We start from the raw sequence: 55,271 nt of genomic DNA, 5'->3' as shown, positions 1-55,271 counted from the left end.
TCCATTGCAGCGATCATCGCCTCGCGCGCCTCGGTACGCATCGGCGCGGTCGCGTTATAATCGAGATAGACGCGCGTCATTCTTCCCCCGTCCGACGGCCACGACCGACGGGCCTGTCGGCACCCTCCGCGACCGTGGCTCAGATATGGATCACTCGTCCGTAGGCGTCCAGCACCGATTCGTGCATCATTTCCGAAAGCGTGGGATGCGGGAAGACGGTGTTCATCAGGTCTTCCTCGGTGGTCTCAAGCGTGCGGCCAACGATATAGCCCTGGATGAGTTCCGTCACCTCCGCACCCACCATGTGCGCGCCCAATAGCTCGCCGGTGCTCTCGTCGAACACGGTCTTTACCATGCCTTCGGCCTCGCCCAGCGCAATGGCCTTGCCGTTGCCGATGAAGGGAAAGCGGCCCACCTTGATCTTGTAGCCCTTCTCCTTGGCCTGCGCCTCGGTGAGGCCCACGCTGGCGATCTGCGGGTGACAATACGTACAGCCGGCGATGCAGTCGGGATCGACCGCGTGCGGCTTGCCGCCCGCGATCAGCTCGGCCACCATCACGCCCTCGTGGCTGGCCTTGTGTGCGAGCCACGGCGCGCCCGCGATATCGCCGATTGCATAGACCCCGTCGACGCCGGTGCGGCAATGCGGGTCGGTCACCACGTGGGTTTTCTCGACCTTCACGCCCAGGTCTTCGAGTCCCAGCCCTTCTGTATTGCCGACGATTCCCACGGCAGAGATCACCGTATCGAACTCGTGCTTTTCCACCTTGCCGCCGGTCTCGATATGGGCGGTGACCTTGCCCTTTTCACGGTCGAGCTGCTTGACCGCTGCCTTTTCCATGATCTTCATCTTCTGCTTGGTGAACGCCTTCTTGGCGAAGGCGGAAATCTCGGCATCCTCAACGGGCAGGATGCGCTCCATCACCTCAACCACCGTGGTCTCGGCCCCAAGCGTGTTGTAAAAACTCGCGAATTCTATCCCGATCGCGCCCGATCCAATGACCAGCAGCTTTTTCGGCATGCGCGGCGGCACCAGTGCGTGCTTGTAGGTCCACACCAGATCGCCATCGGCCTCCAGCCCCGGTAGCTCGCGCGCCCGCGCACCCGTCGCCAGCACGATGTTCTTCGCCTTCAGCTCCTCGGTGCCCTTGTCGGTCTTGACGCTGACACGGCCCTTGGCGGGCAGGCTCGCCTCGCCCATGTAGGCGGTCACCTTGTTCTTCTTGAGCAGGTGGCCAACCCCGGAATTCAGCTGCTTGGCGACCGCGCGAGAGCGCTTCACCACCGCGTCGAGATCATAGCCGATACCCTCGGCGCTCAGCCCGAATTCCTTGGCGCGGTGCATGAGGTGAAACACCTCCGACGAGCGAAGCATCGCCTTGGTGGGGATGCAGCCCCAGTTGAGGCAGATGCCACCCATGTGCTCGCGCTCGACAATGGCCACCTTCAAGCCAAGCTGCGCGCCCCGGATGGCGGCCACGTAGCCCCCAGGCCCCGCGCCGATCACGATCATGTCAAAGCTGTCAGACGCCATGTGGCCCTCCCTCGCCGGAAACTAGTTTGGTGTTAAACTATTTCCCACGAGACCTCAACGCAGGGAAAGGCACACCCCGCGAAAAGCAGGTCTGCCCACCGCGCAGGGCCGAAATCACGCCGCCTCTGTCACCTCTCGGACCAGCACACCATATCCGCCCTCGGCCTCGAAGGTGCGTTCCGGTGCGGTCGATGCCCGGCCTAGCGCCGCGTTACGATAGGGGAATCGGCCAAAGCGGCGGATCACCTCGCGATGCGCGCGGGCATGAAGCAGGTTGTCGGGGCCATACACCGGCATGCGCTCGCAAATCAGGCGCACGCAGCGCTCCTGGTCGCAGAGATTCTCGGAATGCATCAACGGAAGATAGAAAAACTGCCGCGCCGGCTCGTCAATCCGGACATCCCAGCCACGGTTGATCGCCACCTTGGCCGCCGTCAGCCCCGCACGGTCGGTAGCAAAGGCCCGCCTCTCGCCGCGGAACATGTTGCGCGGGAACTGGTCGGTGAGGATCACGTAGGCAAGCGTGCCGCTTGGATAGGTAAGCCACAGGCCGTACGCCCCCGCACGGGCATTCTCCCACGCGCTTGAAAAACGCTCGCGCACCTGCGCGTCCAGCGCCTCCGAATTCTGATACCAGCCTTTCTGACCCACCTCGTCCAGCCAGAACCGCAACACCTCGTCGGGCGACACCATTGGGACTCTCCTCGATTTCCCGTCATGTAACTGTCACGTTAACCTCTGATTTCGGCAATATTACAGTAACATATTGCTTCAAAAAGGACATATTCAATCCGGTTTCCCGGGCTCCTCGCCCTCCTGCGCGGTTTCGATGGCCACTTCCTGCGCAAATTCCACCGCCATCGGCGAGGCCGATGGTGCAACCGCCATATAGCTGTCGGTCTGCGCGGGTGCGGGGGCGGCGCGCTGCGTCATCCGGTATGCCGCGTAGGCGGCAATCGACAGTGCCAGCACCGCGATCACCACAAAGAATCCGCGCGGCCCGATCACCCCCATCAGCCAGCCGGTGACCAGCGGGCCGGTCACCGCGCCCAGCCCATTGATGAACACCATCCCACCGGCGGCCGCGGCCATGTCGTCATGCTCGAGAAAATCGTTGGTATAGGCGATGAGCAGCGAATAGAGCGGGTTCGACATGCCACCGATGACGAAAGCCGTCACCAGAAGCGGCACAAAGACCGCGCCTAGCACGATACCGATCACCGCCCCGACCCCCATCAGCACGGCCGCCCCGCAGATTAGCACGCGGCGGTCCATTCGGTCCGACAGCCAGCCGATAGGATATTGCAGCACCAAGGAGCCCACGAAAAAGGTCGAGACGAAGATCGATATCTGCACCACGCTCAGTCCCGCCTCGGCGCCGTAGACCGGTGCCATGCCGAACTGCGCCGAGAACACGCCGCCGAGCAGGAACATACCGACACAGCCGAGCGGCGAAATCGCCATGATCCGGCGCAGCGACAGCGGCTTTGTGGTATCAAATGCGGGGGTGGGACTAACCGACAAAAGGATCGGCGCAAAGGCCAGCGACACCAGCACCGACGGGATGACGAAGAGCACATAGCCCGACGGATCGCCCAGCACCAGAAGGCCCTGCGCCGCGACGATGCCTACCATCTGCACGATCATGTAAAGCGACAGCGCCTTGCCTCGGGTCTGATTGGTGGCCGAATTGTTGAGCCAGCTTTCCGCGGTCACGTAGACGCCGGAGAAGCAAAAGCCGATCACGACGCGCCCGACCGACCACGCCCAGGGGTCGGCGAAGGTGGGGTAGAGGATCAGCACCGCGGAAATCATCGACCCGAGCGCGGCGAAGACCCGCACATGCCCCACCCGGCGGATCATCTCGGGGGCCATGCGCGAGCCGAACAGGAAGCCCGCGAAATAGGCCGACATGACCACCGACATCTGCGTGGTGGAAAACCCCTCGAGCGCACCGCGCACGCCGAGCAGCGTGCCCTGCATGCCATTGCCCACCTGCAAGAGCATCATACCCAGAAGCAGCGCCCATGCGCTCGAAAACACTTGCAGCATGTCATTTCTCCATGATCCGGGGCGACCGTCGCAGGACGGGTCGGCACGCGTCTAGGTCGTTTGCGACTCAGCGGGTCGCTGCCTTCTGTCCGTTGTCAGGCCCGGGCGGTGGGATCAACAGGGATGCATCGCCGTAGGAAAAGAATCGGTATCGCGCGGCGACGGCATGGGCATAGATTGCGGCAATTCGCTCGCGGCCCATCAGCGCGCTGACCAGCATCATCAGCGTCGATTTCGGCAGGTGGAAATTGGTCATCAGCGCATCGGTCGCGCGGAACGCGAAGCCGGGATAGATGAAGATGTCGGTCTCTCCCTGCCACGGTGCCACCTCGCCGGTGTCGCGCGCCGCCGTCTCGATCAGGCGAAGCGCGGTGGTGCCCACCGGGATGATCCGTCCTCCCGTCGCACGGGTGGCGGCAATCTCGGCGGCGACCTGCTCGCTCACCTCGCCCCATTCGGCGTGCATGCGATGGGTGGTGATGTCTTCGACCTTTACCGGCAGGAAGGTGCCCGCCCCCACATGCAGCGTCACATGGGAAAACGTCACTCCCCGCGCGGCCAAGTCGGCCAGTACCACCTCGTCGAAATGCAGGCTCGCTGTCGGGGCTGCCACGGCACCGGGGCGGCGTGCCCAGACGGTCTGGTAATCTTCGCGGTCGCGGTCGTCGGCGGGCCGCCGCGCGGCGATGTAGGGCGGCAGCGGCATAGCACCTGCGGCATCAAGCGCAGCGTCGAAATCCTCGCCCGCGAGGTTGAAGCGCAGCCGCGCCTGCCCCTCGCCGCGCCCCTCGAGCACCGCCGAGAGCCCGGAGGCAAAGGTGATCTCCTCGCCCTCGCGCAACTTTCTCAGCGGCTTGACCAGCGCGCTCCACGTGCCGTCGGCTTGCGGCTCCAGCAACGTGACCTCGATCCGCGCCCCCGCACCGCCCGCGCGATGACGCCGCCCCGCGAGCCGAGCGGGAATTACCCGCGTATCATTGAGCACCAGCCGGTCGCCCGCGCGCAGCCACGTTCCGAGATCGGTGACCCGGGAATCGTGGATCGCGTCACCCTCGGCCACCAGAAGCCGCGCCGCGCGTCGCGGGCGCGCTGGCCGCGTGGCGATAAGATCCTCGGGCAGGGCAAAATCGAATTCATCGAGCTTCATGGGTCCTGTCTCTGGTAGGCCGGCGGCTCCTCGTCGGATGGGTCCCCGCCCGATGGCGTCGGCGGTTCTCCCTCCATCCGCGGGGTCGGCCTGCGGAACATCTCACGCAAAAATCCTGGCGTCAGCGCCGAGAGCGGGTTGACAGAAACCGCCGGGTCTTCGGAGGCACCGCGAAGCGTGAAGTTGAACCCGATAAGCCCTTCTCCAGGCCGGGTAAAGGCCCCACCGATGGCGTTGAGCAGATAGACCGGCGACAGCACGCCCTGCATGTCCATTCGCTTGGTGGCGAGGTTGAAATAGCCGTCCATTGATATCCCCACCGACGCACCGACCGCGCTGCCCTGCGTAACGATCAGCCGCTCTGGCGTCAGGCGAAACCGCGCGTTTACCGACGTGAAGTGCAGCCCCTGTCCGTAGAACTGCTCGATCAGCCCGACAATGCTGATGGTGTTAAGCAGCGCCGCCAGCGCCGGGGCCCGCTTGACGCGCAACTGCTCGATGGCGAGCACGCCGTCATAGCTGCCGGGGCCGCCTGCCGGTGTTAGCCTGAGGTCGAGCACGCCGTTGCGCGCATCCTCGAGAATGCCCGCCGCCGCGAGCAGCCCTCCCGCGTCGCCCGAGCGAATGCGAAAGGCGCTGCGCCCAGCGCTTGTCGGGATCACGTCGCCCTCGACCGGCGTGCGACCATTCACCCGCGCGGTAAAGCTGCCGCGCGCACCGCCCTGCGTCTCCAGCGTGGCCGAAAACCCGGTGAGTGCAATACCGTCGGAGATACGTAATTCGTCCAGTTGCAGATTGACTGGCCCGCCGTCACCGCCATCACCCGCGCCGAGCGCGCCATGTCGCAGATCGACCGTGCCTCCTGTCACCTCCACCCGCGGTGCCTGTCCCACCCCGCGCCCGACGAGCGTGGCCGCCACGTCGAGCCAATCGTCTACTTCCACGCGAGTGAACCGCGCCTGCGCGAGGCTGCCATCCGGAGACAGCCGCACCTCGCCGCGCGCCCGGAGCCCGCCCGCCTCGAGCGCCAGCGTGTCGATCTGCGACGGCGTGCCCAGCGTGCCCGCAACATCGAGCCGCCCGGTGGCCTGGCGGCTCAGTGCCCAGTCGAGCGGCGCGATCCGCAGGCCGACCCCCATCAGATCGGAGGTGAGTGCAAACTCCGCCGGCGCGTCGCGCGCCAGAGCGATATCGACAGTTGCTCGCCCCTCGCCCGTCAGGCTGCCCTCGGGCAGCGTGATCCCAAACTCGTCGAGGAACCGCTGCGATAGTTCGATCTCGCCGCTCACGCGGCTCGCCCCGCCGGCGTCGGGCCCCAGAGGCAAGGTCCAGGTCCCCGCGACCGGCACGCGCCCGATTCGCGCCTCCCCCGCGATAGCGAGCGCCTCATTATCGGCCTCGACCGAGAGACCGCTCGCCGCCAGAACGCGCCCCTTGACCAATGTCTCGCTACGCATGTCGGTAATCTCGCCGGTCACCGCAAAGGCCACCTCCTCCGGGGTGAGTTTCTGCTTGAGGATGAAATCGAGCCGCCCCGTGAGGTCCACGCGGCCATCGGCCAGCGTTACCGGGCGTCCGGCTTTTTGAAGGAATCGGAAGGGCGGCGAATCAAGCAGCGACAGCGCCGCCGTGATCGTGCCGCGCGCCCGCAGATGCGCCTCAGCGGGACCCTTTTTGATGCGAACATCGGGGATGATGAAACTGGTGCCGGAAATATCCACCCGTCCGCCCTGCGCCGCTGTCACGTGGCCCGACTCGGCATGGATGGTGAAACGATTGTCCCGAATCGAGGCGTGGCCTGAGGTCGCCTCGATCGGTGGCACCTCACGGACATAGACGGTCGAGAGGTCGGAGAACCCGAACCCGAGAAACATATCCGGCGCGCGTCCCGGCTCCGCGCGCAGACCGAACTGAATGTCGTGCAACGCAATGCCGAGCACATTCTCGTCGATCCATGTGCGCGTCTTGGGCTTGATCGTGACGGGCCACAACTCCAGCAGGCGTTCGGGGGCGATGGTCTCCATCCGTCCCGAGACATCGACCGACCAGCCATCCGCCTTCCCTCGCGCCACCCCCGACAGGTGCAGCACCTCGCCCCGGTCCCGCAGCCGGAAATCGCCGACGGTGAGCGCGAACGGGTCAAGCTCGAGCCGCAGATCCGCGCCTGCCCCCTCGAATACTACGGGACCGGGATAGAGCCCCGCAGGGTTGGCCGCGATCTCTCCGATGCGCACCTGCGCCTCAAGCGCGGCAGGCCAACCGCTCTCCATGCCGAGAAGCCGCGCGCGCCCCTCGGCGCGGGCGGTGCCCCAATCGCTCTCGACCGATATCTCGGAAAAATCGATCTGCCCGCGCTTCGGATCGTAGGTGAAATAGCTGCGCGCAGACCGGAACGGAATCGGCACCGTGGCCGCGTTGGGGCGCAACGCGCCCGCCCCGATCTGAAGCGTGGCGCTGAGCGGGCCCAGCCGTCCCTCCTGGTCAATCGTTGCGCGCAGTGCCCCCGAGATCGGAGCCTGCACCGCCCCGAGCCATGCAAGCGCAGGCGACTGCCCGGCCAGTTCCCCGGCCGGGACATCCTCGAACCGGATGCCGAATTCCGCGACCGCGGACTCCAGGTTGCCGGTATAGTTCACCTCCAGACCGCTTGCGTATTCACGCGCACCAAGCACGGTGATGTTGCCACGCAAGGTGATCCGGTCACCCTGGCGTTTCAGCGTTGCCTGCCCACCATCGGCCGACCAGGCCCGACCGCTGCGCGCATCTTCGTAGCGCAGGCTGATGTTGTCGGCCTCTATTTGCCTCAGCCGCGCCAATGCGGGCTGCGACAGCATCTTGCCGATCTGGTCGGAAAAGCGGCCCTCGCGCCCAGGGTGGCGACCGCGTCCGTCACTGGCCTCGAACGCCACCGACAGGGCACCATCCGCCCGCCGCCGCAGAATAAGTCGCCCCCCGTCGAGCCGAACGCGCGACAGCGACACGTCGCCCGACAAGAGCGCCGTCCGCGATAGCGACACGTCGAGAGCCCCGAGATCGACGAGCCGCACGCCTTCGGCATCGAAGAGCGTGACCCCCTTCAGCACCACCTGCGGAACCATCCCGCCGTCAAGCCCCAGCGTGAGCGTCTCGAAACTCAACCGGTGCTCCGGCAGCGCCGCGCCAATCCGCTGCTCGACCCGCTCGCGCATCCAGCCCGGCGCGGTGACACCCGCCGCCAGCACCGCGACCACCCCAACGCTGACGATCAGCACGACCGCCACGCAGCCAAGGCACAATTGCCCGAAATGGTGCAGCAGGCCGCGCCGCGGCAGCACGCGCGCGCGCGCGCCATCTGGCACCTCCCCGGATACCCGCTGGTCGCTCTGTTGCGTCTCTGGCTCGCTCATGCGTGTCATGCCGCGCCACCTTTGGCGCCCGGCTCTGCCTCGTGGCTTTATTCTTGCCCGTCCCGACCTAATATGCGTTCGACAAGGAGTCATCACAAGCCGCATCACGAAGGAGCGCCCATGCCCGACATCTCCGATATCGCCCCCGATTTTACCCTGCCGCGCGACGGCGGCGAAAGCGTCACGCTCTCGGCGCTGCGCCCCGTCGCGGTTGTGCTGTTCTTTTATCCGCGCGACGACACCTCCGGCTGCACCAAGGAGGCGGTGGCGTTTTCCGGCCTGCTCTCCGAGTTCGAGGCTGCGGGCGCGACGGTGCTGGGCATTTCCAAGGACAGCGTTGCCAGTCACGAGAAATTCCGCGGCAAGCACGCGCTCACGGTGCCGCTCCTGTCGGATGCCGAGGCGGAGGTGTGCGAAGCCTACGGCGTGTGGAAGGAAAAGAACATGTACGGCAAGAAGTTCATGGGGATCGAGCGGTCTACCTTTCTGATCGACGGGGCGGGCCACATCGCGCGCGCATGGCGCAAGGTCAAGGTGCCCGGTCATGCCGAGGAGGTGCTCGAGGCGGTGCGCGCGCTGTGACCGACCGACCACTCGTAGAGATGGCCGTCGAGGTGCTGACTACCGCTGACGGTCGAGCCAAGGCGGCGCTGTCGCGGCGGCACGCGGCGACGTGGCAGGCGGCCCGAACCGAGGGACGCATGCCTCCCGTGGGGCGCGCCACGCCGCCCGCACGCCCCGCACGCCCCGCCCGGCCCGAGTTGCTCGATCCCCGCGACGTCCCTCGCCGCCGTCCCGGCAACCAGCAAGGCCGGATCGCCATGTTGCACGCGGTGGCGCATATCGAACTGAACGCTGTCGACCTGCACTGGGATATCGTTGCACGCTTTGCCGATACCCCGATGCCACCCGGTTTCTACGATGACTGGGTAAAATCGGCTGACGAGGAATCCAAGCATTTCAATTTGATATGTGACTGCCTCGAGGAAATGGGCAGCCATTATGGTGCCCTGCCCGCCCATGCCGGGATGTGGCGCGCGGCCGAGGACACCGCCGATGATCTGATGGGGCGGCTCGCCGTGGTGCCGATGATGCTCGAGGCGCGCGGGCTCGACGTGACGCCGGGCATGATCGACATTTTTGCCCGCGCGGGCGAGACACGCGCCGTCGAGGCGATGGAGGTGATCTACGCCGAGGAGGTGCACCACGTCTCCTACGGCTCGAAATGGTTCCATTTCCTGTGCGGGCGTCACGATCTTGACCCGAAGGACGTGTTTCATGACCTTGTGCGCCGCTATTTCCACGGTGCCCTCAAGCCGCCCTTCAACGAGGAGAAGCGCGCCGAGGCCGGGCTGCCACCGGATTTCTACTGGCCACTCGCCGAGCGACCGACAACTCAGGATTGAGAGAACCGGCGCGCAATCGGCAAGTTTCCGCCCAATGAGCGGGAAACCTCCGCGGAATCCGGGGCTTGTGGTCAAATTTCTTGCCCACCTCGCCACCTCTGTCTAAGCACACGTACAGACAGGGACAGAAGAAAGACCGCAACATTGAAACCGACGCTGGCGATCCGACTGCACGAGTTTCTCGAACGTCATTTTCCCGAACGCCGGGTGTTTCTGCGATCCGACACCGACACGCGCTTCATCCGGCTACGCCCCGGCACGCAGATCATCGCCGCTGTCGGCACCTGTGCGATCGTGGCCTGGACGATCATCGCGACCGCTGTTCTGGTGATGGATTCCATTGGCGCGGGCAATTTCCGCGAGCAGGCGAAGCGCGAATTGCAGACCTACGAGGCGCGGCTCAACGCGCTGGCCGAAGAGCGCGACCGCCGGGCACAGGAGGCGTTGGCAGCGCAGGAGCGGTTCAGCTCGGCGCTGGCGCAGATATCGGCCATGCAGTCGGAACTTCTCGCCTCCGAGACGCGCCGACGCGAGCTCGAAACCGGGCTCGAGATGGTCCAGGGCACCCTGCGCCGCGCAATGTCCGCGCGCGAGGATGCGCAGCACAAGGTCGCGCGCCTCACCTCGCAAATCCAGGCCGGGAAGGCCGAGAACCCCGGCGCCGCAACCAGCCCAGCGGACGATCCCACGGTTGAGGTGCTGACCACCGCGCTCGCCGATGCGGCGCGTGAGCGCGACAAGACCCTCGCTGAGGCCGAGGACGCTCAGCGCGACGCCGAGGAGATGGCCTTCGAGTTGCGCCTCGTGAACGAGCGCAATTCCGAGATATTCAGCCGCCTCGAGGACGCGATGACCATCTCGGTCGAGCCGCTGGAAACGATGTTTCGCAAGGCCGGTCTCGATCCGGATACGTTGATCGACACGGTAAGACGGGGCTATTCCGGGCAGGGTGGCCCGCTCACCCCGATCTCGCTCTCTACGCGCGGCACCGCCCCCTCACCGGAGGCCACGCGCGCCAACCGCATCCTGACACGGCTCGATGAGCTGAACCTCTATCGCCTCGCCGCCGGCAAGGTTCCGCTGGCGATTCCGGTCAAGGGCGCGTTCCGCTACACTTCAGGATTCGGCATGCGGTGGGGGCGGTTGCACGCGGGCACCGATTTCGCCGGAGCGCACGGCGCCCCCATCCATGCCACTGCCGACGGCGTTGTGACCCATGCAGGATGGCTGTCGGGCTACGGGCAACTCGTCAAGATCAAGCACGCTTTCGGCATCGAAACACGTTATGCGCACATGTCTAGAATCCGGGTACGCGAGGGCCAAAGGGTCTCGCGCGGGGATCGGATCGGTGATATGGGCAACACTGGACGTTCCACCGGCACCCACCTACACTACGAGGTTCGGGTGGATGGCAAGGCGATCAACCCCATGACCTATATCAAGGCTGCGAGAGATGTTTTCTAAGAGCAAGATCAACGAACCCGCACAAAAGCCCGCCGAGACCAAGCCGGCCACGACGGACACGCGGACCGAAAGTCCCCGCGTCGATACCGGCGGCGACCAGCGCAGCACCTCGCCCAAGGCCAAGCCGCCGGCGTCGGTGCTGTCGTCGGACCTGCACGTGGTCGGCAACCTGCGCACAACCGGCGACATCCAGGTCGAGGGCACCATCGAGGGCGATATCCGCGCGCACCTGCTGACCGTCGGCGAAGGTGCCACCGTCAAGGGCGAGGTGATCGCCGATGACGTGGTGGTAAACGGGCGTATCGTGGGCCGCGTGCGCGGCCTCAAGGTGCGGCTCACCTCATCCGCGCGGGTCGAGGGCGACATCATTCACAAGACCATCGCCATCGAATCGGGCGCGCATTTCGAGGGGTCGGTGCAGCGACAGGACGATCCGCTCTCGGGCAACAAGCCCGGCGCCAAGGGCGGCGCACAGGCGGCCCCAGCCCAGCACCAGCAGGGTGGGACGCAACAGGCGGCTGCACAGCAAGGCGGCGCGCAACCTGCTGCCAAGCCCGCGGACGCCAAGCAGAGCTGATCCGGCAACCGACGCAACACAGAAAAGGCGCCCTGCCCCGGCAGCGGCGCCTTTGTTGTGTGCGATGGTCGTGCCTCACGCCTCCAGCTCGGCATCCCAGTACAGGAAGTCGATCCAGCTTTCGTGGAGGTGGTTGGGCGGGAACTTGCGGCCCATGTTGCGCAACTCCTCCGCCCCGGGGGGACGCGGCGGGCGGCGCAGGCTCATCCCAACCTGCCGCAGGCTGCGCGCGCCCTTGCGCAGGTTGCACGGAGAACAGGCGGCCACGACATTCTCCCAGCTTGTGCGCCCGCCGCGGGCGCGCGGCACCACGTGGTCGAAGGTCAGGTTGTCCTTTGCGCCACAATACTGACAGCGGAATTCGTCCCTCAGGAAAAGATTGAAGCGCGTGAATGCCACGCGCTTCTTAGGTTTCACATAGTCTCGCAACACGATTACCGAAGGTATCCGTATCTCGGTACTCGGACTGCGCACCCAGTGATCGTATTGCGCGACAATATCCACCCGGTCGGACCAGACCGCCTTGATCGCCTCCTGCCAGGTCCAGAGCGACAGAGGATAGTAGGAGAGTGGTCGGTAATCGGCATTGAGCACCAGCGCCGGAAACTGCCGCAGTCCAGCCGGCTCTCTCACGAACTCGCTTCTGAAATCACCGTCCATCGCGTTCACAGCCCCTGTGGCGCCCTCTCTTGCGGCGGGCGGGACATGCACCCACCCTCAAGACTACTATATATCGCGGCGACCACCTGACAAGCCTTAGATATTGCGCCACATCTAGCGATTCCATAGCCGCGGAAGGTAACCGCCATGTGACACGCTCAGGCCGCAACACCCGGGTCCTGCTCTGACTGCCGCCGCCACAGCGCTGCATAGCGACCACCGCGCGCCAGCAGGTCGGCATGGCTGCCCTGCTCGGCCACGCGACCGTCCTCCAGCACCACGATCCGATCGGCACCCGCCACCGTCGAGAGACGGTGCGCGATCATGATGACAGTGCGCCCCTCCGCAGCGCGGGCAAGCGCGTCCTGGATGTCGCGCTCTGTCCCGGTGTCGAGCGCGCTGGTCGCCTCGTCAAGCAGCAGAATCGGTGGGTTCTTCAAGAGCGTGCGCGCGATTCCCACGCGCTGTTTCTCGCCACCCGAAAGCTTCAGCCCCCGCTCGCCGACCTGCGTGGCATAGCCCTCGGGAAGCCCGGCGATAAACTCGTGGATCTGGGCCGCCCGCGCCACTTCCTCGATCTCGGCCTGGGTCACGTCGTCGCTACCATATCCGATGTTGTAGCCGATCGTGTCGTTGAACAGCACCGTGTCCTGCGGCACCACACCGATGGCCGTGTGCAGGCTTTCGAGGGTGACATCGCGGATGTCCTGCCCGTCGATCGTGATGCGCCCGTCCTGAACATCGTAGAATCGGAACAACAGCCGCCCGATAGTCGACTTGCCCGATCCCGACGGTCCCACCACCGCGACCATCTGGCCAGCGGGCACATCCAGCGTCACGCCCTTGAGGATGGGGTTGCCCGGATCGTAGCCAAAGCGCACATCCTCTAGCCGCACATTCGCGCCCGCTACGGCGAGCGGTCGCGCGCCGGCCCGCTCGCGCACGTCAGGCGGTTGATCAAGCAGGTCAAACATCTCGCCCATGTCCACCAGCGCCTGCCGGATCTCTCGATAGACCGTGCCGAGGAAATTGAGCGGCATGGTAATCTGGATCATGTAGGCGTTGACCATCACGAAATCGCCCACGGTCATCGTGCCCGCCTGAACGCCCGTGGCCGCCATCACCATCACTGCCACAAGCCCGCCGGTGATGAGGAATGATTGCCCGAAATTGAGGAACGAGAGCGAATAGGCAGTCATGAGCGCCGCACGCTCGTAGCCCGCCATCGCCCGGTCGTAACGCGCCGCCTCCAGCCCCTCGGCCCCGAAATACTTGACCGTTTCGTAATTGAGCAGGCTGTCGATGGCCTTCTGGTTGGCATCGGTGTCTTGGTCGTTCATCTCGCGGCGCAGCTTCACGCGCCACTCGGTCACCTTGAAGGTAAAGGCGACATAGGCCGCGATCACCCCGGCCACCACCACCAGGTACCAGATGTCGAAGGCCAGCCACAGGATCACCCCCACCATCAGCAATTCGAGGATCAGCGGCGCGATGGAGAACAGCAGGAAGCGCAGCAGGAAATCGACGCCCTTCACCCCTCGCTCTATGATCCGGCTCAGCCCGCCGGTGCGCCGCGTCAGGTGATAGCTGAGCGAAAGCGCGTGAATGTGCTGGAACGTCTCAAGCGCGAGCGTGCGCAGCGCCCGCTGACCCACCTTGGCAAAGGCCGCGTCGCGCGCCTGCTGGAACCCCACGTTCATCAGCCGCGCCATGCCATAGGCCACGGTCAGCCCGATGGCCCCCGCCCCCAGCGCCCATGCCGGGCCTGGCCCCTCGCCCGCCAGCGCATCTACTGCAACCTTGTAGAAAACCGGCGTTGTCACCGCCACCAGCTTGGCCGCAAGCATTAGCGCCAGCGCCAGCACCACCCTGCGTCGCACCCACGGCTCTTCCGCGCTCCACAGGTAGGGAGCGACCCGGCGGATGATCCGCCATCCACCGCTCTCGGACGTGTGGCGTTCGGGGGAGGAGTCGCTCATCGGTGGCTCGTGTCCTTGCTGCCGGACCCCACAGATAGCGGCGACACCCCCCGATGACCAGAGCGCGGCGCTACTGCGGCAACTCGAATACCTGCCCGGGATAGATCAGGTCGGGATCGCGGATGCGGTCGCGGTTGGCCTCGAACACGCGCACGTAGAGGATTCCCTCGCCATAGGCCTCGCGCGAGATCGCCCAGAGGGTCGAGCCGGGCTGCACCGTCACCACCGACATGCGCGGCGGTTCTGGCGTGCCGTCCCCGTCCTTGTCGTCGTCCTGCGCCGCAAGCGTGGCCACGTCCTCGCGCTTGAACGGCGTCTCGACCCGCGAGGTCACCTCGCCCCCGGCACCGACCTCGTCAACGCGCAACGTATAGATACCGGCATCCACCTCTGGCAGAGAGCTGCGCCATGCACCGCTCTCTTCCACCGGCGCAGTGGTGACGGCACGATTGTCAACGTAGATGCGCACACGCGCGTCGGGCGTGCTGGCCCGTCCGGAAAGTTTCACCTCGCCCGAATCGGAATAGCTGATCGAATCGAGGGCCACTGACGCCATCACGTCCGGCCCCTGCTCGGCGGGGGCCTGCAACACACGCACACCCTCGGTATCCGACAGCACCACCGTGGGTGGCGCGGGCGTCTCGGCGGGCGGCTTGGCCTGCGCGACCGAACCCTCGTCCGCGCCCGGCTGCAAAGCGTCTGCGGTGGGCGGAGCCACGGGCGCGGCGGGCTGTTCCTTGCGCGCCTCCGGGGCCGGATCGTGCATTTCGGACGCTGTTTGAGTTACCTCGGCGGTGGGCGCGCTCGTCTTCGCCGTTTCCGCATTCGCAATCTCTTCCGTCTCCGGTTGCGCCCCCGCCGTCTCGGTTACCTGATCTTCGCCAATGTCGGGCGCGCCCCCGGTCGTTACCCCCTCCTGCGCTGCGGGTGAGGGAGGCGTCGCGGTGTCGGCCTGTGCCACCGCCTGCGGGCGCGGAGCCGGGGGCGGCGACGGCGCGATCAGGATCTCGTCAGGCGCGCGGATCACGCGCCCGTCCTCGAGCAGCAGTTCCAACCCCAGCACTCGTACCGCATCGCTCAGCGGCAGGTCGAGAAATGCCACGAACTTGCCCGACCGGTCTGACAGGGTCGTGCCGAGGCGGACATCATCCACTGTGATCGCCACCTTGCCGCCCGGAATCGCGCGCCCAGCGACGAGCATCTGCCCATCCGGGTCAAGGCGGAAGGTGTCGAGCGCGGGCGGTTGCGGGCGCTGCGTCTCCGGCTCGGCCTCAGGATTCGCGCCTACGTTCGCCATGGCGGCTGGCGCCACGGGATCCTGTTGCGCTGTCTCGCTGGCTTCGACCGACTCGCCCGCGTCCTGCGCGTCTGGCGTGGGTTTTGCGACGGGTTCGGGCGACAGCTCAGTGGCAGGTTGTGCCGCCTGCTCCGGCTCGGGCGTGGATAGCGACAGGCCACCATCCGCAAAGAAATAGGTGCCGATGGACACCACCGCAACAACCGCAGCCACCCCGAGCCCGATCACGGGACCCGCACCCAATCCGGCGATTTTGCTCATCTTTCCCGACATCCCCAACCAGGGCACCATGCCCGGTTGTCGGAGCATATCAACAAGGCTATCAGGGGTCAAAGCAACCCTTTGAGCGACAGGAGAAATTCATGACACACGCGGCTGTCTGTGTCTTTTGCGGCGCACGTGAGGGTCATGACCCGTCCTACCTGGCGGCCGCGGAGGAGACCGGCCGGATGCTGGCCGAGAACGGTTGGGAGCTGGTCTACGGCGCGGGCGACGTGGGGCTGATGGGAGCAGTGGCGCGCGCGGCACAGGCGGCAGGCGGGCGCACGCTCGGCGTGATCCCCGCGCATCTGGTGGGACGCGAAGGTGGCAAGCGCGATCTCACCCGTTACGTCGTCACCGAGACCATGCATGAACGCAAGAAAGTGATGTTCATGAACTCCCACGCGATCGTGGTACTTCCGGGGGGCGCAGGCTCGCTCGACGAGCTGTTCGAGGTGCTGACATGGCGCCAGTTAGGCCTACATGAAAAACCGATTTTTCTTCTGAATACTGAAAGTTACTGGATACCTTTTATCCAGCTGGTCGAGCATGTCATCGCCTGCGGCTTCGCCGATGCGAGTCTGCGGCACATGATCCGCGAGGTGGATGACCCTCAGGCTCTCGGCACCGCCCTGCGCGCCGCTCTGTCCTGACGCAGGCTCGCGGTGGTGTAGATCGCGAGCGCGGTCCATATCATGGCAAAGGCCACGGCGTGCCAAAAGCTGAACGGCTCGAGAAAAATCAGTGTTGCCACTAGAAATTGCAGGGTGGGGTTCAGATACTGCACCAGCCCCACGGTGGCCAGCGTGACGCGCTTGGTGGCATAGCTGAACATGATCAGAGGCGTGCCGGTGAGGATGCCGGAAAACGCCAGCAGCAGGCTGTCACGCCAGTTCGCGGTAAAGGCACCGTTGCCGCTGGAATGAAAATACCACAGCACCGTCAGCGCGATCGGCGACAAGAGCAGAACCTCGGCGGTGACAGACACCACCGGCCCGACGGAAAGCCCTTTCTTGACAAGACCGTAGAGGCCAAAACTCGATGCCAGCACCAGCGCGATCCACGGCGGCACGCCGAGGCCCAGTGTGAGCGTCACCACCGCGCAGAGCGCCAGCCCCACAGCGAAAAGCTGTGCCCGGCCCAGCCGTTCGCGAAACGCAAGCGCCCCGAGCAGCACCGCCACCAACGGGAAGATGTAATAGCCCAGCGACGCCTCCATCGCGCGGCCCACTTGGATCGAGGTGATGAATACGAACCAGTTGGTCGAGATCATCAATGCGGCGAGCGCTATGGACAGCACCGAGCGCCGCCCGGCCAGCGCCCGGCCAAGCATAGAAATCCGCCCCTGCGCCAGCAACACGAGGGCGAAGAAGGCGCACGACCAAAGCGTGCGATGCGCCAGGATCTCGATGGGCGGGACATGGGCGAGCAGCTTGTAATAGATGCCCGACAGCCCCCAGACCGTGCAGGTGGCGACCATCGCCACAATCCCCTTGGTCGCCTCGCGCATCTGCGGCCCGCTCCTTCTGCCTCGCCGCTCTTGCTGCCCTGCCCGAGCGGCAATGGCAAGAGCGACCAGGCAACGAGGTCCGCCACGGGCCGGCGGGGCTCAGTGCGCCGCCAATTCCGCCAGGAGCACTTTTTCCAGCCTATCGCCGGGATGGTTGGTCAGGTCCTTGCCGATCTCGGCCACGACGCACTGCGCGACCTCCTTGTGCAAGTGATCACGCAGGCCGCCGAGCGTTTTCGGCGGGGCCACGAGGATCAGCCGCTTGAAGGTGCCGCGATGCGCCATCCGGTAGAGGACATCCGCCATGTCCGAGGCGAACCTCGCCTCGTCCAGCTCGTGCCAATCCGCGCCGGACAGGCCCGAGCGCTGCCCCGGCCCGGGATCGGTCATGCGTCCGGGTCGGTCGCTCTGTTGCTCGCGATTCGGGGGCAGGTCCTGTTCCTCGACGCGGCGGATCACGAGATTGGGGGCCTGTGCGTCGGTCACGTTTTCGAGAAACAGCGCCTTTTTCCCGTCTGCTACCAGAACCCAAGTGCCGTGCGAAAGTTCGCTCATCTGCATCGCTCCATTTTCTGCGTCTTTGCCGTTTGCCACTATCGCCCGTTCCGGGTACGGGCGGCGTTGATACGGATCAACCGGATGCGAGAAACCCCGCACCATTGGCGCGAGGTTCCGTGTCAAGGTGCATAGCCGACCGCAATCACATCCGCGAGGCGACGTTTTCCCAGTTCACCAGGTTGTCGAGGAAGTTCTGGAGGTAAGCCGGGCGCTTGTTGCGGAAGTCGATGTAGTAGGAATGCTCCCACACATCACAGCCCAGAAGCGCGGTCTGCCCGAAGCAGAGCGGGTTCACACCGTTCTCTGTCTTGGTGACCTTGAGGCTGCCATCGGTATCCTTGACCAGCCAAGCCCAACCTGAGCCGAACTGACCGGCGCCCGCAGCGGAGAATTGCGATTTGAACTCGTCGAGGCTGCCAAAGCTCTCGTTGATCGCCTTTTCCAGCTCGCCGGGCATGCCGGTGCCGCCGGGGGCCATCATCTCCCAGAACTGGTTGTGGTTCCAGTATTGCGAGGCATTGTTGAAGATGCCCGATTGCGCCACCGCTTTCGGGTCATAGGTGCCTCGGATGATCTCCTCCACCGATTTGCCTTCCCACTCGGTACCGGCGATCGCCTTGTTGCCATTGTCGACATAGGCCTTGTGGTGGATGTCGTGGTGATATTCCAGCGTCTCGCGGCTCATCCCGTGATCGGCGAGCGCGTCGTGGGAATAGGGCAGGTCGGGAAGTTCGAAGGCCATGTGGTCCCCCTGTTCGTTGGCGTTGAAATCCTGTGCCCGTTACATGGTGACGGGCGCGCTAAAAGGTCAACCCCGCGCGCCGGAGTTTTTCCCTCGGGAATGGCGCCCGCTCAGCCGTAAACGCCCACCTCGCCACCAGGAAGAGCCGCTGTTTTCAACAGGTTGAAAGCATACTCACCCACCGAGCGGAAACACACCAGGTGAAAGGTGCCGCCCTCGTCCAGCCAGAAGGCGGCCGGCACCTGCGCCATGCGGGTGCGGCGGAACATGCCGGGGGCAAAGGTGTCAGGCGAGAGGTCCACCGGGCAAAGCTTGGCCAGAACCTCGCGCGCGCCCGCCCCCGAGATCCGCAGGAAGGTGCGCGCGTCCGAGACGTTGACAGCCAGGAAATGCTGCCCCTCGAGCGCCGCCTCCAGCGTGGCGATGGTCTCGGCCACCTTGTCATAAGGACACATCAAGAGCAGTTCGTCCGGCGACATCCACAGCGCCGCGGTTCCCTTCCCGCCCAGCGCCGCGCGCTGTCCGGGAACGTCCAGACCCACGGCTTTCTTGACCGCGGCTTTGACCTCCTTGGAGGCCAGATCGCCCCGCAGGGTAATCATGCCGGTGGGGCCGGCATCCTCGATGGTGGCGATCCCCTCGTACCGGGCGCCATTCAGGGCAGTTACGGGCTCAGCCATTCTGTTTCTCCCCGTCCTTGTCGTAAAACACCTGATCGACGATCTTGGCCTTGATGATGCCGCCGTCAACCTTTGGGAATTCCAGCACTTCGCCCATGCGGTCCGGCCCATGCAGGACCAGGCCCATGGCGATGCCACGGCCCAGCGTAGGCGAGTGATAGGTAGAGGTCACGCGCCCCTGCACATTGCGCTGCCCGTTGGCGTTGTGGCCATCCGCCGTGGCATAGGCCCCATCAGGCAGAACCGAGCCGTCGAGCGTTTCCAGCCCCACCAGCTTCCAGCGGTTTGGGTCGGCCATGTGGCTGCGTTCCTGCGCGCGCTTGCCGATATAGTCCTCTTTCTTCTTGGAAATTGCCCACTGCATGTTGAGGTCCTGCGGGATGACCGTGCCATCCGTCTCGTCCCCGATCATGATAAAGCCCTTCTCGGCACGCATGACGTGCATCGCCTCGGTGCCGTAGGGCATGACGCCATACTCGGCCCCAGCCTCCGTCAGCGCGTCCCACAGCGCGCGGCCATGGCTTGCGGGCACGGAAAGCTCGAAGCTCAACTCGCCAGCGAAGGAGATGCGGAACACGCGCGCGGGGATGCCCGCGACGGTGATCTCGGTCCAGCCCATGAAGGTGAGCGCGTCGGCGCTGATGTCATCATCGGTGAGCTTCTCGATCACCTTGCGCGAGTTGGGGCCCGCGACGCCGACCTGCGCGTATTGCTCGGTGACGTTGGCGGTATAGACCTTCCAGTCCCACCATTCGGTCTGGAGCCATTCCTCCATGTGACCATGGATCGATTCCGCCCCGCCGGTGGTGGTGTGGCAAAGGAACGTCTCCTCGTCGAGCCGCGCCACCACGCCGTCATCCATGAGAAAGCCGTTTTCGTTGCACATGAGGCCATAGCGGCAGCGACCCGGCTTCAGGGTGGACATCATGTTGGTATAGAGCATGTCCATGAAGCGGCCCGCATCCGCGCCCTTGACGATGATCTTGCCCAGCGTCGAGGCATCGAGCAACCCGAGGCTGTCGCGGGTCTGGGTAATCTCGCGGTTTACAGCCTCGTGCCGACCCTCTTCGCCCTTGGGGAAGCAATAGGGGCGGCGCCATTGGCCAACCGGCTCGAAATCCGCGCCGTTGGTTTCGTGCCAGCCCTGCATCGGTGTCTTGCGAATGGGCTGGAAATTGGCCTTGGTCGCCTCGCCCGCGATCGAAGACAGCGAAATCGGCGTGTAGGGCGGGCGGAACGTGGTGGTGCCCGTCTGTGGGATCGGCTGGCCCACCGCGTCCGAAAGAATCGCCAGACCGTTGATATTGCTCAGCTTGCCTTGGTCTGTGGCCATGCCCAGGGTGGTGTAGCGCTTGGCGTGCTCGACGCTCTCATAGCCCTCGCGGGCGGCGAGCTGCACGTCCGACACCTTCACGTCGTTCTGATAATCGAGCCACGCCTTCATCCGCAGCTTGTAGCCCGCTCCCTGCGGCATGAGCCAGACGGGCTGCATCGGCGCTTCCGGCGACGCGCTGCCCTGGGGCGCCTTGCCCTTGGGCTTGGCCCCCATGGCCTTTGCCGCGGCCTGTCCCGCGGCGTGGGCGTCGGCCACGACGCTGGCCAGATCGCCCGCACCGTTTGCGGACCCGGCGGGGATAACGAAGCCCTCTCCGTGCGCGCCGCGCGGCGGGTTCTCGGGATCGGGGCGGAAATGGGCCTGTGCGTCGTCCCAGACGAGCTTGCCACCGCAATGCGACCACAGGTGCACCACCGGCGACCAGCCGCCCGACATGGCGACTGCATCACAGGCGATCTCCTCCAGCGCCGCGCCCTCGCCCGCCTGCGCGCAGATCGCGACGCCGGTGACGTGCTTGCCGCCCTTGACCTTTGCGATGCCCTTTCCGTTCTCGATGCGAATACCCAGCGCACGCGCCTCCTCGGCCAGCGCGCCGCCGCCCTGTTGGCGCGCGTCGAGGATCGCGGGAATCTCGAGACCCAGCTTCTTCAGCGTGACAGCCGTGCGGTAGGCGTCGTCATTGTTGGTCACGACCACGGTGCGGTCGCCAATGGAAACGCCGTAATCCACCGCGTAATCGCGCACCGCCGAGGCGAGCATGACGCCGGGAATGTCGTTGCCCGCAAAGCTGAGCGGGCGCTCGATGGCCCCCGTCGCGGTGACGATCTGGCGTGCACGGATGCGCCACAGCCGGTGGCGAGGGGCATCGTTGCCCGGCGCGTGATCGCTCACGCGCTCATAGCCAAGCGCATAGCCATGGTCATAAACACCCGCACCCATGCACCGCGTGCGCAGGGTGACGTTGGGCATGTCTTGCAGTTTTGCAATCGTGGCGTCGATCCACGCCTCGACGGGCTGGCCGTCCACCTCGCCGCCATCGACGGGCGCGCGCCCGCCCCAATGGGCGGTCTGCTCGATCAGCATGACCTTTGCGCCCGCCTCTGCCGCGGCAAGCGCGGATTGCAACCCGGCCACACCGCCGCCGACCACGAGTACGTCGCAGAAATAGTAGAAATGCTCATAACGGTCGGGATCGCCGGGGTTCGGTGCCTTGCCGAGCCCTGCCGACTGGCGGATGAAGGGCTCGTAGACATGCTTCCAGAACGGGCGCGGGTGGATGAACATCTTGTAGTAGAAACCCGCGGGCAGGAAGCGTGCAAAGTGGGTGTTGACCGCGCCGATATCGGTCTCGAGGCTGGGCCAGTGGTTCTGGCTGACAGCCACAAGTCCGTCGAAAAGCTCGGTCGTCGTGGCGCGCTGGTTGGGTTCGAACCGCGTGCCTTCGCCCAGACCCACGAGCGCGTTGGGCTCTTCCGCCCCGCTCGCCACAACACCGCGCGGGCGGTGATACTTGAACGAGCGGCCCATCAGCATCTGGCCGTTGGCCAGCAGCGCCGAGGCGAGCGTGTCGCCCGGATGGCCCTGCATCCGCTTGCCGTTGAAGGTGAATTCCTGCGCGCGACCGCGATCGAGACGGCGGCCGCCGGTGGCCAGACGTGTGCTCATGTGCCAGACCTCTTGCCCGTTGCGGGCGTGATGAGTTGGGTATTTTTGCCAAGAAGAAGAGTCATGCGAACTCCCTCCATTTCCAGCCGGGGCGCTTGGCGGTGATCGCATCGCGGATGTCCTGCGGCGGCTCCAGCGTCTGGGCCGGATAGGTGCCGTAGACCTCTAGCGTCATGGTATCGCGCGCCGCGTGAAACCACTTGCCACAGCCGTTATTGTGCCGCCAACGCTCGAAATGCACACCCTTGGGGTTCTCCTTGGCAAAGAGATAGGTGTGGAACTCGTCGTCCGAGGAGCCAAGGCCGAAGCGCTTTAGATGCGCCTCGCCACCTTGGTGGAACTCGGTCTCCTCGGCGGTGACGCCGCAGCAGGGGCAGGTGAGGATCAGCATTTTCCATCCCTCCTTAGTGGGCGACGCCAGCGGCGACGGATTCGTCGATGAACCGACCCTGGTAGAACCGGTCGAGGCCGAACTCGTCGCAGAGCGGCGAGTGCCCCTTGGCCATCAATTCGGCAAAGCCCCAGCCGGAGCCCGGGATCGCCTTGAACCCGCCAGTGCCCCAGCCCGCGTTGATGAAGATACCCTCGACGGGCGTTTTTGACAGGATGGGCGAGCGGTCGCCGGTGACGTCCACGATGCCGCCCCACTGGCGCAGCATCTTGAGCCGGGCGACCATCGGGAAGGTCTCGACCAGCGCGCGCACGGTTTCCTCGATATGGTGGAACGAGCCGCGCTGCGTATAGTTGTTGTAGCCGTCGGTGCCGCCACCGATCACCATCTCGCCCTTGTCGGACTGGCTCATGTAGCCGTGCACGGTGTTGGCCATGACGACGCAATCCATGCAGGGCTTGATCGGCTCGCTGACCAGCGCCTGAAGCGCCACGCTCTCGATCGGCAGGCGGAAACCGGCCATGTCGGCGAGGTGACCCGAGTGACCGGCCACCACGATGCCCAGCTTGTCGCAGTCGATATCGCCGCGATTGGTGGTCACGCCGGTGACCTTGTCGCCGTCGCGGCGGATGCCGGTCACCTCGCATTTCTGAATGATATCCATGCCCATCGCCGAGCACGCCCGCGCATAACCCCAGGCCACGGCATCGTGCCGTGCGGTACCCGCCCGCGCCTGCCACAGCCCGCCGAGAACCGGGTAGCGCGGCCCGTCGAGATTGATGATCGGCACGATCTCCTTGACGCGCTGGGGCGTGATGAACTCGGTGGTCACACTCTGTAGCGCGTTGGCCTGCGCCGTGCGCTTGTAGCCGCGCACCTCGTGCTCGGTCTGCGCCAGCATGATGACGCCGCGGGGCGAATACATGATGTTGTAGTTGATATCCTGGCTCAGCGTTTCGTAGAGCGAGCGGGCCTTCTCGTAGATGGCCGCCGACGGATCCTGGAGATAGTTGGAGCGAATGATGGTGGTGTTGCGGCCCGTATTGCCGCCGCCCAGCCAGCCCTTTTCCAGCACCGCCACATTGGTGATGCCAAAGTTCTTGCCGAGGTAATAGGCGGTTGCAAGGCCATGCCCGCCGGCGCCGATTATGATGACGTCGTAGCGCTTCTTTGGCTCGGGCGAGGCCCAGGCGCGTTCCCACCCCATGTGGTCGCGCAGGGCCTCTCGGGCGACGGCAAAGACGGAATAGCGTTTCATGCGCGGGGTGTCCTTTCCGGGGATTCGCGGGCCGGTAACGATGCGATGGTAATGCGACGGGCGCGCGGGCGAAAGGTGACCGAGGGCGGCGCTTCGCCCGCGAATTGCGACATTGCGACATCGCGGCGCGGGGCTCGGGCCGTGATACGCGGCTTTGCCCCTTTTTTCCGCGCGCGCTGCGCTTTAGATGGGGGTGAGAGAGGACGACGATCATGAGCTTCTGGATCATCGCGGCGGCGCTCGCTATCGGCACCGGGCTGCTTCTGGCGCTGGCGGCGCTGCGCGGGCGTGCGGGGGCCGAGCCGCCCGTTTCCTACGATCTGCGCGTCTATCGCGACCAGCTGCGCGAGATTGAGCGCGACGCAGGCCGTGGCGTGATTGCCGACGGAGATGCCGAGCGGCTGCGCGCCGAGGTCTCGCGCCGCATCCTTGCCGCAGATGCGCAGCTGCGTGCAGGCGGGGCGACCGCCGGTCAGCCGCGCATCGCCGGACGAGCCGGGGCCCTCGTGGCGATGGTGCTGGTCGCTTGCGGCGGGTTGGCGCTCTATGCTGCGCTTGGCGCGCCGGGCTACGGCGACATGCCGCTTGCCGCACGGATCGCCGCCTCCGAAACGGCGCGCGCCGAGCGGCTCGGGCAGGAGGCTGCCGAGGCCCGCTTTGGCCCCGGAGAGATGGCCCCGCCGGAGGGGACAAGCCAAGAGCATCTCGAACTGGTGGAGCAGTTGCGCAAGGTCGTGGCAGCACGGCCCGAGGATCAGCAGGGGCTGCGCTTTCTGGTGCGCAGCGAGGCCGCGCTCGGGCGCATGGTAGCGGCGCGCAAGGCGCAGGAGAAGCTCGTCGCGCTACGCGGCGATGCCGCGAGCGCCACCGATCACGCAACACTGGCCGAATTGATGATCGAAGCGGCGGGAGGTTATATCTCGACCGACGCGGCGGCGGCGCTGCGCGCCGCGCTCGAGCGAAATCCGCGCGCGCCCACCGCGCGGTTCTATCTGGGCTTATGGCATTTGCAGCTCGACCGGCCCGACCTCGCATTCCCCGTCTGGCGCGACCTGTTGGAAGACAGCACCCCCGACGCGCCTTGGGTGCCCACGATCCGCGCCGAGATCGGCGAAATCGCACAGCGCGCGGGCGTGCGCTATACCCCGCCCGAAGAATCCGAAGGGCGCGGGCCATCTGCCGCCGACATGGAGGCCGCCGGCGACATGGACCCCGAGGCGCGCGCCGCTATGATCCGCGGCATGGTTTCACGGCTGTCCGAGCGGCTCGCAACCGAAGGTGGCCCACCCGAGGACTGGGCACGGCTCATCAACGCCTATGGCGTGATGGGCGAAACGGCGCAAGCCCGGCGCATCTGGACCGAGGCGCGCGAGACCTTTGGCGGCGATGCCCGCGCGCTCGGCATTCTGCGCACGGCGGCAGAGGCCGCAGGCGTGACCGAATGATCTGCGAAGACATCGCCGACTTCGCCGTCGCGCTCGCGCCCGAACGCGGGGTGATGGGGCTCGATCTTGGCACCAAGACCATCGGCGTGGCCCTCTCCGACCGGCTGCTGTCGAGCGCCAGCGCGGTAGAAACGGTGAAGCGACGCAAGTTCACCCTCGATGCCGCGCGTCTGCTGGAGATCGCGGCGGCGCGCGAGGCGGGCGGCGTCCTGCTGGGCCTGCCGCGCAATATGGACGGCTCGGAGGGCCCGCGTGCCCAATCCACCCGCGCCTTCGCTCGCAATCTCTCACAGCTCACCGATCTGCCCATCGGGTTCTGGGACGAGCGCCTGTCGACCGTGGCCGCCGAACGCGCGCTCCTGGAGGCGGATACGACACGCAAACGTCGCGCAGAGGTCATCGATTCGGTCGCCGCCGCCTATATCCTGCAAGGGGCGCTCGACCGAATGCGCCATATGAGGACCGAGCAGCATGGCGGATGATGTCTGGAATCGCGACGAGGTCGAGAGCCCCTGCGTGCGCGTCTGCGTCGTCCACCCGGAGGCGCGCATCTGCACCGGCTGCCTGCGCTCCATCGACGAGATCACCCGTTGGTCAAAGATGAGCACGGAGGAGCGCCGCGCCATCATGACTGCCCTGCCCGACCGCGCCGACCTACTGAGGAAACGCCGCGGCGGTCGCGCCGCAAGGCTGGCGCGCGGCGGCTGAGGCGTTGGCGATCCCGCGGGGACTCGAGCCGGCTCTGTTGCACAAAGCGCGTGAGGGATTCATGTCGCGAATCCAGTGTGGTAGCTGGGCGACATGAGCAGACCCACACCCCCGACCTACAAGACCAAGGAACTGGCTGGCCTACAATGAAGCGCTCAAGCGCCGCGGCTCGCTGACGATCTGGTTTAACCCCGATATGACCTGGGAAGCTGCGCCGACTGGCAAACGGCGTCGGCAACTCAGTTACAGCGACACCGCCATCCAGACATGCCTGACGATGAAAGTGTTGTTCGGCATGGTGCTACGCCAGACCACGGGCTTCGTCGAGAGCCTGCTGCAACTGGTTGGCTTGGACAGGGCGGTGCCGGACTTCAGCACGCTTTCCCGCCGCCAGAAGGCCTTGGTCGTGAACATCCCGTATCGGGGCTCCACGGGGCCACTGCACCTGCTGATCGACAGCACCGGGATCAAGATCGAGGGCGAAGGCAAGTGGCATGCGCGCTAACACGGCGACCCCAAGCGACGGGTCTGGCGCAAGATCCATCTTGGGATCGATGAGCCACACTGGAGGTTCGGGCCGTCGAGATCACTGGCAGCCATATCGGTGACGCGCCCATGCTGCCTGATCTTATAGGCCAGATCCCGATGGACGAGGAGGTCGCCAGGGTCACGGCCGACGGCGCCTATGACACTCGAAAGTGCCACGATACTATAGCTGATCGCGGCGCCCATGCCGTTGTTCCTCCGCGCAAGAATGCCAAACCCTCGAAGCCAACCACGCCGGGCGCGCTCGCGCGCAACGAAGCCCTGCGGGCCTCGAAATACCTCGACCGTGCGATCTGGCGACGGTGGAACGGATACCACCGCCGAAGCCGCGTCGAGACCAAGATGCACTGTATAAACCGAAGGTCCGCGAAGCGAAATTGCTCGGGCAGGGCCTCATGGCGAGAGACTTCGACCGCCAGGTCGCAGAAATCCATGTCCGCATCGCAGTCCTCAACAGCTACACCGCGCTCGGCATACCAATAACTGAACCAATAGGATGAGTCTGTCCGGGGAAAGGGGACGTCTGGCCTCAGCCGATTTGTGCAACAGGGTCTCCTCTACGTCCAAAGACTGGTCTTCGACCGGGTCTTCGGAATCCCCCCTGAGGGGCGCCTGAAAAACCTCTGTGAGCATACCCTCTGTGTCAACCCGCACCATTGGCTCCTCGGGGCTCAAGAGGTTCCGGAGCCCCCGGAATTTTCCGAGGACTATCCCCTCGAGGAGGCCATCGGGGTCGTCGACATGTACTTGGACCTCCATACGAGCATCGATCGCAACCACAACCTTCTGGTCGACATGCCCGAAGAGTTTCTTCGCGGCGCTATGGTCGGACTCAACAAGGAACACCTGATATGAAACCGGTGACCTGCGGGTTCAGGGCCCGACTCAGAATTTCTGGGACGCAAGCCAATCCTTGAACACCGCGATCTCGGGACTTTTATTCGTGTCCTCGTACTGAACCAGAAAGAACTTCTGCAGCATGGATATCTGGTAGGGAACGGGTGCGATAAGCGCACCTGTTTTTAGATAATGTCTGGCAAAGCTGCGGCTAATGAGGGAAGAGCCGTGCCCGGCCGTAAGAATCTGCAGGGCGACCAGAGACGAGTCCGCCTTCATCCAATGCACCGGCACTGGCAAATCGAGCCCGTACTTGTCAGACAGGCGCCCCCAGTCGGTTTCCGATCCGACGACCTGGACGACACTGGCGGCGGCCAGCCCTTCAATCGAGAGGTCGTCGCCCATGGATGACGCATGGTCGGGATGACAAACGACTACCGCATCATCGACCTCGAGGGGCCAGATATTCCGTTCGGGCCAGTCACCATCGCCGTAGCGGATGTCGAGATCGATACCCGCGTCGGTCATGCGATCCGACCAGACCGTAGTGAACAAGTCGATCTCGATCTCGGGGTGCCGTTCGCGAAACGCGTTCAGCCGCGGTGCCAGGACCAGCGCGCCAAACGAAATGGACGACCGAACCCGAAGTGTCGCCTTGCGTCGCCCGCGAAACAGGCCGTCGGTCGCCTGTTCCATCTCGAGAAAGGATTTCCGAAGCGGTTGTGCATAGGCTTGGCCGACATCGGTCAGCGCCACGCCCTTCGGCAACCGCTTGAACAGCTCAGCCCCCAGTCGCTTTTCCAGAAGCCGGATCTGCTGGCTGACGGCTGCCGGGGTCAGATGAAGCTCGTCCGCGGCCGCCGTGAACGAACTGTGACGCGCCGCGGCATCGAACGCGCGCAGCCAGGTAACATGGGGCAATCTTCGCATCCGGCGTTTCCTTTCGGGGCACAACATGGCCTTGGACGCAGCCATGCGCAATTCGATGAGACCAAAATAATATAAGGCCTAGGCGGCGAAAGTCGTTGTTTGTGACTGTGCCGCTTTTATCCCCATATGTGATCGGCGGTCAGGCGGAGAGAGCAGATGGATGAAGTCGACTACGTGATCGTTGGAGCAGGATCCGCAGGCTGTGTGATGGCCAACCGCCTGTCCGCGAACGGCCACCACCAGGTGCTGCTGCTCGAGGCCGGGGGCGGCGATGCACGCATGTGGATCAAGATCCCCGTAGGCTATGCCATGACCTTCTCCGACCCGACACTGAACTGGGGCTACATGACCGAGGCGGATACCGGTCTCGCGGGCCGTCGGATCTATTGGCCGCGGGGGCGCGTCATCGGAGGATCAAGTTCGATCAACGCCATGGCCTATGTCCGCGGTCAGCCCCGCGATTTCGATGACTGGGCGGCGGCCGGTGCGACCGGCTGGAATTGGCAGGCGGTAGAGGATGCCTATGACCGGATAGAGACCCGCGCACCGGGTGCGTCGCGGGCAAAGCCGTCCGGCGAAGGACCGGTCTGGGTGCAGGATCTCTCGGATCAGATGCATCCTTTTTCGAGGAACTTTCTCGAGGCGGGCCGCAACGCCGGATTTGCAGTGATCGACGACATGAACCGGCCCGGAGCCGATGGTCTCGGGTTCTACCGCAGCACCGTGCGGCGCGGCGTTCGCTGGTCCTCTGCTGATGCGTTCCTGCGGCCCGCGACGCGGCGGGCCAATCTGCGGGTCATCACCCATGCGCATGTTACCCGGTTGGAGTTCAGCGGCGCGCAGGTGCATGGGCTCGCCTATATGCGAGGCATCCAAACGTGCCACGTTCGCGCACGCAAGGAGGTCATCCTCTGCGCCGGGGCCATCAACAGCCCGCATCTGCTGCAACTGTCGGGTATCGGCCCGGCTGACCTCTTGAAGGCGCAGGGGATCGAGGTGCAGCACGATCTGGCCCATGTGGGCCAAGGGCTTCAGGATCATCTGGCGGTGTCCTGTCAGTTCCGAGCCCGTGTGCCGACGCTCAACAACATGCTGGGCAGCCCCTCGGGCCGGCTGCGCGCGGCGCTGCGCTACGCGCTCACCCGCAAAGGCGCGCTCTCTGTTCCGGTCAATCAGGTGGGCGGCTTCGTACGGTCCACGCCACAACAGGCGGTGCCCGATGTGCAACTCTTCTGCAACCCGGCCTCCTACGAGATCAACAGCGCCGGCAGGGTCGTTCTTGACCGGCAGCCAGGATTCCTGCTCTCAGCGCAACCCTGCCGCCCGACCAGCCGCGGGCATGTGCGGATCGCCTCGGGTTCCTGGCGCGATGCGCCTGTCATACAGCCCAATTCCCTTGCGACCGATGACGACCTTGACGCGGCCGTGCGGGCCAGCAAGGTCATCCGTACCCTCGCGCGGAGCCCGCAATTGAAGACGGTGACCGAGTTCGCCAAATCTCCGGATTTCGACACGATGGACGATGCGGCCCTTCTCGACGACTTTCGCAACCGCGCCTCGACCGTCTATCACCCGTCTTGCACCTGCCGCATGGGGCACGGCCCGCATGACTCGGTGCTCAACGCCCGGCTTCAGGTTCACGGGGTGCCGGGGCTGCGGGTGGTCGATGCGTCCGCCTTCCCCAACATCACATCCGGCAATATCAACGCCCCGACCTTGATGCTCGCGATGCGGGCCGCCGACATGGTGCTGCAAGACGCCGGGTGAGCGCCCCCAAAAGCGCTGCAAAAGGAGATGCGACATGATCACACTGAACACATTCTATATCGACGGGGCCTGGGTTGCGCCTGCCTCGAGCGAGACGATGCCGATACGCTCGCCCGCCACCAACCGTCAGATCGGCACCGTCGCCATGGGCAACGCAGAAGATGCGGATCGCGCCGTTCAGGCCGCCAAACGCGCGTTCGAGACGTTTTCCATGACCTCCAAGGAGGAGCGTCTGGCCTTGCTGCGCCGCCTAGCCGAGGTGACGCGGGCGCGCCTGGACGATCTGGCCCATGCCATGACAACCGAGATGGGCGCGCCGATCACAATGTCCCGCGCTGTGCAGGCCGATGCCGGTATCGGTCACCTCGAGGCCTTCATCGCCGCGCTGGAGAGGCTGGACGAGGAAGAGATCCTGCCCAATGGCGATGTCCTGAGCCGCGAGCCGATCGGCGTCTGCGGGCTGATCACGCCGTGGAATTGGCCGATCAACCAGATCGCGCTCAAGGTGATACCCGCGCTTGCCGCCGGCGCGACCTGCGTGCTCAAACCGTCCGAGCATACGCCACTCTCGGCGCAGGTCTATGCCGAGATCGTGCACGAGGCCGGGTATCCGGCGGGGGTCTTCAACCTCGTGCAGGGCGACGGGCCGACGGTGGGTGCCGCGCTGGCGCGCCACTCCGACGTGGCGATGATGTCGTTCACCGGATCGACGCGTGGCGGCAGCGCGGTAGCACGCAACGCCGCCGACAGCTTCAAGCGGGTGACGCTGGAACTGGGCGGCAAATCCCCTAACCTGATCTTCGCCGACGCGGATCTTGAGAAACGCGTGGCCGAGGGTGTGGCTGCGTGCTTCTTCAACACCGGGCAATCCTGCGATGCCCCCACCCGCATGCTGGTAGAGCGCAGCGTTTATCCCCGCGTGCTGGAATTGGCCCAAGCCGCCGCCGAAGCCAGCGTTATGGGCGATCCCGAGCAGGAGGGCGATCACCTCGGGCCGCTCTTCGATGAGATCCAGTATGACCGGGTGCAGACTATGATTGAGACAGGGCTCAACGAGGGGGCGCGCCTTCTGACCGGAGGAACGGGCCGCCCCGACGGATTGCCTGAGGCGCTGCAATCCGGCTGGTTCGTGCGCCCGACGATCTTTTGCGATGTCACGCCGGAGATGGTGATCTGGCGCGAGGAGATTTTTGGCCCGGTGCTGGTCATCACCCCGTTCGACACCGAGGAAGTGGCGATCGCACTGGCCAATGATACCGAGTACGGGCTCGCGGCCTTCATCCAGACCGGCAGCGAGGAGCGCGCCCTGCGGGTCGCACGCCGCCTGCGTGCAGGCGGCATACATATCAACGGGCGCGATGCCGATTACGGATCGCCCTTCGGCGGATTCAAGCATTCCGGCAACGGCCGCGAAGGCGGAGTACAGGGTCTGGAGGATTACATGGAAATCAAGGTCCGCCCGCCCTTCGCCGCCTGACAGGGCGTGCTCCCCAAACGACAGAACGGCGCGGGACAATCCGCGCCGTTCACATGCGGTCGTGCCGGGTACCGGATCAGGCGCGCGCCCGGTCCTTGACGACAGACGTCTCGCCGGTAAAGCCCTGCCGCGCCAGCACACGGAAGGTGCTGCGAAGCGCGCCGCGATCGGTGTAGCAGCCGCGCAGGTGGCGGCGACCACTATCGGCCACGTAGCCTTCACGGCCATGCACGATCCGGTGGTTGTCGAACACTACGCAATTGCCGGCCTCCGAGCGGAAGCGCATCAGGAACCGCTCCTCCTGCATCATGCGGATGAACTTGAGGAATGCCGGGTAATAGCGGTCCAGAAGCTCCTGCGGCAGGTCCATGTTGTCCTGCAGGTGCTGGGAAATCGTGACCCCAGTCACGTTGCCGTCGAGGTCGGTCTCGATCACCCGCTGATGCGCGCGGTAATCCCAGTTGTCATGCCGGTAGAAGAACGGGATGTAGTGGCGGGACAGGAGATCGAATGCCTCCGGGTCCTCTGCGCGCAGCGCCTCGGCCACGGCCGCGCCGTCGAGAAACAGCGACAGCCCGCCCTCGACGGTGTTCTCCAGACAATGCAGAAACTGCACCCCCGGCGCGGTTTCCTCGCCCGGCAGGTCGGTATGCATTTCCAGCGGGCCAGCGGTGAAGGCGAGGTTGGTCGGATCGATCTCGACCCGGACATCAAAGAACAGCCCCTCCGCCGAAGGGGTGATGGGGCCGATCGCCCTTGCCAGACGCGGCAGGCTCTCGGTGCTGTGCTCCATGTCGTTGACGATTGCGATGCCGTCCTCGATCAGGGCGCGGCTCAGCCGCGCGCGTCCCTCGTTCGTGTCGGTCACCGCCTGCTGGCTGACGCGGACGATGTCGGGCAGGTGGTCGTTGTACCAGAGGTTGCGCGGGATATCCGCAGGATCGTCGACGCGGCCCTTGGCTGCGACCTCTTCCAGCAGGGCGATCGGCACGTGGCTCGCCTGCGCCTCGTCCTGCCAGCCAATCACCACCATGTCGCCATCGACATGGGCAGAGGTCGCACGCGGCGAGGACGACAATTCCGACGTGTCGAACACCCGCTCGCGTGTCTGTGGGTCAATGCAGGAGACACAGGCATCGCGCAGCCAGTAATAATTAAAGTATGCGTGGCCGCCGGGCAACCCGACGACCATGCCATTTTCCTGGAATTCGAACGTGACGTCGCTCATCGGTTGGTCATCCTTTCAGCAATTTCATGGTGTCTCAGGTGGCGTAGGAGTCCGCCTCGGCATCGAGGATCGCGCGGATTTCGCGCAGATGTGCCTCGGCCTGCCCGGGATACTCCTCGAGTTCCCGCGCGGTCTTTTCCGCGATCTCGTCCGACAGCCGCCGCAGGGGCTGCCCGGTCTGAAGCGCGCGTAGATAGGTTTCCGCCGCGCGTTCGAAGTAATAGAGGCGGTTGAACGTATCCGCGACGCCGCTGCCGATGACGAGCAGGCCGTGGTTGCCCATCACCATGACCTTCTTCTTTGGGTCGGACAGCAGTTCGGCACAGCGCCTGCCCTCCTCCTCGAAAGCCAGACCGCCAAATCCGGTATCCACCACATGACGGTCATGGAACGTCGCGGTGTTCTGGTCGATCGGCGGCAGCGTGCTGTCGGCGAGACCGGCCAGCACCGTGGACCAGATCGAATGGGTGTGCATCACGCAGCGCGCATGCGGACAATGGCGGTGGATCGCCCCGTGCAGCCCCCATGCCGTGGGATCGGGCGCCTCCGGCCCCTTGAGCGTTCCGGGATCGTCGGCATCGAGCAGCAGCAGGTCCGACGCGCGGATGCGCGAGAAATGCATCTGGTTGGGATTGATCAGGAATGCGGTGCCGGTCTCGTTCACCGCCAGGCTGAAATGGTTGGCGACCGCCTCGTGCAGGCCAAGCCGCGCGGTCCAGCGAAAGGCCGCTGCAAGATCGGCCCGCTCCTGTGCAAAGCCTGTCCCGGCTTGAGCTTCTGGCGCAAGATCCTCCATCGGATCACTCCGCGGCAAGGGGCTTGGCGCGGCCGGTGGGGAACACCTCGTAGCCGGGCTCCTCGGGCTCGTCATCGACCAGTTCAGCAGGGAAACCCTCTGCCTGAATGCTCAGGCCGGTTGTATCCTCCAGCCTGCGGATGATGTTGGGCGACAACTCGCGGTCGCCGTAGCGGGCGATGCCGTCATCGAAGATGCTGACAAGCAGCGGGCTGATCTCGAGCGGCACATTCGCCGCTTCGGCGATCTTGTGGAACAGGCCGATATCCTTTTTCACTAGGTCCATCGTAAACGAGACATCGCGCGAGCCATTGAGGATCAACTGGCTTTCGGTTTCATGCACGAAGGACGTCCCCGACGAGATCTTCATCGCCTCATACGTGGTGTTGAGATCCATGCCGGCAGCCTTCATCGTCACCAGCGCCTCGCAGCAGGACAAGAGATTTGCGGTGGCCAGATAATTCGTCATCACCTTCAGGATCGAGGCGGTGCCGATCTCGCCGGTGTGCAGCACCCGGCGACCCAGCGCCGTCAGGGTCGGCAACATGCGATCGAACGTGCCGCGATCGCATCCCGCAAAGATCGAGATGTTTCCGGTATCCGCCCGGTGACAGCCGCCCGAGACCGGGCATTCGATGGCCGAGCCGCCATGCGCCTCCACCAGTGATGCGAGGCGCTTTACCTCCTCGGCATCCGTGGTCGACATTTCGAGCCAGATCTTGGTGTCATCGACGGCGGGTAACATCTCTTCAACCACGGCGGCAGAGGCCGCCGGCGACGGCAGGCAGGTGATCACCGCGTCGCAGGCCTGCATCAGCGCAAGCGGTCCGTCTACCGTTGCGGCCCCACGTTCGATGAACTCCGCGACAAGCTCACGGTTCAGGTCGTGAACCGTGAGGTCAAAGCCGTTGCGTAGCAGGCTTCCTGCCAACTTGCCGCCGACATTACCCAATCCGATAAATCCGAGTTTCATCTTGCTGTGCCTTGCCCGTTGTGACCCCTGATGTTCTCAGCAGCATGGCGCAGCACCGGGCGCCCGTAAAACAATGGCATTGCACCCTGAGGGTTCAGTTCCGTTGACAGAAAAGTGGGAAATCAGACCGATTTCATCGGTGGAACGGACTGAACACCTAGGAAATCGAGACAATGACGAACATTCCCGACCACGTCCGCCGAAATCACGAAAGAACCTCCGAGAGGCTAGACGAGGCGCGCGCAATGCTGCGCGCCGTCGAGCAGATGGCGGAGGCTGCAAGGCTGCCCCATTCGCCCGAGACCGAAAGTATCTTTGTTCTGATTACGGCCACGCAAGACCGTTTGTTCGAGGTTGACCAGGCTCACGTTCTCGAATGGGTGGGGCACGGCGGCAAGACGGCCGAGATGATGCTAGAAGAACCCGGTGAGGCCGAGGACGCCCAAGAATGAGCAACTATCCGGACTGCATGTTTGAAGGGCTGGACGCCCTGCACCACGCCGCAGACAGGCCGGAGGATTGCCTGTTCGCTTGGTACGTCTAACATAAGTGACGCTTTCCACAAATCGACGAGGGCCGGGTGGTATTCGCCCGGCCCTTTCTGTAACTGTGAAAACCAAGTGACAAATTCGGTGACAAGGGCAAAATGGAGGACAAGGATCAGCTTCGATCTATCCTTAATATATTGTTTTTATTTCATTAAGTGGCGATCCCGCGAGGACTCGAACCCCGAACCTGCTGATTAGAAGTCAGCTGCTCTATCCAGTTGAGCTACGGGACCGCTGGCCGCCTCTTAGCGCGCGCCGCGGGCGAGATCAAAACCTATTCGCCGAACGGGTCGTCAGGGTAGATCACCCGCGAGAGATAAAGCCCATCGGGCGGCGCCACCGGACCGCAGGCGGTGCGGTCGCGCATCTCGAGCACGTCGCGCACCCGCTCGGGCGGCCACGCGCCCGCACCCACCCGCTCCAGCGTGCCCACCATGCTGCGTACCTGGTTGTGCAGGAACGACCGCGCGGCAAAGTGCAGGTGGATCTCCGGACCTGTCGCGGTATCCACCTCGGCGACCTCGACCGCGTCGAGTGTTTTCACGGGGCTCTTCGCCTGGCAAATCGAGGCGCGGAAGGTGGTGAAATCGTGGTGGCCAACCAGATGCGCCGCGCCCGCACGCATGGACGCGACATCGAGCGCGCGGCGCAGGTGCCACACGCGCCCGGCCTCAAGCGCGGGCGGCGCCCGGCGCGCGACGATCCGGTAGAGATAGCGCCGCCCCGTGGCCGAGAACCGCGCGTGCCAGTCATCGGGCACGCGCGCGCAGGCGGTGATCGCCACCGGCAGGGGCCGCAGGTGGTAATTGAGTGCCTCGCTGAGCCGGAACGGTTCCCACTCGCGCGTGAGGTCACATTGCGCCACCTGCCCCAGTGCGTGAACGCCCGCATCGGTGCGCCCGGCGGCGGCGATGGTGTGCGGCCCCGGCTCCAGCCGCGCAAGCGCGCGCTCGACCTCACCCTGCACAGTCACCTGGTCGGCCTGCCGTTGCCAGCCCGCGAAACGCGCGCCGTCATACTCTACCTTCAGGGCATAGCGGGGCATCGCCGGTCCTCTTGCTTGCACGCGCGTTCGGGCGGCATCCTTGGCGCGAAACCTCCCCTCGGGGCAAGCCGTTTCTGCGTCTTTCCCCCGGTCCCTGCGCGGTGTAAGCCGGAGGCTGACCCATCCCCGGACCGGAGCCCGCCATGCCCATCGCCCTGCCTGATACCACGCTGCTCTTGCAGATGCTGGGCCTCCTGGCGGTGATCGGTGCCTTTGCCGGGGTCTTGGCGGGGCTTCTGGGCGTGGGCGGCGGGATCGTTCTGGTGCCCGCGTTCTTCTACGCCTTCCAGACGCTGGGCTATGACGGCCCACAGCTCATGCAGATGTGCCTCGCCACGTCGCTCGCCACGATCATCGTCACTTCGGTGCGCTCGGTCCTGAGCCATCACCGCAAGGGTGCGGTCGACTGGGATATCCTGCGCGGCTGGGCGCCAGGAATCGCGGCGGGAGCGGTGCTGGGCGTTCTGGTGGCGGCTTCGCTGCGCTCGACAACTCTGCAAGGGTTGTTCGGCGCGCTCGGCATCGTGATCGGGCTCTATCTCGGGCTCGGGCGCGCGCATTGGCGGTTGGGCCCCGTCATGCCCGGCGGGCTGCGGCGGCTGGTGCTGTCGCCCATCGTGGGGTTCCTGTCGGTGCTCATGGGGATCGGTGGTGGCAGCTTCGGCGTGCCGCTGATGAGCCTCTATGGTGTCACGATCCACCGTGCGGTAGCCACGGCAGCAGGCTTTGGCGTGACCATCGCGCTACCGTCGGTCATCGGGTTCCTGTTTCTCACCATCGACCCGGCGCATCGCCCGCCCTTGACCTTTGGTGCGGTCAATTTCGTGGCCTTCGCCGTGGTCATTGCCATGACGCTCGTCACAGCGCCGTGGGGCGTACGGCTCGCGCACGCGATGGACCCCAAACCGCTCAAGCGCGTGTTCGCGGTGTTTCTGACGCTGGTGGCGCTCAACATGCTGAGGAAATCGCTGGGATGGTAGCCGCGCTATCGGAGAAAGGCTGGGCGATCTTCCCGCCCGAACCCGGCGTCGCCGAATGGGCACGCACCGCCCGCGACGCAGCGCTCAAGCGCATGGCAGAGCCCGCACGCCGCGCGGTGGGGCTCGCGTGCGGGGGGACGTGGTTCGTAGGCCTCGACTGCCTACCCAACGACGCGGACGGCAGCGTGGCAGGCGTGCCGCTTGACGGGGCCGCGCGCCGCGCCGCCGAGACCATCGCCGGGTCACTTCCGCTCCACGCGGCGCAGGTCTCGGTGGTCTATCCCGGTTACCCGCGCCCGCGCGACGGCGAGGGCGCGGCGGCATTCCGCTATCGGCAAAAGCGCGACGCCGCGCATGTCGATGGGCTTCTGCCCATCGGACCCAAGCGGCAGCGGATGCTGCGCGAGCGTCACGCCTGGCTGCTTGGCCTGCCGCTGAGCGAAACGAGCGCGGGGGCAAGCCCTCTGGTCGTCTGGGAGGGCAGCCACCACCTGATACGTCGCGCCTTTGCCTCCGCGCTAGACGGCGTCGATCCGCGCAACTGGGCGGATGTGGACCTGACCGAACCCTACCACGCTGCAAGGCGTGAAGCGTTCGAGACCTGCGATCGCGTGCCAATCGTGACCTCGCCCGGGTCCGCCGTGCTGGTACACCGAATGGCGCTGCACGGTGTCGCGTCGTGGGACGCGACCGCCACCGCGCCGCCCGAGGGCCGAATGGTCGCCTATTTCCGCCCCGTATTCCCGGACGACACACGCGACGACTGGCTCACCGTTACCTGAGTCAACTGCGCTTTGGTGCGGGTGAAGGGACTCGAACCCCCACGCCTTGCGGCGCCAGAACCTAAATCTGGTGCGTCTACCAATTCCGCCACACCCGCACGCACCGCCGCGCAGGGCGGGCCCTGCGCGCTCTAGCAAAGACCGGGGGCAGATTTAAGCCCAAATCGCGCGGCCCCTGCCCGCCGTGCACGAAAAAGGGCACGACATCGCCAGATTATTGCCTTAATGTGACAAAAAACTGAGGCAGAAACAGAGCGAGATACGCCATGAAACCGGATACGGTCGGGCGTCCTGACGGCAGAGCTGCCGCCAGCCCCCCATTTCACACGACCGGCCTGTGGGCCGATGGCATCCTGCTGACCGCCACGGGCGAACGCCTGGCCAGGGATTTGCGCCCCGGCGATCGGATCATCACCCGCGATGCCGGAATGGTCACGTTGCGCGGCATCGCGCTGCGGTCGCTGCGCGCGCCGCTGGTTCGCATCCGCGAGGGATCGCTTGGCCACAGGCGGCCCGGGCGTGACGTGCTGTTGCCCGCCGGACAGCCGATCCTGGTGCGCGACTGGCGCGCGCGGGCGCTCTTTGGCCACGATCAGGTGCTGGTCGCCGCCGCGCGGCTGGTCGATGGCGAATTCGTCACCCATGCCGGGTGTGCCACGCTCGATTTCTGCGAACTGGATTTCGGAGAGCCGCATATCCTCTATCTGGACGGGCTGGAAGTGACGAGCGAACCGACAAGCGCGCTCGTCACCTAAGGCGCAAGGCGCTCGCCCTCCTAGAACAGCGCCAGTTGCGCGCCACGTGCGAGCGGCACCTCGAACAGGTCGCAACGCAGCCCGGGCTGCGCCGCATCCAGCCCCAACCGTCGCGCCGCCAGGTCGAAGCGCCGCGCGATCATCCGCGCATACACGCCCTGCCCCCGCATCCGGAGGTGCCAGTCGGCAGAATAATCGCGCCCGCCATGCATCTCGCGCAGCCGGTTCATCACCCGGCCCGCACGGTCGGGGTAGTGCTGCGCAAGCCAGTCGCGGAACAAACCTGACACCTCGCGCGGCAAGCGCAACATGATCCAGCTCGCCGCCGTCGCCCCGGCATCGCGTCCGGCCTCCAGTATCGCCTCGGTCTCTGCATCGCTGAGGCCCGGGATAACCGGCGATACCATCACCCTCACCGGCACCCCTGCGCCCGCCAGCCGCCGAACCGTGTCTAGCCGCCGCGCGGGCGACGGCGCGCGCGGCTCCAGTCGCCGGGCCAACGTGTCGTCCAGCGTCGTAACCGACACGCCCACCTTCGCCAACCCTCGCGCCGCCATATCCGCAAGCAGATCGAGATCGCGTTCGATGAGCGCGCCCTTGGTCACCAGCGCCACCGGATGATTGAACCGCGACAGAACCTCCAGACAGGCGCGGGTGATCCCGTATTGCCGCTCGACCGGCTGGTAGGGGTCGGTATTGGTGCCGATGGCGATCGGGGCCACGCTGTAGCCGCGGGCGCGCAGCTCCGCCTCGAGCCGGTCGGGCGCGTCAGGCCGGGCAATCAGCCGGGTCTCGAAATCGAGCCCCGGCGACAGGCCGAGCCAGGCATGGGTGGGCCGCGCGAAACAGTAGACACAGCCATGCTCGCAGCCGCGATAGGGGTTGATTGATCGGTCGAATGGCAGGTCTGGCGAGCGGTTATAGGAAATTACCCTTCCAGCCCGCTCTTCCGAAACCAGCGTGCGGAGCACGCGATTCTCAGCCTCCGGGCCGGGGTCACCGTCGGCATACTCGACATCATACGCCTCGAACCGGCCAGCGGCGTTGCTCGTCGCGCCGCGACCGCGCGGACGCAGGTCAGCCGGAAGTGTCGGTTCGTGATTCATAGCTGGAAAATGGAACATAACATGAACGAATGCAATATTCCGATAATGATGATGCCGATCTTTCAGTCACACTCGGGCCAAAACGCTGCTACAGGTCGGTTGCGACGCGGGCAGCGTCGCAATTCGGAAAGTCGCGCTGCGACAAATTGACGAAAGAGGCGCAACGTCACCGCGCCCCGCGCGCAGAACAGCCAGGGATTCCCACCATGTCCGACGAAGAAGACGACATCATCCTGTCAGAGCTCGACGACGAGGAACTCGTCCAGCAGATGTTCGACGACCTCTACGACGGTCTGAAGGAAGAGATCGAGGAGGGCGTGAACATCCTTCTCGAGCGAGGCTGGGCGCCCTACCGCATCCTAACCGAGGCGCTCGTGGGCGGCATGACCATCGTCGGCAAGGATTTCCGCGACGGCATCCTTTTCGTCCCAGAGGTGCTGCTCGCCGCCAACGCTATGAAGGGCGGCATGGCGATCCTCAAGCCGCTTCTGGCCGAAACCGGCGCGCCGCGCGTGGGAAAGATGGTCATCGGCACCGTGAAAGGCGACATCCACGACATCGGCAAGAACCTGGTCTCGATGATGATGGAGGGCGCGGGTTTCGAGGTAGTCGATCTCGGGATCAACAACCCGGTCGAGAACTATCTCGAGGCACTCGAGACCGAAGAGCCCGACATCCTCGGCATGTCGGCGCTGTTGACCACCACCATGCCCTATATGAAAGTCGTGATCGACACGATGGTGGAACAGGGCAAGCGCGATGATTACGTCGTGCTTGTGGGGGGTGCGCCGCTCAACGAGGAATTCGGCAAGGCCATAGGTGCCGATGCCTATTGCCGCGATGCCGCCGTTGCCGTGGAAACGGCCAAGTATTTCATGGCGCGCAAGCACAACGCCCTCGCGGCGGGCTGATACGGATCAGCGTGCCATTGCAGACTCCGACGTGCTCGCCGATCGAATTGGCAGGCACGTCGGAATTCCAGCGGTGTCAGGCATGCGATCAGCGTACCGCGACGAGGCGCATGACCGCGACCATGACGATACCGTAGAGGACGTGCCCCACCAGCGCGACCCATGTGATGCCGGTGAAGTTCAGGAAAAAGGGCAGGCCCGCGATCGCCGTGATCCCGCCGATAGCGAAAACCCATAGCCCAAAGCCGTAAAGCACGGCGGGCACGAACCAGCCCCCCCGCTGCCCGACAAGCCGGGACCAGACGGGCCGAAAGATAAAAAGCCAGCCAACCGGGTATCCGATCAGGCCAACCAGGTAGAAGTGCATAAAATAGCCCGCGAAATCGCCATTGGGCAGGCCGAAAGTGCCAAGCAGGCTTCGCGCAAGCCCATGCGGCGACAAGTTGGCAAAGCCGAGAGCGGGGCTGATGATCTGCCCCCAGAGATCGAAGGCGACGGTCGCGACGAGGCCGGAGATGAACATCATTCCCAGGGTTTGGGCGAACCGGGATGGCAAGATGGGTGTGCGATCGGTTGACGAGGTCATGCTGGTCTGTCCTTGATTGTGATCAGAGGTCATAGAAGCCTCGAAAATGACCCTGCCCTGTTCCGACGACAACGCTTTCTTTCTGGCGCACACGAAAAGGTCAAATGCCGTGACGCAGAGCAACCATAGCCTTCCCGATCCCGCGACGCTGACGACGCGCGGGCTGGCCCCTACAGGTCAGGGCCGCATCCTTCTCATTGCCTGCGGCGCGCTCGCGCATGAGATCCTCGCCCTCAAGCGCGCGAATGGTTGGGATCACATGGATCTGCACTGCCTGCCCGCCAAGCTGCACCTCTACCCCGAGCGCATCACAGAGGAGGTGGAGAAGGCCGTCGCACGCCACCGCGACGCCTACGCGCGCATCTTCGTGGTCTATGCCGATTGCGGCACCGGCGGGCAATTGCAGGCGAAATGCCAGGATCTGGGCGTCGAAATGGTTGCCGGGCCCCATTGCTACGCCTTCTTCGAGGGGGTGGACCGCTTCGCCGAGCATGACGACGAGATCACCGCCTTCTACCTCACGGATTTTCTCGTGCGGCAGTTCGATGCCTTTGTGTGGAAACCGATGGGGTTGGACCGGCACCCGGAACTGCGCGACATGATTTTTGGTAACTACACCAAGCTGGTCTACCAGGCGCAAACCGACGACGCGGCCTTACGCGCCCGCGCCAAGGAGTGCGCGCAACGGCTCGGGCTCGACTACGAATACCGCTTCACCGGCTACGGCGATCTGCACACCGCCCTCGCCGTGCAGGCCGCAAAGAGCTGAGGGGCTGTTCTGGAGGGGGTGTCAGCCTTGAGCGGACATCAGGCATAAATTGAAGAGCCGCGCGAGGGCAGGACGCCAACGCTCGCCCAAGACTAGCTGCCCCCGCCGCCCCCTCAACGCAGCCGCGCCGCCGCCTCGATGGTGCCGTGGTCGGGATATTGCAGCAGCACCGCCAGCGGCGCGCCCTCAGGCCAGTCGACATCCAGCCTCAGCGGCTCCTGCGTGTCCCACTCGGCCACCTTGACCAGGTCGGTCACGATGTTGGTATAGGTGATCGTGCGCCCCGCATTCTCGCCGCGCTCGATCTCTACCTTGGCCTTGGGCATGTAGCGAGCGAACTGCACCATCAGCGGCATCTTGCGCGGCCGCTCGGACCGCGCCTCGAGATGCACCTGCCCGCCCTCGCGCCGCACCTGCACTGCGATCCCGTTCTCCTGCGTGGCACGATGCTTGTCGATGAGGTCGGTCACATCGCGATAGCGCGTGCCGACGACGTGATCGGCCCCGTTGACGATCATTTGGGGAGTATAGACCATCTTGCGCCCCGCCGCTGCGGCATAGCCGCGCTGCCGCGCTGTATGTGCGGGGCTGCCGAACGTGTCCTCCCAGCCGATGTAATCCCAGTAATCCACGTGCAGCGACAGCGCCAGCACATCGTCACGTGCGGCGAGTTGCTCGAAAAAGCCATCGGCAGGCGGACAGGAAGAACAGCCTTGCGAGGTATAAAGCTCGACCACCACGGGCCGGTCCGCGGCGAGCGCCGGTGCGGCGAGCATCGCCCATCCCGCCAAAAGGCTGTAAAGGAGGTAACGCATTATCGGATCGGTCCCATTTGGGTTCGGTTTGTTCGGATTTCTCGAATCTAGGCCCTGACCCCGCCCGTGCCAACTCAAGGTTTCGCGAGATCGCGAGCCGGGGGCTGTAACAGCAATCAAATTGTGTGCAATAGTATACAAATTGGCGCCCCACCTCTTGATCGGCGCGGGAATATCGGTCAGAAGCAGGGCAAACGTCATCCAGCCCTGACATGAAAGGACGGCATCCCATGCCTATCACAGTCGGTCAAGACAGCGCAAAGACCCGCAAGACCCTCAGCGTCAGCGGCCAGACCATCGCCTATTACTCCATCGACGCTGCCGAGAAGGCAGGGCTTGGCGACTTCTCGCGCCTGCCCGCCGCGCTCAAGGTGGTGCTGGAGAACATGCTGCGCTTCGAGGACGGCAAGACCGTCACGCTCGATGACATCCGCGCATTCTCCGAATGGGCCGCGAATGGTGGCCGCGCCAATCGCGAGCTGGCCTACCGCCCTGCCCGCGTGCTGATGCAGGATTTCACCGGCGTCCCGGCGGTGGTCGATCTCGCCGCCATGCGCGACGGGATCAAGGCGCTGGGCGGTGACGCGCAGAAGATCAACCCGCTCAACCCCGTCGACCTGGTGATCGACCACTCGGTGATGATCGACGAGTTCGGCAACCCGCGCGCGTTCCAGATGAACGTGGATCGCGAATACGAGCGCAACATGGAGCGCTACCAGTTCCTCAAATGGGGCCAGGGCGCGTTCAACAACTTCCGCGTCGTGCCACCGGGCACCGGTATCTGCCACCAGGTCAACCTCGAATACCTCGCCCAGACCGTCTGGACCGACGAGGACCAGAATGGCGAGACGGTGGCCTACCCCGATACGCTGGTGGGCACCGACAGCCACACCACGATGATCAACGGCGTCGCCGTGCTCGGGTGGGGCGTCGGCGGCATCGAGGCCGAGGCCGCGATGCTGGGCCAGCCCATCTCGATGCTGATTCCCGAGGTTGTGGGCTTCGAGCTCACCGGCGCGATGGTCGAGGGCACCACCGGCACCGACCTCGTGCTCAAGGTGGTCGAGATGCTGCGCAAGAAGGGCGTGGTGGGCAAATTCGTGGAATTCTACGGCGACGGCCTCGACAACCTGCCGCTCGCGGACCGCGCTACCATCGCCAACATGGCCCCCGAATACGGCGCCACCTGCGGGTTCTTTCCCATCGACGACGAGACCCTGCGCTACCTGCGTCAAACGGGGCGCGACGAGGACCGCGTCGCGCTGGTCGAGGCCTATGCCCGCGAGAACGGTTTCTGGCGCGGGCCGGATTACGCGCCGGTCTATACCGACACGCTCAGTCTCGACATGGGCGAGATCGTGCCCGCCATTTCCGGCCCCAAGCGGCCGCAGGATTACGTGACACTCGATCAGGCCGCACAAGCCTTCTACAACGTCGTCGCCGATTACCGTGGCGAGGATGAAAGCCTGGCGGCCCATGACATGGCCGCCGAAGGCCCGGCGGCCGATGCCAACGGCGATCCGCGCAAATCCGCCCCCGTCAAGGGCGAAGACTACAGGTTGCGCGACGGCTCTGTGGTGATCGCCTCGATCACCTCCTGCACCAACACGTCCAACCCCTACGTGATGATCGGTGCCGGGCTGGTGGCGAAAAAGGCCCGCGAACGGGGCCTCACCCGCAAGCCCTGGGTCAAGACCTCTCTCGCACCGGGTAGCCAGGTGGTGACCCAGTATCTCGAGGCCGCAGGGCTTCAGGACGATCTCGACGCCATCGGCTTCAACCTCGTGGGCTATGGCTGCACCACCTGCATCGGTAACTCGGGCCCTCTGCAAAAGGAAATCTCCGATGCCATCGCCGAAGGCGATCTCATGGCCACCTCGGTGCTCTCGGGCAACCGCAACTTCGAGGGCCGGATTTCCCCGGACGTGCGCGCCAACTACCTCGCCTCGCCGCCGCTGGTGGTGGCCTATGCGCTGGCAGGCGACATGAATATCGACCTCACCCGCGACCCATTGGGCCACGATCCCGACGGCAAACCGGTCTACATGAAGGACATCTGGCCCACCCAAAAGGAAATCACCGAGATAGTCGAAGCCACCGTCACCCGCGAGGCGTTCCGCTCGAAATACGCCGACGTGTTCGAGGGCGACGAGAAATGGCAGGCGGTCGAGACCTCGGGAGGCGAGACCTATGACTGGCCGCCACAATCGACCTATGTCCAGAACCCGCCCTACTTCCGCGACATGCCGCCCGAGCCGGGCACCATCTCGGATATCGACGGCGCGCGGATGCTGGCGCTGCTGGGCGACATGGTCACCACCGACCACATCTCGCCCGCCGGCTCGTTCAAGGAAAGCACACCCGCCGGTCAATACCTGCGCGAACGACAGGTGCCGGTGCGCGAGTTCAACTCCTATGGCTCGCGGCGTGGCAATCATGAGGTGATGATGCGCGGCACCTTCGCCAATATCCGCATCCGCAACGAGATGCTCGACGGGGTCGAAGGCGGCTACACGCTCGGACCGGACGGCGAACAGACGTCGATCTTCGACGCCGCGATGGCCTATCAGCAAGAGGGCACGCCCCTCGTCGTGGTGGGCGGCGAGCAATACGGTGCAGGGAGTTCGCGCGACTGGGCAGCCAAGGGCACGGCGCTCCTGGGCGTCAAGGCGGTGATCGCCGAGAGCTTCGAGCGCATCCACCGCTCCAACCTCGTGGGCATGGGGGTTATCCCGTTCGAGTTCACCGGCAGCGATAGCCGCTCGACCCTGGCGCTGACGGGCGACGAGAGCTTCAGCATCTCTGGACTTGCGGATGTGAAACCACTGCAAGAGGTGGGCTGCACGATCACCTATGCCGATGGCACCACGAAGGACATCACCCTCAAGTGCCGGATCGATACCGCCATCGAGAAGGAATATGTCGAGCATGGCGGCGTGCTGCACTATGTGCTGCGCAACCTCGCCAAGTCCGCCTGACCGCTAGGCCCGGGCGTGGGGCAATCCCCGCGCCCGGTCCATTCCCGCATCTTTGGTGATTGCCGGTCATCGCGTGGCGGCCCCTCGAAACCGGCGTGTCCCCGCGCTGTTCCCTATCATCGGATAAGGCTACAGGCATAGCACCGGCGTCCGCATTTCAGAGTGGATCAACACGCGCCTCACCGGCCGTCATGCCCGGACAGGTCCTGTCGTGACGCAGGTAGGCGATGCCGCGCCCACCCGCCTGGGTAAAAAGTGTGCCTGCGGGCTTACCCTCTGGCGTGGTGATCGCGGTACCCACCGGCGCCGCGCCGTGGACCGCGACGAGGGCGAGGCCCTTTTTCAGCTCGGTTTTGTGCTTCATCCGGGCGGTCACCTCCTGCCCGACATAACAGCCCTTGCGAAAATCGACACCGCCCAGCCGCCCAAACCCCGCTTCGAGGATGAAGATGTCGGGCGTCAGCTCGATCCCGGTTTCCGGGATACAGTGCGCCACGCGGATGCGGTCGAAGTCGGTGCCGTCGTCGCCTTCCTCGTCGCCGTAGAGCCGCCAGCCGAGATCGGGGTGTCGCGGATCGGCCAGTGCACCTTCGGGCACGGGGCCGGTGCCGCGGCGCACGCCCTTGTCGGTCTCTGTGATCTGCACGTCGGCGCGCAGCTTATAGAGCGAGAGCCGCTGAATGAGCATTTGCGCAAGGCTCTCGTCCACGTCGAGCCAAATCGCGTCGCCGTGGCGTAGCAGGAAGAAATCGGCGATATACTTGCCCTGCGGCGTGAGCAGCGCAGTATAGACGAGGCCGTCGTCGAGCCGGGAGAGATCGCTGGTCACGAGCCCCTGCAGAAAGCTTTCGGCCTCGCTGCCGGTGATTTCCAGAATGCGCCGTGCCATGCTCGTTCCCTTGCCCGTGAACCCGTAATATAGGGCGAGGATCTGGACACGAAAGGGGGCGTAATGCGCGCCGAGCTATCCGTGATCATTCCCACGCTCGATGCCGGGGACGCACTGCCCGCTTGCCTGGGCGCTCTGTTCGAGGGCGTGCACACGGGTCTCATCCGCGAGGTGATCGTGAGCGATGGCGGCTCGCAGGATGCCACCCGCCTCATGGTCGAGGAAGCGGGGGCGGTAATCGTGACCGGCCCGCCGTCACGCGGGGGGCAATTGCGACGCGGGGCCGAGGCGGCGGGCGGCGCGTGGCTGATGGTCCTGCACGCCGACACGGGGCTGCCCGAAGGCTGGAGCGAGGCGGTGCGCGCGCAGATCGCGAAGGGCGGCGCGGCGGCGTTTCGGTTGCGCTTCGACGCGGGCGGGGTGGCGCCCCGGCTGGTCGCGGGATGGGCCAACCTGCGCACGAGGATGTTCGGCCTGCCCTATGGCGATCAGGCCCTACTTGTGTCGCGCCGCGCCTATCACGCCGCCGGAGGTTACCCGGACATCCCCTTGATGGAGGACGTGGCGCTGGCCCGCGCGCTCAAGGGGCGGATCGCACTCATGCCGCTGGCGGTGACGACATCGGCGGCGCGCTACCAACGCGATGGCTGGCTGCGCCGGGGGGCGCGCAACCTGTGGCTTCTGGCACGGTACTTGTGCGGGGCAGACCCGGCGCGGCTAGCGGCGCGGTATCGGCGGTAGGGGGCAAGGCTGTTTGATCTGCGGCTGCCAATCGGGTCTTGGCGTCGGCGCGACTCACCTCAACGATCGCTCCAGGCCAGTTCCAGACCTTGAACCTTTGCTACGTCTCTCAGAATAGCGGCTTGTGCGTGGCGTTGTACGCGGCCTGGATCGCTTCATGATCGTATTCGGTGGCGATCCAGTCCTCGAAGCCGATGCCGGTTTCGGCATTCCGGGCGGCGAAGCGGTCGAGGATGAAGTCGAGCACGCCGGTGCGAGTCCATTTGAAATGGATGTATTTCACCCCCAGCATCCGCCGCGCCTCGGCAACCGGGCGGCCCTCGATCACCATCAGGTAGATCGCGGCGGCAAAGCCCGCCCGGTCGGCCCCCGATTTGCAATGCATGACAAAGGGGCGTTCGATCTCTCGGAAGGCAGCGATCAACGCCTCGATATTGGCGCGCGGCGCCGCGTCACGGGCCTGCAGCGTGCAGTCAACAAGGCTGAGCCCAAGGCGGCGGCAGCTTTCCTTCTCGGTGAGGTAATGCGCCGCCCCCGCCGCGCCGCGCAGGTTGAGGATGCTGCGCACCCCCTTCGCCTTGAGTCGGACGAGCCGGGCATGGGTAGGCTGGTTCGAGCGCCACACGCCGGGAGCCACGGGAAACTGGTTGGTCCAAACGGTGCGCAGGATCGCATGGTCGAACCACAGGTTGTAGACATGCGCGCGGCGGCGGTTCTCCGGCGTCGAGAGATCGGTGTTGTAAGAGGCGCGCAGCCGACGCTCCCAGTCGGATATCCGTTTGAAAAGGCTCATCGGCGCGGGGGTCTCCGGTCTTCGGGGTCACGCGCGCGCCCCGCCGCCACCGTCTAGGCGACCCGGCCTCGGATGACAAGCCGCACCGGTGCCGATTGACGCCGCCGGGCAGCGGGGTAATGTCACCCGCGCCATCAAGCGGAGATTTCCATGAGCCTTGCCAACGGTCGCGCCTATCTGGCCATTCCCGGCCCCTCTGTCATGCCCGAAGAGGTGCTGCGCGCCATGCACCGCGCCGCCCCCAACATCTACGAGGGCGACCTGATCGAGATGACCGCCGGGCTTATCCCCGACCTGCGCGCGGTGGCCCGCACGCAAGGCGACGTCGCAATCTACATCGCCAACGGGCACGGCGCGTGGGAGGCGGCGCTGGCCAATACGGTCAGCCCGGGCGAGCAGGTGCTCGTTCCGGCCACAGGCCGCTTCGGCCACGGCTGGGCCGAGGTGGCGCAGCTGCGTGGAATCGCGCCAGAAATCCTCGATTTCGGCAAACGCGCGGCGATTGATCTCAACCGGGTGGAGGCGACGTTGCGCGCCGACAAGGACCACGCGATTCGCGCCGTGCTGGCCACCCATGCCGATACCTCGACCTCGGTGCTCAACGATATCGCGGGGCTGCGCGCGGTGCTCGACGCCACCGGGCATCCGGCGCTCCTGATGGCCGACTGCATCGCCTCGCTGGTGTGCGACCGGTTCGAGATGGACGCCTGGGGCGTCGACGTGATGGTGGCGGCGAGTCAGAAAGGGCTGATGGTGCCGCCGGGGCTGGGCTTTGTCTTTTTCTCGGAGAAAGCGGCGGCGGCGCGGGTGCGAATGGAGCGCGTGAGCCGCTACTGGGACTGGACCAATCGCGCCGATCCACAGATGTTCTACCAGTATTTCGGCGGCACCGCTCCAACGCATCACCTCTATGGCCTGCGTGCGGCGCTCGATCTGATCGCCGACGAGGGGATCGAGGCGATCTGGCACCGGCACGAGGTGCTGGCCCGCGCCATCTGGGCCGCCTGCGAGACGTGGGGCCAGGTGGGGCCGCTCGAGCTCAACATCGCCGATCCATCCCTGCGCAGCCGCGCGGTCACCGCGCTCAGGATCGGCGCGCCACACGGCTCGGCGTTGCGGCAATGGGTGCAGGACAACGCGGGCGTGACCCTCGGCATCGGGCTCGGGATGGCCGAGCCGGGCGACCCGGCGTGGCACGGGTTCTTTCGCATCGGGCACATGGGGCATGTGAACGCGCACATGATCCTCGGCGCGCTTGGCGCGATCGAGGCAGGGATGCAGGCACTCAGTATCCCCCATGACCAGGGCGGCGTTGCCGCGGCGGCGGCGGAGGTGGCCCGGGGCTCAACCCTCGCGGGTTAGGCGATCGGCCTTCTTGCGTACCAGCACGGTGCGCAGATCATGCATGGCCAGCAGCAGCGCGTCGGTCACCTGTTCAAGCTGTTCTTCGGTGGCGCGCGACTGAGCCCAATGGGCGGTGGTGTTTAGGTAGTCCACCGCGCGCAGGATGTCGTCGATATCGCGATGTGCGAGAATCTCCTGCCGCTCCGCCATCCACTCACGGATTGCGGCGAGATCGGCCTCGGTCAGTTCGCGGTCGCCATGCGGCTTGATCTCGGACTTGCGGATATTGACCACGGCGATCTGGTCCATGTCGATACGCCGCTGGCGGTTCTCGGTATCCACGCGAAACACGAAGGCGCCGTTCTCGCGCACGCGGAAATAGTATTCCGGCAGATCGCCCGCCATATGCCCCTCTTACCGCAGCCCGGCGCAGAACGCCTGTATCCGCCCACACGCCTCGCGCAGCGCTTCGTCGGCGGTAGCGTAGCTGACGCGGAAGTTCGGCGAAAGCCCGAAGGCCGCGCCAAAGACTACGGCGACGCCCTGCTCTTCGAGGAGGGCTGTGGCGAAATCCTCGTCCGTCTCGATCCGCGCGCCACCCGCGCTCGTCTTGCCGATCAACCCGGCGATCGACGGGTAGACATAGAAGGCGCCATCGGGCACCGGACAGTCCACCCCCTCGATCTCGTTCAGCATCGAGACCACGAGATCGCGGCGACGGCGGAACACCGCGTTGTTCGCGGCGATGAAATCGTGGCTACCGCTCAGCGCCTCGACGGCGGCCCATTGGCTGATGGTGCAGGGGTTCGACGTCGATTGAGACTGGATCTTGCGCATCGCGGCAATCAGGTCCTCGGGTCCGGCGGCATAGCCGATGCGCCAGCCGGTCATGCAATAGGCCTTGCTCACGCCGTTGCAGGTGAGGGTGCGGTCGTAAAGCCCCGGCTCGACCTGCGCGGGCGTGCAGAATTCGAACCCGTCATAGGCGAGGTGCTCGTACATGTCGTCGGTCATCACCCAGACATGAGGGTGGCGCATCAGCACGTCCGTCAGCGCCCTGAGTTCGTCCCAGCTATAGCCTGCCCCGGTAGGGTTGCTGGGCGAGTTGAAGATGAACCAGCGCGTGCGCGGCGTGATTGCGGCTTCGAGCGCCTGCGGGGTCAGCTTGAACCCGGTCTCGATCCCCGCGGGCGCCACCACCGGCTCGCCACCCGCCAGCAGCACCATGTCGGGATAACTCACCCAGTAGGGCGCGGGGATCACCACCTCATCGCCCGGGTTCAGCGTGGCCATGAGCGCGTTGTAGAGAATTTGCTTGCCGCCCGTGCCGACACTGACCTGCGCGGGCGTGTAATCAAGCCCGTTGTCGCGCTTGAACTTGGCGCAGATCGCCTGCTTCAATTCCGGGATGCCATCGACGGCGGTATACTTCGTCTTGCCCTCTTCGATGGCTCGGATGCCCGCCGCCTTGATGTGGTCGGGCGTGTCGAAATCGGGCTCGCCCGCGCCAAGCCCGATCACGTCGCGCCCGGCGGCCTTCAATTCCTGCGCCTTGGTGGAGACGGCGATCGTGGGCGAGGGCTTGACGCGCGCAATCGTCGCGGAGAGGCGGGACATGGTCGGCTCCGGTTTGAATTCACTTCCCAAATCTCTTAGGGTGCGCGCGAGTTCCGTTCAAGAACGATCACCGGAAAGGAAGAGCATGACCACCGAGCAAGACGATAGCTGGTTCGACCCCGAAGCGACCACCTTCGGGGACCGCGTTGCGGGCGCGCGCGAGCGCGCAGGCATGAGCCAGAGCGATCTGGCCAAACGGCTCGGCGTGAAGCTCAAGACGCTCAAGGGCTGGGAGGACGACCTCTCCGAGCCGCGCGCGAACAAGCTGTCGATGATGGCGGGGCTGTTGAACGTGTCGCTGCTTTGGCTGCTCTCGGGCGAGGGCGAGGGGCCGGATTCGCCCACGATGGGCGACCTGGAACCCGATATTACCGGGCTTCTGACCGAGATCCGCGACATCCGCACGCAAATCGCCTATTCCACCGACCGGTTGGGGCGGCTGGAAAAGACGCTGCGCGCGCGCCTGATGGAGCAGGCCGGTGAATGACGAGCCGCGCGAGCACCGTTTGCGGCGCCTCGCCATGCGGGCCAATCGGCGTGGAATCAAGGAGATGGACATCATTCTCGGGCGTTATGCCGGGGCGCGTCTTGAACATCTTGACGCGCCCACGCTCGACCTGCTCGACGCGCTCCTGTCCGAAAACGACCAGGACCTCTACCAATGGGTGACCGGGCAAAGCGCCCCGCCCGGTCGCTTCGCACCACTGGTCGAGGACATCGCGCAGGTGGCATGCGCCGGGAAATAGAGCGGATTTTAGGCTTCTGCTGCGCGATTTAACCGAATATTGGCGGTTTTGTCCGAGTCTCTCTCGCGAATGGTCCGCGACGGAGACATCCATGAGCTTTCACAGCCCCCTGAGCACACGGCCCGCGCCCGGTGCCTTCATCGCCGGGTATCTCGACGCGCTGTCGCTGGTTGAGCGGCTGCACCGCCTGCTGCTCGACGTCATCAAGGACGAGTTCGAGCGCGTCGGCATCCTGGAGATCAACGCCGTTCAGGCGCTTCTCTTGTTCAACATCGGGGATCACGAGGTGACGGCGGGCGAGCTCAAGTCGCGCGGCTATTACCAGGGCAGCAATGTCAGCTATAACCTCAAGAAACTGGTGGAGTCCGGTTACATGCACCACCAGCGCTGCGAGGCGGACAGGCGGGCGGTGCGCGTGCGCCTGACCGAGAAGGGGCGCGGCATCCGCGACGTGGTCGCGGCGCTGTTCGAGCGTCACGCTGCGGGGGTGCAGGAGCGCGGGGTGTTGGGCGAGGATGGGCTTGACCAGGTGACCGGCGCGCTCAGGCGGGTGGAACGCTACTGGAGCGACCAGATCCGCTATATCTATTGAGCGGGCAGCGCGCCCAGCACGATATCGCTTATCTCGCGAAAGAGCTTGCGCGCCATGGCGCGCCGGAAATCCTCGAACCCGTCCGCCACCTCGAGAAATGCGCCGGGCCCGCGCAGCACCTCGTCGCGATAATGGCGCAGCACGGCTGCGTCATGGCCGAGGATCACCAGACCATTCACTGTTATGTTTTGAAAGGGAAAATGCCTATAGGCCAGCGCCGGGGCGAAGCCCTCGTTGTTCACCCCGTCGCCCGACACGTCGATAACCCGCCGCGCGCACTCGGGGGCGCGGGTCATCACCTGCGCGCCATAGCCGAGCGCGGAGCCGAGTGCGGTGGGAAATTCCGTGGTCGAGCGCTCCATGCCGGCCAGCAGGGCCGCCGCGCGGGTGATGTCGGCGTGGCTGCGCAAGATGGTCCAGTCGAGATGCAGCTTTTGCTGGTCGCGCCCGCTCCACTCGTAGACCGCCAGCGCCACGTCGCCCTCGCCCCTGAGGATCGCGTGGCGGATGTCCGGGGCGTCGAGCGCCGCCGCTAACCCCTTGCGTTGCAAATCATATTCCTGCGCATCGACCGAGGAAGACACGTCGAGCGCCAGCACCAGCGCGAGGCGGCAGGCCGCCTCGGCGGGGGCCGCGAAAAGGCCCGCGAGCAGGGCCGCCCATCTCACCAGTGGCCCACGTTCTCCATGCTCGCCCAGGGCTCGGCCGGGGCGAGCGCCTCGCCTTCCTGCAACAGCTCCACCGAGATGTTGTCGGGGCTGCGCACGAAGGCCATGCGGCCGTCGCGGGGGGGGCGGTTGATGGTGATGCCGTTGTCCATAAGGTGTTGGCACATCTCGTAAATATTGCCGACCGAATAGGCGAGGTGGCCGAAATGGCGGCTGTCCGACGGCAGGCCCTCGTCGCCGTCCCAGTTCCAGGTTAGCTCCACCGGGCATTCCTCCTGCCCCTCGGGAGCCATGAAAACAAGGGTGAAACGCCCGCCCTCGTTGTCCCAGCGGCGGGTCTCTTTCAGGCCCAGAAGGGAGAAGAATCGCATGGTGGCGTCGAGGTCCTTTACCCGGACCATCGTGTGCAGATAGCGGATTTTCATCGGATTTCTCCTGTCGGTATCGCGTCGGTATTTTGTCGGTATCGCGTCGGTGCGATCTCACGGGGGCAGGATAGGGCCTGTGGCCCGCGTGTCGAGGGCAAAGCGAATCCGGCTGACACACCCGATATCGGCTTGGCCCGAGGCCCACCCGCAAGATATAGTGGAGATCGACTCGCCCCATCCCCGAAAGGTGCCGCCATGCCGCTGACCCCGGAACAACAGGCCGAAATCGATGCCGCCCGCGCCGAGCCGCGCGAAACCCTGCGCGCCATATCGCCGGGCATGGAGGCGCATCTCTATACCGCGCACCCGGTGCTGGATCACGGATTCGTGCGGGTGATCGACTACATGGGCGACGATGCCGCCATCTGCCAGGCGGCGCGGGTGTCCTATGGGCGGGGCACGAAATCGGTGAGCAATGACGAGGGGCTGATCCGCTACCTGATGCGGCACTGGCACTCGACCCCGTTCGAGATGTGCGAGATCAAGCTGCACGTCAAGCTGCCGGTGTTCGTGGCGCGGCAGTGGATCCGGCACCGCACGGCCAACGTCAACGAATACTCTGCCCGCTACTCGATCCTGGACCGCGAGTTCTATATCCCCGCTCCGGACGCGCTGGCCGCGCAATCGACCACCAACAACCAGGGGCGCGGGGCCGCGCTGGAGGGCGAAGAGGCCGAGCGCGTGCTGCGCCTGCTGCGCGAGGACGCGATGCGGTGCTACGACCACTACGAGGCGATGATTTCGGACGAGGGGCAGCAGGGGCTGGCGCGGGAGTTGGCGCGGATGACCCTGCCCGCCAATATCTATACGCAATGGTACTGGAAGGTGGATTTGCACAATCTGCTGCATTTCCTGCGGCTGCGGGCCGATGTCCACGCGCAATATGAAATCCGCGTCTATGCCGATGCGATCTGCAAGATCGTCGCCGACTGGGTGCCGGCGGCCTATCGCGCCTTCGAGGATTACCGCATGGGGGGTGCCACGCTCTCGGCCACCGCTCTTGATTGTGTACGGCGGATGGTGAAGGGTGAGGAGGTGACGCAGGAAACCTCCGGCATGTCCAAGGGGGAATGGCGGGAGTTTGTGGGGGTGATTGGGGGGTAAGTTCTTACGTGTGGATCAAACCAATATGAATGCAAGCCAGCTATCCTATGAGCTAGCCGTTAAGCAGCTGAATCTTCAAAGAGAAGATCTGCGCAATGTACGGAGCCAAGCTGCATTTGCTGCTGCGGTTGCCGGATTAATTGCGACTGTATTTTCCAGTATGGTCGGAGCAAGAGACGTTAGTACTCTACTTAGAGGTGAAACATTCATTGGTCTCAACTTGCAGAGTATACTGCTATTTTTGTGTTTTGGTGGTGCCGTTGCCTATGCCATACGCGTCCAAACAAATTGGCAACAGGTTACATTTGATCTGAATCCATTGTTCGTAATTGAGAAAACTGAACGACTACCGGCTGGCGCCGGTAGGATCAGCGATGTGCTGTTCCAGGTACTGAAGTACGATGTCTTCGGTGATGGCACCGTTAGTGGTTGAAAAGTACCCTCGCCCCCAAAACCGGCAGCCC

Annotated in this window: 55 protein-coding genes, 2 tRNA genes and 1 pseudogene (1 of these 58 running past the window's edge); 26 read left to right on the top strand and 32 right to left on the bottom strand. The window is 65.0% G+C overall.

The features are described 5' to 3' along the window. The 6 genes from C6W92_RS11410 to C6W92_RS11385 form a co-directional block, all read right to left on the bottom strand. Positions 1-80, bottom strand: partial view of a cysteine desulfurase family protein gene (locus C6W92_RS11410; RefSeq protein ID WP_129433184.1) — the start only. It extends 964 nt beyond the left edge of the window; the window shows 80 of its 1,044 coding nt (coding positions 1-80); its start codon is at positions 78-80; its stop codon lies off the left edge, out of view. Positions 81-139: 59 nt separating this feature from the next. Beyond that, a complete protein-coding gene (gene lpdA / locus C6W92_RS11405; RefSeq protein ID WP_129433182.1) occupies positions 140-1,534 on the bottom strand; it encodes a dihydrolipoyl dehydrogenase in 1,395 nt (464 codons plus the stop codon). A gap of 114 nt (positions 1,535-1,648) precedes the next feature. Beyond that, positions 1,649-2,227, bottom strand: coding sequence for a DUF924 family protein (locus C6W92_RS11400; protein WP_129433180.1), 579 nt, complete (start codon positions 2,225-2,227; stop codon positions 1,649-1,651). Between the two features lie 93 nt (positions 2,228-2,320). Continuing rightward, complete coding sequence (locus tag C6W92_RS11395; protein WP_129433178.1) at positions 2,321-3,586, bottom strand: MFS transporter; 1,266 nt, start codon at positions 3,584-3,586, stop codon at positions 2,321-2,323. A 67-nt stretch (positions 3,587-3,653) separates the two neighbouring features. After that, on the bottom strand, positions 3,654-4,733 hold the full coding sequence (gene queA, locus C6W92_RS11390; RefSeq protein ID WP_129433176.1) for a tRNA preQ1(34) S-adenosylmethionine ribosyltransferase-isomerase QueA: 1,080 nt from the start codon (positions 4,731-4,733) through the stop codon (positions 3,654-3,656). Beyond that, entirely contained in the window at positions 4,730-8,128 is a 3,399-nt protein-coding gene (locus C6W92_RS11385; RefSeq protein ID WP_164989222.1) for an AsmA-like C-terminal region-containing protein, read from the bottom strand. Before C6W92_RS11385 ends, queA begins: the two co-directional genes overlap by 4 nt. A gap of 111 nt (positions 8,129-8,239) precedes the next feature. Between C6W92_RS11385 and C6W92_RS11380 the strand changes: the two genes are divergently transcribed. From C6W92_RS11380 to C6W92_RS11365, 4 genes are all read left to right on the top strand, one after another. Continuing rightward, positions 8,240-8,701 (top strand): peroxiredoxin, encoded by a 462-nt coding sequence (locus C6W92_RS11380; RefSeq protein ID WP_129433172.1) that lies wholly within the window; start codon positions 8,240-8,242, stop codon positions 8,699-8,701. Between the two features lie 20 nt (positions 8,702-8,721). Next, complete coding sequence (locus C6W92_RS11375) at positions 8,722-9,525, top strand: ferritin-like domain-containing protein (protein ID WP_129433234.1); 804 nt, start codon at positions 8,722-8,724, stop codon at positions 9,523-9,525. Positions 9,526-9,669: 144 nt separating this feature from the next. Beyond that, positions 9,670-10,989 (top strand): M23 family metallopeptidase, encoded by a 1,320-nt coding sequence (locus tag C6W92_RS11370; RefSeq protein WP_206735524.1) that lies wholly within the window; start codon positions 9,670-9,672, stop codon positions 10,987-10,989. Next, entirely contained in the window at positions 10,979-11,566 is a 588-nt protein-coding gene (locus C6W92_RS11365) for a polymer-forming cytoskeletal protein (RefSeq protein ID WP_129433170.1), read from the top strand. Before C6W92_RS11370 ends, C6W92_RS11365 begins: the two co-directional genes overlap by 11 nt. 75 nt (positions 11,567-11,641) lie before the next feature. Here C6W92_RS11365 and C6W92_RS11360 read toward each other — a convergent pair whose 3' ends face one another. The 3 genes from C6W92_RS11360 to C6W92_RS11350 form a co-directional block, all read right to left on the bottom strand. Beyond that, complete coding sequence (locus C6W92_RS11360; protein WP_129433168.1) at positions 11,642-12,226, bottom strand: HNH endonuclease; 585 nt, start codon at positions 12,224-12,226, stop codon at positions 11,642-11,644. A 158-nt stretch (positions 12,227-12,384) separates the two neighbouring features. After that, positions 12,385-14,205 (bottom strand): ABC transporter ATP-binding protein/permease, encoded by a 1,821-nt coding sequence (locus C6W92_RS11355; RefSeq protein ID WP_129433166.1) that lies wholly within the window; start codon positions 14,203-14,205, stop codon positions 12,385-12,387. Positions 14,206-14,275: 70 nt separating this feature from the next. After that, on the bottom strand, positions 14,276-15,763 hold the full coding sequence (locus tag C6W92_RS11350; RefSeq protein ID WP_164989221.1) for a LysM peptidoglycan-binding domain-containing protein: 1,488 nt from the start codon (positions 15,761-15,763) through the stop codon (positions 14,276-14,278). Between the two features lie 101 nt (positions 15,764-15,864). Here C6W92_RS11350 and C6W92_RS11345 point away from each other — a divergent pair, with 101 nt between their 5' ends. After that, positions 15,865-16,416, top strand: a complete 552-nt coding sequence (locus tag C6W92_RS11345; protein WP_129433162.1) for a TIGR00730 family Rossman fold protein — start codon at positions 15,865-15,867, stop codon at positions 16,414-16,416. On the opposite strand, the gene rarD is transcribed toward C6W92_RS11345, so the two are convergent. The 7 genes from rarD to C6W92_RS11310 all read right to left on the bottom strand — a co-directional run bounded on the left by rarD (position 16,377) and on the right by C6W92_RS11310 (position 23,903). Next, the gene (rarD, locus tag C6W92_RS11340; RefSeq protein ID WP_129433160.1) at positions 16,377-17,273 is read right to left on the bottom strand and encodes an EamA family transporter RarD; all 897 of its coding nucleotides are present in this window, start codon (positions 17,271-17,273) and stop codon (positions 16,377-16,379) included. The genes C6W92_RS11345 and rarD overlap by 40 nt on opposite strands. A gap of 99 nt (positions 17,274-17,372) precedes the next feature. Beyond that, a complete protein-coding gene (locus tag C6W92_RS11335; protein ID WP_129433158.1) occupies positions 17,373-17,828 on the bottom strand; it encodes a host attachment family protein in 456 nt (151 codons plus the stop codon). 145 nt (positions 17,829-17,973) lie between these two features. Beyond that, on the bottom strand, positions 17,974-18,573 hold the full coding sequence (locus C6W92_RS11330; RefSeq protein ID WP_129433156.1) for a superoxide dismutase: 600 nt from the start codon (positions 18,571-18,573) through the stop codon (positions 17,974-17,976). Between the two features lie 110 nt (positions 18,574-18,683). After that, a complete protein-coding gene (locus tag C6W92_RS11325; protein ID WP_129433154.1) occupies positions 18,684-19,253 on the bottom strand; it encodes a sarcosine oxidase subunit gamma family protein in 570 nt (189 codons plus the stop codon). Further along, a complete protein-coding gene (locus C6W92_RS11320) occupies positions 19,246-22,254 on the bottom strand; it encodes a sarcosine oxidase subunit alpha family protein (RefSeq protein ID WP_129433152.1) in 3,009 nt (1,002 codons plus the stop codon). Before C6W92_RS11320 ends, C6W92_RS11325 begins: the two co-directional genes overlap by 8 nt. Before the next feature lie 61 nt (positions 22,255-22,315). Then, on the bottom strand, positions 22,316-22,645 hold the full coding sequence (locus C6W92_RS11315) for a sarcosine oxidase subunit delta (RefSeq protein ID WP_129433150.1): 330 nt from the start codon (positions 22,643-22,645) through the stop codon (positions 22,316-22,318). Positions 22,646-22,658: 13 nt separating this feature from the next. Continuing rightward, a complete protein-coding gene (locus C6W92_RS11310) occupies positions 22,659-23,903 on the bottom strand; it encodes a sarcosine oxidase subunit beta family protein (protein ID WP_129433148.1) in 1,245 nt (414 codons plus the stop codon). Between the two features lie 212 nt (positions 23,904-24,115). Between C6W92_RS11310 and ccmI the strand changes: the two genes are divergently transcribed. From ccmI to C6W92_RS11285, 5 genes and pseudogenes are all read left to right on the top strand, one after another. Next, on the top strand, positions 24,116-25,348 hold the full coding sequence (gene ccmI / locus C6W92_RS11305; RefSeq protein WP_129433146.1) for a c-type cytochrome biogenesis protein CcmI: 1,233 nt from the start codon (positions 24,116-24,118) through the stop codon (positions 25,346-25,348). After that, complete coding sequence (gene ruvX, locus C6W92_RS11300) at positions 25,345-25,830, top strand: Holliday junction resolvase RuvX (protein ID WP_129433144.1); 486 nt, start codon at positions 25,345-25,347, stop codon at positions 25,828-25,830. The genes ccmI and ruvX overlap by 4 nt, the downstream gene beginning before the upstream one ends. After that, on the top strand, positions 25,820-26,056 hold the full coding sequence (locus tag C6W92_RS11295; protein WP_129433142.1) for a DUF1289 domain-containing protein: 237 nt from the start codon (positions 25,820-25,822) through the stop codon (positions 26,054-26,056). The genes ruvX and C6W92_RS11295 overlap by 11 nt, the downstream gene beginning before the upstream one ends. 93 nt (positions 26,057-26,149) lie before the next feature. Next, positions 26,150-27,102 (top strand): annotated as a pseudogene (locus C6W92_RS11290) (IS5 family transposase). A gap of 40 nt (positions 27,103-27,142) precedes the next feature. Next, positions 27,143-27,457: a hypothetical protein gene (locus C6W92_RS11285; protein WP_129433140.1), complete on the top strand. Its 315-nt coding sequence runs from the start codon at positions 27,143-27,145 to the stop codon at positions 27,455-27,457. Positions 27,458-27,487: 30 nt separating this feature from the next. On the opposite strand, the gene C6W92_RS11280 is transcribed toward C6W92_RS11285, so the two are convergent. Further along, positions 27,488-28,369: a LysR substrate-binding domain-containing protein gene (locus tag C6W92_RS11280; protein WP_164989220.1), complete on the bottom strand. Its 882-nt coding sequence runs from the start codon at positions 28,367-28,369 to the stop codon at positions 27,488-27,490. Positions 28,370-28,525: 156 nt separating this feature from the next. Between C6W92_RS11280 and C6W92_RS11275 the strand changes: the two genes are divergently transcribed. Then, positions 28,526-30,136 (top strand): GMC family oxidoreductase N-terminal domain-containing protein, encoded by a 1,611-nt coding sequence (locus C6W92_RS11275; RefSeq protein ID WP_129433137.1) that lies wholly within the window; start codon positions 28,526-28,528, stop codon positions 30,134-30,136. 34 nt (positions 30,137-30,170) lie between these two features. Beyond that, positions 30,171-31,613 carry an aldehyde dehydrogenase family protein gene (locus tag C6W92_RS11270; RefSeq protein ID WP_129433135.1) on the top strand — a complete coding sequence of 481 codons (1,443 nt, stop codon included), beginning with the start codon at positions 30,171-30,173 and terminating at the stop codon, positions 31,611-31,613. 76 nt (positions 31,614-31,689) lie between these two features. Here the strand turns inward: C6W92_RS11270 and C6W92_RS11265 are convergent, their stop codons facing one another. The 3 genes from C6W92_RS11265 to C6W92_RS11255 are packed head-to-tail and all read right to left on the bottom strand — an operon-like array spanning position 31,690 to position 34,610. Beyond that, positions 31,690-32,841, bottom strand: coding sequence for a TauD/TfdA family dioxygenase (locus C6W92_RS11265; protein ID WP_129433133.1), 1,152 nt, complete (start codon positions 32,839-32,841; stop codon positions 31,690-31,692). Between the two features lie 34 nt (positions 32,842-32,875). After that, complete coding sequence (locus tag C6W92_RS11260) at positions 32,876-33,637, bottom strand: class II aldolase and adducin N-terminal domain-containing protein (RefSeq protein ID WP_129433131.1); 762 nt, start codon at positions 33,635-33,637, stop codon at positions 32,876-32,878. Between the two features lie 4 nt (positions 33,638-33,641). Then, positions 33,642-34,610, bottom strand: a complete 969-nt coding sequence (locus C6W92_RS11255; protein ID WP_129433129.1) for an NAD(P)-dependent oxidoreductase — start codon at positions 34,608-34,610, stop codon at positions 33,642-33,644. Between the two features lie 245 nt (positions 34,611-34,855). On the opposite strand from C6W92_RS11255, the gene C6W92_RS11250 reads away from it, so the two are divergent. Next, a complete protein-coding gene (locus C6W92_RS11250; protein ID WP_129433127.1) occupies positions 34,856-35,062 on the top strand; it encodes a hypothetical protein in 207 nt (68 codons plus the stop codon). 252 nt (positions 35,063-35,314) lie between these two features. Here the strand turns inward: C6W92_RS11250 and C6W92_RS11245 are convergent. Beyond that, a tRNA-Arg gene (locus C6W92_RS11245) sits at positions 35,315-35,391 on the bottom strand. A 41-nt stretch (positions 35,392-35,432) separates the two neighbouring features. Then, positions 35,433-36,203, bottom strand: a complete 771-nt coding sequence (gene truA / locus C6W92_RS11240; protein ID WP_129433125.1) for a tRNA pseudouridine(38-40) synthase TruA — start codon at positions 36,201-36,203, stop codon at positions 35,433-35,435. 143 nt (positions 36,204-36,346) lie between these two features. On the opposite strand from truA, the gene C6W92_RS11235 reads away from it, so the two are divergent. Both C6W92_RS11235 and C6W92_RS11230 read left to right on the top strand, forming a co-directional pair. Continuing rightward, positions 36,347-37,183 (top strand): sulfite exporter TauE/SafE family protein, encoded by an 837-nt coding sequence (locus tag C6W92_RS11235; protein ID WP_129433123.1) that lies wholly within the window; start codon positions 36,347-36,349, stop codon positions 37,181-37,183. Continuing rightward, a complete protein-coding gene (locus C6W92_RS11230; protein WP_129433121.1) occupies positions 37,177-37,965 on the top strand; it encodes a hypothetical protein in 789 nt (262 codons plus the stop codon). Before C6W92_RS11235 ends, C6W92_RS11230 begins: the two co-directional genes overlap by 7 nt. A 13-nt stretch (positions 37,966-37,978) precedes the next feature. On the opposite strand, the gene C6W92_RS11225 is transcribed toward C6W92_RS11230, so the two are convergent. Then, positions 37,979-38,063: transfer RNA gene (locus C6W92_RS11225), tRNA-Leu, on the bottom strand. A gap of 168 nt (positions 38,064-38,231) precedes the next feature. Here C6W92_RS11225 and C6W92_RS11220 point away from each other — a divergent pair. After that, complete coding sequence (locus C6W92_RS11220) at positions 38,232-38,720, top strand: Hint domain-containing protein (protein ID WP_129433119.1); 489 nt, start codon at positions 38,232-38,234, stop codon at positions 38,718-38,720. Between the two features lie 20 nt (positions 38,721-38,740). Here the strand turns inward: C6W92_RS11220 and C6W92_RS11215 are convergent, their stop codons facing one another. Next, positions 38,741-39,826, bottom strand: a complete 1,086-nt coding sequence (locus tag C6W92_RS11215) for a PA0069 family radical SAM protein (RefSeq protein WP_241691143.1) — start codon at positions 39,824-39,826, stop codon at positions 38,741-38,743. 206 nt (positions 39,827-40,032) lie between these two features. On the opposite strand from C6W92_RS11215, the gene C6W92_RS11210 reads away from it, so the two are divergent. Then, the gene (locus C6W92_RS11210) at positions 40,033-40,737 is read left to right on the top strand and encodes a B12-binding domain-containing protein (protein ID WP_129433116.1); all 705 of its coding nucleotides are present in this window, start codon (positions 40,033-40,035) and stop codon (positions 40,735-40,737) included. Positions 40,738-40,825: 88 nt separating this feature from the next. On the opposite strand, the gene C6W92_RS11205 is transcribed toward C6W92_RS11210, so the two are convergent. Continuing rightward, on the bottom strand, positions 40,826-41,323 hold the full coding sequence (locus C6W92_RS11205) for a hypothetical protein (protein WP_129433114.1): 498 nt from the start codon (positions 41,321-41,323) through the stop codon (positions 40,826-40,828). A 109-nt stretch (positions 41,324-41,432) separates the two neighbouring features. On the opposite strand from C6W92_RS11205, the gene C6W92_RS11200 reads away from it, so the two are divergent. Beyond that, positions 41,433-42,092, top strand: coding sequence for a DUF1638 domain-containing protein (locus C6W92_RS11200; RefSeq protein ID WP_241691142.1), 660 nt, complete (start codon positions 41,433-41,435; stop codon positions 42,090-42,092). A 113-nt stretch (positions 42,093-42,205) separates the two neighbouring features. On the opposite strand, the gene C6W92_RS11195 is transcribed toward C6W92_RS11200, so the two are convergent. After that, on the bottom strand, positions 42,206-42,907 hold the full coding sequence (locus C6W92_RS11195; protein ID WP_129433111.1) for a DUF1223 domain-containing protein: 702 nt from the start codon (positions 42,905-42,907) through the stop codon (positions 42,206-42,208). 230 nt (positions 42,908-43,137) lie between these two features. Here C6W92_RS11195 and acnA point away from each other — a divergent pair, with 230 nt between their 5' ends. Further along, positions 43,138-45,885 (top strand): aconitate hydratase AcnA, encoded by a 2,748-nt coding sequence (gene acnA / locus C6W92_RS11190; RefSeq protein ID WP_129433109.1) that lies wholly within the window; start codon positions 43,138-43,140, stop codon positions 45,883-45,885. 157 nt (positions 45,886-46,042) lie between these two features. Here acnA and C6W92_RS11185 read toward each other — a convergent pair whose 3' ends face one another. After that, positions 46,043-46,774 carry a folate-binding protein YgfZ gene (locus tag C6W92_RS11185; protein ID WP_129433107.1) on the bottom strand — a complete coding sequence of 244 codons (732 nt, stop codon included), beginning with the start codon at positions 46,772-46,774 and terminating at the stop codon, positions 46,043-46,045. 63 nt (positions 46,775-46,837) lie between these two features. On the opposite strand from C6W92_RS11185, the gene C6W92_RS11180 reads away from it, so the two are divergent. Then, positions 46,838-47,515, top strand: coding sequence for a TIGR04283 family arsenosugar biosynthesis glycosyltransferase (locus C6W92_RS11180; protein ID WP_129433105.1), 678 nt, complete (start codon positions 46,838-46,840; stop codon positions 47,513-47,515). Between the two features lie 109 nt (positions 47,516-47,624). Here the strand turns inward: C6W92_RS11180 and C6W92_RS11175 are convergent, their stop codons facing one another. Then, positions 47,625-48,308, bottom strand: a complete 684-nt coding sequence (locus C6W92_RS11175; protein WP_129433103.1) for a tyrosine-protein phosphatase — start codon at positions 48,306-48,308, stop codon at positions 47,625-47,627. Positions 48,309-48,458: 150 nt separating this feature from the next. Between C6W92_RS11175 and C6W92_RS11170 the strand changes: the two genes are divergently transcribed. Then, on the top strand, positions 48,459-49,670 hold the full coding sequence (locus C6W92_RS11170) for an aminotransferase class V-fold PLP-dependent enzyme (protein WP_129433101.1): 1,212 nt from the start codon (positions 48,459-48,461) through the stop codon (positions 49,668-49,670). On the opposite strand, the gene C6W92_RS11165 is transcribed toward C6W92_RS11170, so the two are convergent. Further along, complete coding sequence (locus C6W92_RS11165; protein WP_129433099.1) at positions 49,653-50,057, bottom strand: hypothetical protein; 405 nt, start codon at positions 50,055-50,057, stop codon at positions 49,653-49,655. The two genes, C6W92_RS11170 and C6W92_RS11165, sit on opposite strands and share 18 nt — an antisense overlap. Positions 50,058-50,066: 9 nt before the next feature. Then, a complete protein-coding gene (locus C6W92_RS11160; protein ID WP_129433097.1) occupies positions 50,067-51,269 on the bottom strand; it encodes a pyridoxal phosphate-dependent aminotransferase in 1,203 nt (400 codons plus the stop codon). Between the two features lie 85 nt (positions 51,270-51,354). On the opposite strand from C6W92_RS11160, the gene C6W92_RS11155 reads away from it, so the two are divergent. The 3 genes from C6W92_RS11155 to C6W92_RS11145 all read left to right on the top strand — a co-directional run bounded on the left by C6W92_RS11155 (position 51,355) and on the right by C6W92_RS11145 (position 52,607). Further along, positions 51,355-51,756, top strand: a complete 402-nt coding sequence (locus tag C6W92_RS11155; protein ID WP_104018607.1) for a helix-turn-helix transcriptional regulator — start codon at positions 51,355-51,357, stop codon at positions 51,754-51,756. A 34-nt stretch (positions 51,757-51,790) separates the two neighbouring features. After that, positions 51,791-52,015, top strand: coding sequence for a succinate dehydrogenase assembly factor 2 (locus C6W92_RS11150; protein WP_129433228.1), 225 nt, complete (start codon positions 51,791-51,793; stop codon positions 52,013-52,015). A 91-nt stretch (positions 52,016-52,106) separates the two neighbouring features. Beyond that, positions 52,107-52,607 (top strand): winged helix DNA-binding protein, encoded by a 501-nt coding sequence (locus C6W92_RS11145; protein ID WP_129433095.1) that lies wholly within the window; start codon positions 52,107-52,109, stop codon positions 52,605-52,607. Here C6W92_RS11145 and C6W92_RS11140 read toward each other — a convergent pair. Continuing rightward, positions 52,601-53,275, bottom strand: a complete 675-nt coding sequence (locus C6W92_RS11140; RefSeq protein WP_241691141.1) for a DUF1194 domain-containing protein — start codon at positions 53,273-53,275, stop codon at positions 52,601-52,603. The genes C6W92_RS11145 and C6W92_RS11140 overlap by 7 nt on opposite strands. Beyond that, positions 53,272-53,700 carry a VOC family protein gene (locus C6W92_RS11135; RefSeq protein ID WP_129433093.1) on the bottom strand — a complete coding sequence of 143 codons (429 nt, stop codon included), beginning with the start codon at positions 53,698-53,700 and terminating at the stop codon, positions 53,272-53,274. Before C6W92_RS11135 ends, C6W92_RS11140 begins: the two co-directional genes overlap by 4 nt. 198 nt (positions 53,701-53,898) lie before the next feature. Between C6W92_RS11135 and thyX the strand changes: the two genes are divergently transcribed. Both thyX and C6W92_RS17715 read left to right on the top strand, forming a co-directional pair. Continuing rightward, positions 53,899-54,807 (top strand): FAD-dependent thymidylate synthase, encoded by a 909-nt coding sequence (gene thyX / locus C6W92_RS11130; RefSeq protein WP_129433091.1) that lies wholly within the window; start codon positions 53,899-53,901, stop codon positions 54,805-54,807. Next, positions 54,797-55,240: a hypothetical protein gene (locus C6W92_RS17715; protein ID WP_164989219.1), complete on the top strand. Its 444-nt coding sequence runs from the start codon at positions 54,797-54,799 to the stop codon at positions 55,238-55,240. The genes thyX and C6W92_RS17715 overlap by 11 nt, the downstream gene beginning before the upstream one ends. Positions 55,241-55,271 lie beyond the last annotated feature (31 nt).

This window comes from Roseovarius sp. A46, assembly GCF_004126395.1.
In the GTDB taxonomy this organism is placed as follows: domain Bacteria; phylum Pseudomonadota; class Alphaproteobacteria; order Rhodobacterales; family Rhodobacteraceae; genus Roseovarius; species Roseovarius nitratireducens.
Note: the sequence above shows the minus strand (reverse complement) of the source record. Positions and strands in the feature narration are given on the sequence as shown.

Bases quoted from the DNA above. Each gene is read 5' to 3' on its own strand.
- C6W92_RS11355 (WP_129433166.1), bottom strand. From the start codon at position 14,205: ATGAGCGACTCCTCCCCCGAACGCCACACGTCCGAGAGCGGTGGATGG.
- C6W92_RS11170 (WP_129433101.1), top strand. From the start codon at position 48,459: ATGAGCCTTGCCAACGGTCGCGCCTATCTGGCCATTCCCGGCCCCTCT.
- C6W92_RS11195 (WP_129433111.1), bottom strand. From the start codon at position 42,907: ATGCGTTACCTCCTTTACAGCCTTTTGGCGGGATGGGCGATGCTCGCC.
- acnA (WP_129433109.1), top strand. From the start codon at position 43,138: ATGCCTATCACAGTCGGTCAAGACAGCGCAAAGACCCGCAAGACCCTC.
- C6W92_RS11260 (WP_129433131.1), bottom strand. From the start codon at position 33,637: ATGGAGGATCTTGCGCCAGAAGCTCAAGCCGGGACAGGCTTTGCACAG.
- C6W92_RS11135 (WP_129433093.1), bottom strand. From the start codon at position 53,700: ATGAAAATCCGCTATCTGCACACGATGGTCCGGGTAAAGGACCTCGAC.
- C6W92_RS11185 (WP_129433107.1), bottom strand. From the start codon at position 46,774: ATGGCACGGCGCATTCTGGAAATCACCGGCAGCGAGGCCGAAAGCTTT.
- C6W92_RS11155 (WP_104018607.1), top strand. From the start codon at position 51,355: ATGACCACCGAGCAAGACGATAGCTGGTTCGACCCCGAAGCGACCACC.
- C6W92_RS11165 (WP_129433099.1), bottom strand. From the start codon at position 50,057: ATGGCGGGCGATCTGCCGGAATACTATTTCCGCGTGCGCGAGAACGGC.
- ruvX (WP_129433144.1), top strand. From the start codon at position 25,345: ATGATCTGCGAAGACATCGCCGACTTCGCCGTCGCGCTCGCGCCCGAA.
- C6W92_RS11385 (WP_164989222.1), bottom strand. From the start codon at position 8,128: ATGACACGCATGAGCGAGCCAGAGACGCAACAGAGCGACCAGCGGGTA.
- C6W92_RS11220 (WP_129433119.1), top strand. From the start codon at position 38,232: ATGAAACCGGATACGGTCGGGCGTCCTGACGGCAGAGCTGCCGCCAGC.
- queA (WP_129433176.1), bottom strand. From the start codon at position 4,733: ATGAAGCTCGATGAATTCGATTTTGCCCTGCCCGAGGATCTTATCGCC.
- C6W92_RS11335 (WP_129433158.1), bottom strand. From the start codon at position 17,828: ATGAGCGAACTTTCGCACGGCACTTGGGTTCTGGTAGCAGACGGGAAA.
- C6W92_RS11375 (WP_129433234.1), top strand. From the start codon at position 8,722: ATGGCCGTCGAGGTGCTGACTACCGCTGACGGTCGAGCCAAGGCGGCG.
- C6W92_RS11210 (WP_129433116.1), top strand. From the start codon at position 40,033: ATGTCCGACGAAGAAGACGACATCATCCTGTCAGAGCTCGACGACGAG.
- C6W92_RS11175 (WP_129433103.1), bottom strand. From the start codon at position 48,308: ATGAGCCTTTTCAAACGGATATCCGACTGGGAGCGTCGGCTGCGCGCC.
- C6W92_RS11395 (WP_129433178.1), bottom strand. From the start codon at position 3,586: ATGCTGCAAGTGTTTTCGAGCGCATGGGCGCTGCTTCTGGGTATGATG.
- C6W92_RS11400 (WP_129433180.1), bottom strand. From the start codon at position 2,227: ATGGTGTCGCCCGACGAGGTGTTGCGGTTCTGGCTGGACGAGGTGGGT.
- lpdA (WP_129433182.1), bottom strand. From the start codon at position 1,534: ATGGCGTCTGACAGCTTTGACATGATCGTGATCGGCGCGGGGCCTGGG.
- C6W92_RS11270 (WP_129433135.1), top strand. From the start codon at position 30,171: ATGATCACACTGAACACATTCTATATCGACGGGGCCTGGGTTGCGCCT.
- C6W92_RS11365 (WP_129433170.1), top strand. From the start codon at position 10,979: ATGTTTTCTAAGAGCAAGATCAACGAACCCGCACAAAAGCCCGCCGAG.
- C6W92_RS11235 (WP_129433123.1), top strand. From the start codon at position 36,347: ATGCCCATCGCCCTGCCTGATACCACGCTGCTCTTGCAGATGCTGGGC.
- C6W92_RS11275 (WP_129433137.1), top strand. From the start codon at position 28,526: ATGGATGAAGTCGACTACGTGATCGTTGGAGCAGGATCCGCAGGCTGT.
- C6W92_RS11205 (WP_129433114.1), bottom strand. From the start codon at position 41,323: ATGACCTCGTCAACCGATCGCACACCCATCTTGCCATCCCGGTTCGCC.
- rarD (WP_129433160.1), bottom strand. From the start codon at position 17,273: ATGCGCGAGGCGACCAAGGGGATTGTGGCGATGGTCGCCACCTGCACG.
- C6W92_RS11265 (WP_129433133.1), bottom strand. From the start codon at position 32,841: ATGAGCGACGTCACGTTCGAATTCCAGGAAAATGGCATGGTCGTCGGG.
- C6W92_RS11380 (WP_129433172.1), top strand. From the start codon at position 8,240: ATGCCCGACATCTCCGATATCGCCCCCGATTTTACCCTGCCGCGCGAC.
- C6W92_RS11320 (WP_129433152.1), bottom strand. From the start codon at position 22,254: ATGAGCACACGTCTGGCCACCGGCGGCCGCCGTCTCGATCGCGGTCGC.
- C6W92_RS11160 (WP_129433097.1), bottom strand. From the start codon at position 51,269: ATGTCCCGCCTCTCCGCGACGATTGCGCGCGTCAAGCCCTCGCCCACG.
- C6W92_RS11280 (WP_164989220.1), bottom strand. From the start codon at position 28,369: ATGCGAAGATTGCCCCATGTTACCTGGCTGCGCGCGTTCGATGCCGCG.
- C6W92_RS11325 (WP_129433154.1), bottom strand. From the start codon at position 19,253: ATGGCTGAGCCCGTAACTGCCCTGAATGGCGCCCGGTACGAGGGGATC.
- C6W92_RS11215 (WP_241691143.1), bottom strand. From the start codon at position 39,826: ATGAATCACGAACCGACACTTCCGGCTGACCTGCGTCCGCGCGGTCGC.
- C6W92_RS11150 (WP_129433228.1), top strand. From the start codon at position 51,791: ATGCGGGCCAATCGGCGTGGAATCAAGGAGATGGACATCATTCTCGGG.
- C6W92_RS11250 (WP_129433127.1), top strand. From the start codon at position 34,856: ATGCTGCGCGCCGTCGAGCAGATGGCGGAGGCTGCAAGGCTGCCCCAT.
- C6W92_RS11330 (WP_129433156.1), bottom strand. From the start codon at position 18,573: ATGGCCTTCGAACTTCCCGACCTGCCCTATTCCCACGACGCGCTCGCC.
- C6W92_RS11295 (WP_129433142.1), top strand. From the start codon at position 25,820: ATGGCGGATGATGTCTGGAATCGCGACGAGGTCGAGAGCCCCTGCGTG.
- ccmI (WP_129433146.1), top strand. From the start codon at position 24,116: ATGAGCTTCTGGATCATCGCGGCGGCGCTCGCTATCGGCACCGGGCTG.
- C6W92_RS11350 (WP_164989221.1), bottom strand. From the start codon at position 15,763: ATGAGCAAAATCGCCGGATTGGGTGCGGGTCCCGTGATCGGGCTCGGG.
- C6W92_RS11145 (WP_129433095.1), top strand. From the start codon at position 52,107: ATGAGCTTTCACAGCCCCCTGAGCACACGGCCCGCGCCCGGTGCCTTC.
- truA (WP_129433125.1), bottom strand. From the start codon at position 36,203: ATGCCCCGCTATGCCCTGAAGGTAGAGTATGACGGCGCGCGTTTCGCG.
- thyX (WP_129433091.1), top strand. From the start codon at position 53,899: ATGCCGCTGACCCCGGAACAACAGGCCGAAATCGATGCCGCCCGCGCC.
- C6W92_RS11345 (WP_129433162.1), top strand. From the start codon at position 15,865: ATGACACACGCGGCTGTCTGTGTCTTTTGCGGCGCACGTGAGGGTCAT.
- C6W92_RS11180 (WP_129433105.1), top strand. From the start codon at position 46,838: ATGCGCGCCGAGCTATCCGTGATCATTCCCACGCTCGATGCCGGGGAC.
- C6W92_RS11360 (WP_129433168.1), bottom strand. From the start codon at position 12,226: ATGGACGGTGATTTCAGAAGCGAGTTCGTGAGAGAGCCGGCTGGACTG.
- C6W92_RS11310 (WP_129433148.1), bottom strand. From the start codon at position 23,903: ATGAAACGCTATTCCGTCTTTGCCGTCGCCCGAGAGGCCCTGCGCGAC.
- C6W92_RS11230 (WP_129433121.1), top strand. From the start codon at position 37,177: ATGGTAGCCGCGCTATCGGAGAAAGGCTGGGCGATCTTCCCGCCCGAA.
- C6W92_RS11255 (WP_129433129.1), bottom strand. From the start codon at position 34,610: ATGAAACTCGGATTTATCGGATTGGGTAATGTCGGCGGCAAGTTGGCA.
- C6W92_RS11315 (WP_129433150.1), bottom strand. From the start codon at position 22,645: ATGCTGATCCTCACCTGCCCCTGCTGCGGCGTCACCGCCGAGGAGACC.